At 71.2% G+C, this 48,201-nt stretch carries 50 protein-coding genes (1 of these 50 running past the window's edge); 32 read left to right on the forward strand and 18 right to left on the reverse strand.

Annotated elements, in window-relative coordinates; translation table 11 throughout:
* A protein-coding gene (locus MFF13_RS14575) for a hypothetical protein (protein WP_373322540.1) crosses the window boundary here: on the forward strand, positions 1-259 show its 3' end. The gene continues 1,121 nt to the left of window position 1, outside the view; only the last 259 of its 1,380 coding nucleotides appear in the window; its start codon lies off the left edge, out of view; its stop codon occupies positions 257-259.
* A 15-nt stretch (positions 260-274) separates the two neighbouring features.
* Here the strand turns inward: MFF13_RS14575 and MFF13_RS14580 are convergent, their stop codons facing one another.
* Positions 275-478, reverse strand: a complete 204-nt coding sequence (locus tag MFF13_RS14580; protein ID WP_147829112.1) for a hypothetical protein — start codon at positions 476-478, stop codon at positions 275-277.
* A gap of 113 nt (positions 479-591) precedes the next feature.
* On the opposite strand from MFF13_RS14580, the gene MFF13_RS14585 reads away from it, so the two are divergent.
* The 7 genes from MFF13_RS14585 (at position 592) to MFF13_RS14615 (ending at position 6,023) form a co-directional block, all read left to right on the forward strand.
* Positions 592-798 carry a hypothetical protein gene (locus MFF13_RS14585; RefSeq protein WP_147829114.1) on the forward strand — a complete coding sequence of 69 codons (207 nt, stop codon included), beginning with the start codon at positions 592-594 and terminating at the stop codon, positions 796-798.
* A gap of 335 nt (positions 799-1,133) precedes the next feature.
* Positions 1,134-2,180 carry a sulfate ABC transporter substrate-binding protein gene (locus tag MFF13_RS14590; RefSeq protein ID WP_373322541.1) on the forward strand — a complete coding sequence of 349 codons (1,047 nt, stop codon included), beginning with the start codon at positions 1,134-1,136 and terminating at the stop codon, positions 2,178-2,180.
* Between the two features lie 165 nt (positions 2,181-2,345).
* The gene (cysT, locus tag MFF13_RS14595) at positions 2,346-3,200 is read left to right on the forward strand and encodes a sulfate ABC transporter permease subunit CysT (RefSeq protein WP_238272422.1); all 855 of its coding nucleotides are present in this window, start codon (positions 2,346-2,348) and stop codon (positions 3,198-3,200) included.
* Complete coding sequence (gene cysW / locus MFF13_RS14600; RefSeq protein ID WP_147753992.1) at positions 3,193-4,068, forward strand: sulfate ABC transporter permease subunit CysW; 876 nt, start codon at positions 3,193-3,195, stop codon at positions 4,066-4,068. The genes cysT and cysW overlap by 8 nt, the downstream gene beginning before the upstream one ends.
* 16 nt (positions 4,069-4,084) lie before the next feature.
* Positions 4,085-5,110, forward strand: a complete 1,026-nt coding sequence (locus MFF13_RS14605; protein ID WP_306422429.1) for a sulfate/molybdate ABC transporter ATP-binding protein — start codon at positions 4,085-4,087, stop codon at positions 5,108-5,110.
* A gap of 72 nt (positions 5,111-5,182) precedes the next feature.
* Entirely contained in the window at positions 5,183-5,461 is a 279-nt protein-coding gene (locus MFF13_RS14610; RefSeq protein ID WP_238272423.1) for a hypothetical protein, read from the forward strand.
* Position 5,462: 1 nt separating this feature from the next.
* The gene (locus tag MFF13_RS14615) at positions 5,463-6,023 is read left to right on the forward strand and encodes a type II toxin-antitoxin system VapC family toxin (protein WP_147829118.1); all 561 of its coding nucleotides are present in this window, start codon (positions 5,463-5,465) and stop codon (positions 6,021-6,023) included.
* Positions 6,024-6,060: 37 nt separating this feature from the next.
* Here the strand turns inward: MFF13_RS14615 and MFF13_RS14620 are convergent, their stop codons facing one another.
* Positions 6,061-7,536 (reverse strand): amino acid permease, encoded by a 1,476-nt coding sequence (locus MFF13_RS14620; RefSeq protein WP_147753994.1) that lies wholly within the window; start codon positions 7,534-7,536, stop codon positions 6,061-6,063.
* Between the two features lie 354 nt (positions 7,537-7,890).
* Between MFF13_RS14620 and MFF13_RS14625 the strand changes: the two genes are divergently transcribed.
* The 3 genes from MFF13_RS14625 to MFF13_RS14635 all read left to right on the forward strand — a co-directional run bounded on the left by MFF13_RS14625 (position 7,891) and on the right by MFF13_RS14635 (position 10,748).
* On the forward strand, positions 7,891-9,282 hold the full coding sequence (locus MFF13_RS14625) for an L-serine ammonia-lyase (protein ID WP_147829120.1): 1,392 nt from the start codon (positions 7,891-7,893) through the stop codon (positions 9,280-9,282).
* 146 nt (positions 9,283-9,428) lie between these two features.
* On the forward strand, positions 9,429-10,481 hold the full coding sequence (locus tag MFF13_RS14630; protein ID WP_147829183.1) for a cysteine synthase A: 1,053 nt from the start codon (positions 9,429-9,431) through the stop codon (positions 10,479-10,481).
* Positions 10,482-10,592: 111 nt separating this feature from the next.
* Positions 10,593-10,748, forward strand: a complete 156-nt coding sequence (locus tag MFF13_RS14635) for a hypothetical protein (RefSeq protein ID WP_007563230.1) — start codon at positions 10,593-10,595, stop codon at positions 10,746-10,748.
* Between the two features lie 117 nt (positions 10,749-10,865).
* Here the strand turns inward: MFF13_RS14635 and MFF13_RS14640 are convergent, their stop codons facing one another.
* On the reverse strand, positions 10,866-12,311 hold the full coding sequence (locus tag MFF13_RS14640) for a S1 family peptidase (protein ID WP_238272424.1): 1,446 nt from the start codon (positions 12,309-12,311) through the stop codon (positions 10,866-10,868).
* A 143-nt stretch (positions 12,312-12,454) separates the two neighbouring features.
* Between MFF13_RS14640 and MFF13_RS14645 the strand changes: the two genes are divergently transcribed.
* Positions 12,455-13,294, forward strand: a complete 840-nt coding sequence (locus MFF13_RS14645) for an SDR family NAD(P)-dependent oxidoreductase (RefSeq protein WP_147829124.1) — start codon at positions 12,455-12,457, stop codon at positions 13,292-13,294.
* Positions 13,295-13,407: 113 nt separating this feature from the next.
* On the opposite strand, the gene MFF13_RS14650 is transcribed toward MFF13_RS14645, so the two are convergent.
* The gene (locus MFF13_RS14650; RefSeq protein ID WP_373322542.1) at positions 13,408-13,941 is read right to left on the reverse strand and encodes a hypothetical protein; all 534 of its coding nucleotides are present in this window, start codon (positions 13,939-13,941) and stop codon (positions 13,408-13,410) included.
* Between the two features lie 160 nt (positions 13,942-14,101).
* A complete protein-coding gene (locus tag MFF13_RS14655) occupies positions 14,102-14,608 on the reverse strand; it encodes an Hsp20 family protein (RefSeq protein ID WP_147829126.1) in 507 nt (168 codons plus the stop codon).
* 275 nt (positions 14,609-14,883) lie between these two features.
* Between MFF13_RS14655 and MFF13_RS14660 the strand changes: the two genes are divergently transcribed.
* The 8 genes from MFF13_RS14660 (at position 14,884) to MFF13_RS14695 (ending at position 20,748) form a co-directional block, all read left to right on the forward strand.
* Positions 14,884-15,069, forward strand: coding sequence for a hypothetical protein (locus MFF13_RS14660; protein WP_147729728.1), 186 nt, complete (start codon positions 14,884-14,886; stop codon positions 15,067-15,069).
* 17 nt (positions 15,070-15,086) lie between these two features.
* The gene (nthA, locus tag MFF13_RS14665) at positions 15,087-15,722 is read left to right on the forward strand and encodes a nitrile hydratase subunit alpha (protein ID WP_147829128.1); all 636 of its coding nucleotides are present in this window, start codon (positions 15,087-15,089) and stop codon (positions 15,720-15,722) included.
* Positions 15,719-16,396 carry a nitrile hydratase subunit beta gene (gene nthB / locus MFF13_RS14670; protein ID WP_147815530.1) on the forward strand — a complete coding sequence of 226 codons (678 nt, stop codon included), beginning with the start codon at positions 15,719-15,721 and terminating at the stop codon, positions 16,394-16,396. The genes nthA and nthB overlap by 4 nt, the downstream gene beginning before the upstream one ends.
* Entirely contained in the window at positions 16,393-16,713 is a 321-nt protein-coding gene (locus MFF13_RS14675; RefSeq protein ID WP_147761633.1) for a nitrile hydratase accessory protein, read from the forward strand. The genes nthB and MFF13_RS14675 overlap by 4 nt, the downstream gene beginning before the upstream one ends.
* A 202-nt stretch (positions 16,714-16,915) precedes the next feature.
* Complete coding sequence (locus MFF13_RS14680; RefSeq protein ID WP_238272426.1) at positions 16,916-18,064, forward strand: endo-1,4-beta-xylanase; 1,149 nt, start codon at positions 16,916-16,918, stop codon at positions 18,062-18,064.
* A 253-nt stretch (positions 18,065-18,317) separates the two neighbouring features.
* Positions 18,318-19,088 (forward strand): MipA/OmpV family protein, encoded by a 771-nt coding sequence (locus MFF13_RS14685; protein WP_187273638.1) that lies wholly within the window; start codon positions 18,318-18,320, stop codon positions 19,086-19,088.
* Positions 19,089-19,267: 179 nt separating this feature from the next.
* Positions 19,268-20,425, forward strand: coding sequence for an SDR family oxidoreductase (locus tag MFF13_RS14690; RefSeq protein WP_147761635.1), 1,158 nt, complete (start codon positions 19,268-19,270; stop codon positions 20,423-20,425).
* The gene (locus MFF13_RS14695; protein WP_147751710.1) at positions 20,422-20,748 is read left to right on the forward strand and encodes a DMT family transporter; all 327 of its coding nucleotides are present in this window, start codon (positions 20,422-20,424) and stop codon (positions 20,746-20,748) included. The genes MFF13_RS14690 and MFF13_RS14695 overlap by 4 nt, the downstream gene beginning before the upstream one ends.
* A gap of 7 nt (positions 20,749-20,755) precedes the next feature.
* Here MFF13_RS14695 and MFF13_RS14700 read toward each other — a convergent pair whose 3' ends face one another.
* Positions 20,756-21,754 carry an alpha/beta fold hydrolase gene (locus tag MFF13_RS14700; protein ID WP_147829132.1) on the reverse strand — a complete coding sequence of 333 codons (999 nt, stop codon included), beginning with the start codon at positions 21,752-21,754 and terminating at the stop codon, positions 20,756-20,758.
* A 149-nt stretch (positions 21,755-21,903) separates the two neighbouring features.
* Here MFF13_RS14700 and MFF13_RS14705 point away from each other — a divergent pair, with 149 nt between their 5' ends.
* Positions 21,904-22,398 carry an Hsp20 family protein gene (locus tag MFF13_RS14705; protein WP_238272427.1) on the forward strand — a complete coding sequence of 165 codons (495 nt, stop codon included), beginning with the start codon at positions 21,904-21,906 and terminating at the stop codon, positions 22,396-22,398.
* Between the two features lie 637 nt (positions 22,399-23,035).
* On the opposite strand, the gene MFF13_RS14710 is transcribed toward MFF13_RS14705, so the two are convergent.
* Positions 23,036-23,188 (reverse strand): hypothetical protein, encoded by a 153-nt coding sequence (locus tag MFF13_RS14710; protein WP_187273639.1) that lies wholly within the window; start codon positions 23,186-23,188, stop codon positions 23,036-23,038.
* 163 nt (positions 23,189-23,351) lie between these two features.
* Here MFF13_RS14710 and MFF13_RS14715 point away from each other — a divergent pair, with 163 nt between their 5' ends.
* Together MFF13_RS14715 and MFF13_RS14720 are read left to right on the forward strand one after the other, a co-directional pair.
* Entirely contained in the window at positions 23,352-23,564 is a 213-nt protein-coding gene (locus MFF13_RS14715; RefSeq protein ID WP_147815439.1) for a hypothetical protein, read from the forward strand.
* 43 nt (positions 23,565-23,607) lie between these two features.
* On the forward strand, positions 23,608-23,814 hold the full coding sequence (locus tag MFF13_RS14720; protein WP_147761639.1) for a hypothetical protein: 207 nt from the start codon (positions 23,608-23,610) through the stop codon (positions 23,812-23,814).
* Between the two features lie 78 nt (positions 23,815-23,892).
* On the opposite strand, the gene MFF13_RS14725 is transcribed toward MFF13_RS14720, so the two are convergent.
* From MFF13_RS14725 to gntA, 3 genes are read right to left on the reverse strand one after another with little or no spacing between them, the layout of a single operon-like run.
* A complete protein-coding gene (locus MFF13_RS14725; RefSeq protein ID WP_238272428.1) occupies positions 23,893-24,786 on the reverse strand; it encodes an L-histidine N(alpha)-methyltransferase in 894 nt (297 codons plus the stop codon).
* Complete coding sequence (locus tag MFF13_RS14730; protein WP_187273640.1) at positions 24,783-25,748, reverse strand: methyltransferase; 966 nt, start codon at positions 25,746-25,748, stop codon at positions 24,783-24,785. The genes MFF13_RS14725 and MFF13_RS14730 overlap by 4 nt, the downstream gene beginning before the upstream one ends.
* Positions 25,745-26,530, reverse strand: a complete 786-nt coding sequence (gene gntA, locus MFF13_RS14735; RefSeq protein ID WP_238272443.1) for a guanitoxin biosynthesis heme-dependent pre-guanitoxin N-hydroxylase GntA — start codon at positions 26,528-26,530, stop codon at positions 25,745-25,747. Before gntA ends, MFF13_RS14730 begins: the two co-directional genes overlap by 4 nt.
* 469 nt (positions 26,531-26,999) lie before the next feature.
* Between gntA and MFF13_RS14740 the strand changes: the two genes are divergently transcribed.
* From MFF13_RS14740 to MFF13_RS14755, 4 genes are all read left to right on the forward strand, one after another.
* On the forward strand, positions 27,000-29,066 hold the full coding sequence (locus tag MFF13_RS14740) for an OPT family oligopeptide transporter (protein WP_373322543.1): 2,067 nt from the start codon (positions 27,000-27,002) through the stop codon (positions 29,064-29,066).
* 335 nt (positions 29,067-29,401) lie between these two features.
* Positions 29,402-30,574, forward strand: a complete 1,173-nt coding sequence (locus MFF13_RS14745; RefSeq protein ID WP_147829138.1) for a zinc-dependent alcohol dehydrogenase — start codon at positions 29,402-29,404, stop codon at positions 30,572-30,574.
* Positions 30,571-31,137, forward strand: coding sequence for a cyclase dehydrase (locus MFF13_RS14750; RefSeq protein ID WP_238272430.1), 567 nt, complete (start codon positions 30,571-30,573; stop codon positions 31,135-31,137). Before MFF13_RS14745 ends, MFF13_RS14750 begins: the two co-directional genes overlap by 4 nt.
* Before the next feature lie 123 nt (positions 31,138-31,260).
* Complete coding sequence (locus MFF13_RS14755) at positions 31,261-32,145, forward strand: MBL fold metallo-hydrolase (protein ID WP_238272431.1); 885 nt, start codon at positions 31,261-31,263, stop codon at positions 32,143-32,145.
* Between the two features lie 107 nt (positions 32,146-32,252).
* Here the strand turns inward: MFF13_RS14755 and MFF13_RS14760 are convergent, their stop codons facing one another.
* From MFF13_RS14760 to MFF13_RS14790, 7 genes are all read right to left on the reverse strand, one after another.
* Positions 32,253-33,992: a bifunctional protein-serine/threonine kinase/phosphatase gene (locus MFF13_RS14760; protein ID WP_147829142.1), complete on the reverse strand. Its 1,740-nt coding sequence runs from the start codon at positions 33,990-33,992 to the stop codon at positions 32,253-32,255.
* Between the two features lie 64 nt (positions 33,993-34,056).
* Positions 34,057-34,893, reverse strand: a complete 837-nt coding sequence (locus MFF13_RS14765) for a formate/nitrite transporter family protein (RefSeq protein ID WP_147751719.1) — start codon at positions 34,891-34,893, stop codon at positions 34,057-34,059.
* A 317-nt stretch (positions 34,894-35,210) separates the two neighbouring features.
* Positions 35,211-36,821: an ABC transporter ATP-binding protein gene (locus tag MFF13_RS14770; protein ID WP_238272432.1), complete on the reverse strand. Its 1,611-nt coding sequence runs from the start codon at positions 36,819-36,821 to the stop codon at positions 35,211-35,213.
* A 2-nt stretch (positions 36,822-36,823) separates the two neighbouring features.
* Positions 36,824-38,245 carry a M20 family metallopeptidase gene (locus MFF13_RS14775; RefSeq protein ID WP_147829144.1) on the reverse strand — a complete coding sequence of 474 codons (1,422 nt, stop codon included), beginning with the start codon at positions 38,243-38,245 and terminating at the stop codon, positions 36,824-36,826.
* A gap of 50 nt (positions 38,246-38,295) precedes the next feature.
* The gene (locus MFF13_RS14780; RefSeq protein ID WP_238272433.1) at positions 38,296-39,249 is read right to left on the reverse strand and encodes an ABC transporter permease; all 954 of its coding nucleotides are present in this window, start codon (positions 39,247-39,249) and stop codon (positions 38,296-38,298) included.
* The gene (locus tag MFF13_RS14785) at positions 39,246-40,160 is read right to left on the reverse strand and encodes an ABC transporter permease (protein ID WP_147751723.1); all 915 of its coding nucleotides are present in this window, start codon (positions 40,158-40,160) and stop codon (positions 39,246-39,248) included. Before MFF13_RS14785 ends, MFF13_RS14780 begins: the two co-directional genes overlap by 4 nt.
* A 51-nt stretch (positions 40,161-40,211) precedes the next feature.
* Positions 40,212-41,738 (reverse strand): ABC transporter substrate-binding protein, encoded by a 1,527-nt coding sequence (locus MFF13_RS14790; protein ID WP_238272434.1) that lies wholly within the window; start codon positions 41,736-41,738, stop codon positions 40,212-40,214.
* Here MFF13_RS14790 and MFF13_RS14795 point away from each other — a divergent pair.
* A complete protein-coding gene (locus MFF13_RS14795) occupies positions 41,737-41,913 on the forward strand; it encodes a hypothetical protein (protein WP_187273641.1) in 177 nt (58 codons plus the stop codon). The genes MFF13_RS14790 and MFF13_RS14795 overlap by 2 nt on opposite strands.
* On the forward strand, positions 41,910-42,818 hold the full coding sequence (locus MFF13_RS14800) for a LysR family transcriptional regulator (RefSeq protein WP_147751725.1): 909 nt from the start codon (positions 41,910-41,912) through the stop codon (positions 42,816-42,818). Before MFF13_RS14795 ends, MFF13_RS14800 begins: the two co-directional genes overlap by 4 nt.
* A 6-nt stretch (positions 42,819-42,824) precedes the next feature.
* On the opposite strand, the gene MFF13_RS14805 is transcribed toward MFF13_RS14800, so the two are convergent.
* A complete protein-coding gene (locus MFF13_RS14805) occupies positions 42,825-43,835 on the reverse strand; it encodes a 1-aminocyclopropane-1-carboxylate deaminase (RefSeq protein WP_147751726.1) in 1,011 nt (336 codons plus the stop codon).
* 346 nt (positions 43,836-44,181) lie between these two features.
* On the opposite strand from MFF13_RS14805, the gene dsdA reads away from it, so the two are divergent.
* From dsdA to MFF13_RS14820, 3 genes are all read left to right on the forward strand, one after another.
* Positions 44,182-45,453 (forward strand): D-serine ammonia-lyase, encoded by a 1,272-nt coding sequence (dsdA, locus tag MFF13_RS14810; RefSeq protein WP_147829150.1) that lies wholly within the window; start codon positions 44,182-44,184, stop codon positions 45,451-45,453.
* Positions 45,454-45,524: 71 nt separating this feature from the next.
* A complete protein-coding gene (locus MFF13_RS14815) occupies positions 45,525-46,778 on the forward strand; it encodes a flavin monoamine oxidase family protein (protein ID WP_147829193.1) in 1,254 nt (417 codons plus the stop codon).
* A gap of 144 nt (positions 46,779-46,922) precedes the next feature.
* Entirely contained in the window at positions 46,923-47,828 is a 906-nt protein-coding gene (locus MFF13_RS14820; RefSeq protein WP_238272435.1) for an SDR family oxidoreductase, read from the forward strand.
* Positions 47,829-48,201: the final 373 nt, after the last annotated feature.

Consider the following 48,201-nt stretch of genomic DNA (forward strand, 5'->3'; position numbering starts at 1 on the left):
CTTCCGTGCGGCGACGCTGTCGGCCGAGCCCGACCTCGCGCAGGCCTGGCGCGCCGACCCCGACACCGCGGCCGGCCTCGCCGCGCTCGACCGCGCGCTCTATGCGCCGGCCGGTGCCGCGCCGCCCGATCTCCAGAGACTCGCCCGCCGTCTGTCGCGCCCGGTGCGGCGGCCCGCCTCCGGCCCCGGGCCGGCCGACCGCCTCCATCCCCTCGACGGCCCGGTCGACCGCTCCCTCGACCGCCCTGCGCGGGGCTGACCGCTCCGCGAACCGTCAGTCGATCGCGATGGCGACGAGGGAGAACAGGCCGGCCAGCAGCAGGTTGGCGACGAGCACGAGGGCGATCACGGTCATGGACATCTTGTCGGTTGGGGCCGCCGGTCCGGCGCGCCGCATTCCATAGCCCGGCCGCCCGGCCCCGTCCGCAGGGCCGCCGGCGAGCCGCGAAAAGTCCCGCCGGCGATGCAGGCCGGCCACGTCACCGCGGAGCCGCAGGCAAGGGCCGACGACGCGTCCCGACCCACACGTCTTGCGTGTGCAACGCTTTCCCGCCACCATCGTTAACGAACCGTTCACGAATGGGGTGTGGCATGACGATAGGATCGATCGGCGGGGCCCTCACGGCGGCCACGAGCTTCTTCGGCCTCGGCGGCCGCCTGCGCGCGGATGCGCTCCCGGCCCGCCCGCAGGCCGACGACGACGCGTCCGAGCCGAATCCCGACGGCTTCGCCCCCGGCGAGCCCTGCTTCGAAGCCGTCGCCGAGGCCCTGGCCGAGGCGGGATACCTCGACGCCTGAGGATTTTTTCGCGTCGGGCATGCTCGGCGGGCCGCGTCGTGTATCTGCGTGCGCGAACACATGACGCCGGAGCCGCATAACGTTCTTTCTAAGAAACGCTTCGCGCGTCGCGTTTCTCTTCTCTGGCAGGCCATTTCTGTAGAAGGACCCCGTTGCCGTCCGCTCGGTTGAGGCACGCGCCGGAAGAATGATCGTGTCTTCCGCCGTGTTCCTGGGATTGGTGGACGGCGATCCACCAGTTGACAACGTTCTGTAAAACGAACGAGAACCCGACTTCTTCGTCAGGGACGGTGCCCGATAGGCCGTCGTCCCGCGGTGATGACCGGAGGATCGGCGTGAGCGAGCGGAACGGAACACGGCGCGCGGGACGGATCGGGCGTCGCACGGCGCTGGCGGGGCTGTGCCTGGCCGGCGGCCTGTTCGCGGCGGGCGGCGCTCAGGCGCAGACGGCCCTGCTCAACGTCTCCTACGACCCGACGCGCGAACTCTACCGCGACGTCAACGCGGCCTTCGCGGAGGAGTGGAAGGCCAAGACCGGCGAGACGCTGACGGTGCGCGCCTCCCATGGCGGCTCGGGCTCGCAGGCCCGCACGGTGATCGACGGCGTCGACGCCGACGTGGTGACGCTCGGCATCCCCTCCGACATCGACGCGATCGCCAAGCTGACCAAGAAGATTTCCGCGGATTGGCGCACCAAGCAGCCGAACGACGCGCTGCCCTACACCTCGACGGTGGTGTTCCTGGTGCGCAAGGGCAACCCGAAGGGCGTGAAGGACTGGGGAGACCTCGCCAAGCCCGACATCAAGGTCATCACCCCGAACCCCAAGACCTCGGCCGGCGGACGCTGGAACTTCCTCGCCGCCTGGGGCTACGCCTACAACCAGGACAACGACACGGCCAAGGCCGACGCCTTCGTCGGCACCGTCTACAAGAACGTGCCGGTGCTCGACACCGGCGCGCGCGGCTCCACCGTCACCTTCGCGCAGCGGGGATTGGGCGACGTGCTGCCGACCTGGGAGAACGAAGCCTACCTCGTGCTGCAGGAGTTCGGCGCCGACAAGTTCGACATCGTCGTGCCGCCGACCTCGATCTACGCCGAGCCGCCGGTGGCGCTCGTCGATGCCAACGTCGACCGCAAGGGCACCCGCAAGCAGGCGGAGGCCTACCTCGCCTTCCTCTACACCGACAAGGCGCAGGCGATTTTCGCCAAGCACCATTACCGCCCGTTCAAGCCCCAGGCCGCGGCCGAGGCCGACCTCAAGCAGCTGCCCGCGATCAAGCTGTTCAAGATCGAGGAACTCCAAGGCAACTGGGACGAGATCCAGAAGAAGAACTTCGACACCGGCGGCCTGTTCGACCAGTTGAGCCGCCAGGGGCGGTAAACGCTCCACGCTTTCCCTCCCCCCTCTGTGGGGGAGGGTGGGCTGCGAGCTAAGTCGGGAGAGGGGAGCGCCCTCTCCGGACTACGCGCTCCCCTCTCCCGACCCTCGCTCACGCGAGGGCCACCCTCCCCCGCAGAGGGGGGAGGGACGATCCGTCGAGGCATCATGGTCGACCCACCCCGCCCGAAGCGGCGTTTCCGACAACCCAGCGTGATCCCCGGCTTCGGGCTCACCTTCGGCTACACGCTGACCTGCCTCGGGCTGGTGGTGCTGCTGCCGCTCGCCGCCCTCGTCGCCAAGGCCTCGGGCCTCGGCCTGTCGGGGATCTGGTACGTCGCCACCGACCCGCGCGTCGCCAGCGCCCTCAAGATCAGCTTCGGCGTGTCGCTGCTCGCCGCGCTTACCGCCTCGGTGTTCGGCTTCCTCGTCGCCTGGGTGCTGACCCGCTACCGCTTCCCCGGGCGCAAGCTCGTCGACGCGGTGGTCGACCTGCCCTTCGCCCTGCCGACGGCGGTGGCGGGCATCGCGCTGGCCTCGCTCTACGCGCCGAACGGGCTCGTCGGCGCGCAGCTGACGAAGCTCGGCATCCAGGCCGCCTACACCCCGGTCGGCATCTTCATCGCCATGGTGTTCATCGGCCTGCCCTTCGCCGTGCGCACCGTCCAGCCGCTGATCGCCGAGATCGACAAGGAGGTCGAGGAGGCCTCCGCGACGCTGGGCGCCACCCGGTGGACGACGCTGACCAGGGTGGTGCTCCCGCCGCTGATCCCGGCGGTGCTCACCGGCTTCGCGCTGGCCTTCGCCCGCGGCGTCGGCGAATACGGCTCGATCATCTTCATCGCCGGCAACCTGCCTTACGTCTCCGAGATCGCGCCGTTGCTGATCGTCATCAAGCTCTCCGAGTTCGATTACGGGGGCGCCTCGGCAATCGCCACGATCATGCTCGGGATCTCGTTCCTGACCCTGCTGGCGATCAACCTGATCCAGGCCTGGAGCCGGCGGAGGTTCGGTTATGTCTGATCTGAGCCTGACGGCCGCAGCCCCCGTGCAGGAGGATGCCGCCAACGAGGGCCGCCTCGTGCGCGGCCTGCTGATCGGCACCGCGGTGGTGTTCCTGGCGCTGTTCCTGGTGCTGCCGCTGTTCACGGTCTTCGCCCAGGCGTTTGCGCGCGGCGTCGGGGCCTATCTCGAGGCGTTCTCCGAGCCCGATGCCTGGACCGCGATCCGCCTGACGCTGACGGTGGCCGCGATCGCCGTGCCGTTCAACCTCGTCTTCGGGGTCGCCGCCGCCTGGGCGATCGCCAAGTTCGAGTTCACCGGCAAGAGCCTGCTGATCACGCTGATCGACCTGCCGTTCTCGGTCTCGCCGGTGGTCTCGGGCCTGATCTACGTGCTGCTGTTCGGGAGCCAGGGCCTGTTCGGCGGCTGGCTGCAGGCCAACGGCATCCAGATCCTGTTCGCACTGCCCGGCATCGTGCTGGCGACGGTGTTCGTCACCTTCCCGTTCGTGGCACGCGAGCTGATCCCGCTGATGCAGGAGCAGGGCAACGCCGAGGAGGAGGCGGCGCTGACGCTCGGCGCCACCGGCCTCCACACCTTCCGCACGGTGACGCTGCCCAACATCCGCTGGGGCCTGCTCTACAGCGTCCTGCTCTGCAACGCCCGCGCCATGGGCGAGTTCGGCGCGGTCTCGGTGGTGTCCGGGCATATCCGCGGCCTGACCAACACCATCCCGCTCCACGTGGAGATCCTCTACAATGAGTACAATTTCGTCGCCGCCTTCGCCGTCGCCTCGCTCCTTGCCGGACTCGCCCTTGTCACGCTCGCCCTCAAATCCCTCCTCGAATGGCGCTACGGGGCGGAGCTCGGGTCGCGGGCACGGCATTAACGCGAATTCGACCGCGATCCGCGTCGAGGGCCTGTCGAAGACCTTCGACACGGCGGCCGTCCTGCACGACTTCAACCTCGACGTGCGCGCGGGCGAATTGCTCGGCCTGCTCGGCCCCTCGGGCTCCGGCAAGACCACGCTGCTGCGCATCATCGCCGGGCTCGACACGCCTGATCGCGGTCGCATCCTGTTCGGCGGCGACGACGCGACCTTCCTGCCCGTGCAGCAGCGCGCCGTCGGCTTCGTGTTCCAGCACTACGCCCTGTTCAAGCACATGAGCGTGGCCGACAACATCGCCTACGGCCTGAACGCGCGGAAGCGCTCGGAGCGCCCGCCGGCCGCCGAGATCAAGCGCCGCGTCGGCGAGCTGCTCGACCTGATCCGGCTCTCGGGCTTCGCCGACCGCTATCCCTCGCAGCTCTCGGGCGGCCAGCGCCAGCGCATCGCGCTGGCCCGCGCCCTCGCCGTCGAGCCACGTGTCCTCCTCTTGGACGAGCCGTTCGGCGCCCTCGACGCCCAGGTGCGAAAAGACCTGCGGCGGTGGCTGCGCGAGATCCACGACCGCACCGGCCAGACCACGATCTTCGTCACCCACGACCAAGACGAGGCGCTGGAGCTCTCCGACCGGGTCGCGGTGCTCGACCGCGGCCGCCTCGAGCAGGTCGGCACCCCCGACGAAGTGCAGGAGAACCCAGCCTCGGCCACCGTGCTGCGTTTCCTCGGCGATGCGATCGAGGTCGAGGCGATCACGGAGGGCGGCCAGGTCCGCGTCGACGGCCGGCCCACGCCGGTCGTCGCGCCGGCCGGCCTGATCGGCCCCGTCAAACTCTTCGTGCGACCCTGGCAGCTGCAACTGGTGGAGCCCGCCACCGCGCATCTCACCGGCACCGTCCGCTCGTCCTACCGCAGCCAGGGCCGGCAGCGCATCGAGGTCGCCCGCCCCGACGGCGGCCTGCTGATCGTCGAGGATTCCGACGGCGAGCGCTACGCCACCGGCCGCGAGGTCGGCCTGCGGATCAACGGGGGATACGTGTTCGGGTGAGGCGCTTCTGGGCTTGGTCGGCCGTTGATATGTTCGACGAATACCGAATTTGTCGAACGCCAGGGTGACGCGATGCCGAAGGCCGCAGCGAACACGGACACAAACGGCCCGATCCCAGGGCGGAGCCGTTTTGAGGCGGTGATGGAGGCCGCCGAACGTTCCGGGCTGCTGGCCGACAAGAGCACGCGCATCAGCAGCCGGATCAGCCCGGCCCTGCTCGACCAGGCGAAGCGGCGCACGGGCATCGCGGCGGATACCGACCTCATCGCCTTCGCGCTGGACGACGACTTCGCGACCGTGTTCGAGGCGGTGGGCGGTACCGTGGACCCGGACCTGAAGCTCGGGTTCTGAGGTGGCGGATTTCGATTTCGCAGCGGCCGTCCGCTGGGCGCGCTTCGCGCCGCGCGCCACCCTCGCGCGTCGGCGCGACGCGGATCTGCCGTTTCTCGATGCGGCTCAGGTGGCCGGGTCTGCCCTGTTGCTCGACACCTGCGTCTCCATCGATCGCCTCCAGGGGCGTGCGCCGGCCGCCGTCGTCCGTGCGATCACGACGCGGCCCGTCAACCACGCGACCGTGGCCATCCAGGAACTGATGCGCACGGTCGGCGTCCTGAACCCGGACGACCCGCGGACCGTGGCGGCGGTCTCGGCGATCGGGCGGCAGATCGATGCGATGCGGCCGCATCGGGTCTTCGCTGCGGACGTGCTCGGCCGCGCGGCGCTGCTGTCCGGCATCCTCTGCCGGCTACAGGGCTATGCCGCCGACGGCCGCCTGCGCGCGCTGCAGGATTGCGTGCTGTTCCTGCTGGCGCAGAAGCTCGGGCTCACCGTTCTGACCCGCAACATCGCCGACTTCGACGGCCTGCTGCACCTGATCTCGGCCGGCCGCGTGCTGCTCTACCGGACGGCCTAAGGCGGCATCTGGGCTCGCGGCCGGGAGGCTCCCCGGCCTACGCTGCCGTCCCGTCCCGGCGCCGCAGCACCGAGTGCTTGCGGCCGTAGACGTAGTAGATCACGAAGCCGATCGCCATCCACACGACGAGCCGGATCCAGGTGTCGAGCGGCAGGCCCGCCATCAGGAACAGGCAGGACAGGATGCCGAGCAGGGGGACCATCGGCACGTAGGGCACGCGGAACGGGCGGGGCCGCTTCTTGTCCGAGCGCCGCAGGTAGATCACCGAGCCGCAGACCAGGATGAAGGCGGCGAGCGTCCCGATGCTCACCATCTCGCCGAGGATGCCGATCGGCACCAGGGCGGCCACCACCGCCACCACCGAGCCGATCAGGAGCTGGCTGCGATAGGGCGTCTGATAGGTCGGGTGCACGTGGGCGAACAGGCGCGGCAGCAGGCCGTCGTTGGCCATGGTGTAGAAGATCCGGCTCTGGCCGTAGAGCAGCACCAGGATCACGGTGGTCAGGCCGGTGAGCGCCCCGAGTTTGATCAGCGCCGAGAACCACGCGATCCCGATCACGTCGACGCCCTTGGCGATCGGATCGGGGACGTTGAGATCCTTGTAGGGCACCACGCCGGTGAGCACGGCGGCGACCAGCACGTAGAGCACCGTGCAGATCGCGAGCGAGCCGAGGATGCCGATCGGCATGTCGCGCTGGGGCGACTTCGCCTCCTGCGCGGCGGTGGAGACCGCATCGAACCCGATGAAGGCGAAGAACACCACGCCCGCCCCGCGCAGGACGCCGCTCCAGCCGAAATGGCCGAAATTGCCGTCGTTGTCGGGGATGAACGGGGTCCAGTTCGCCTGCTTGATGTAGCCGTAGCCGAGCACGATGAAGGCGATCACCACGGTCAGCTTCACCGCCACCATGATGTTGTTCAGCCGGGCCGATTCCTTGGTGCCGCGCACCAGCAGCAGCGTCAGCAGCGCGACGATCAGCACCGCCGGCAGGTTCGCGAACGCCGTGGCGTCGGAGCCGTCGGCGAGCTTCACGGCGGTGCCGGGCGCGGCGGTGAAGCGGGCCGGGATCACCAGCCCGACATCCTTGAGCAGGCTGACGACGTAGCCCGACCAGCCGACCGCCACGGTGGCGGCGCCCATGGCGTATTCGAGGATCAGGTCCCAGCCGATGATCCAGGCGAAGAGTTCGCCCAAGGTCGCATAGGTGTAGGTGTAGCTCGATCCCGCCACCGGGATCAGCGCCGCCATCTCGGCGTAGCACAGCCCGACGAAGGCGCAGGCGATGCCGCCGGCCACGAACGACAGCATGATCCCCGGCCCGGCATATTGCGCGGCCGCGGTGCCGGTGAGCACGAAGATGCCGGCGCCGATGACGGCGCCGATGCCCATCGCGATGATCGAGAACAGGCCGAGCGATTTCGAGAGCTGATGCCCGTCGCCCTCACCCCCCGCGATGATGTCCTCGACGGTCTTGCGCGCCGTCAGGCCGGAGGGTTGGTCCTTGGACGCCATGATCTCTCCGATCCACGAAGCCAGATTCAGCACCATGTCGGCCGGTCGAGGACGACGCCAGCCGCCGCTGCGGGCGATCCCCCGGTTTCGGGCCGTCCTCGGCCGAGCGTGGTTCGAACGGAACCGCAAAAATCGCGCCGCGGCGATGGCGCTTGGGTTCGAGATCGGATCGGAAGGATGGGTTCGGACAGATTGGCGCCTGGTCGGGGTGGGACGGGGGCGCCTGTCCCTACGTGGCCGCATGCTCGACATCCTCGACGTAGGCAAAACCAGGGACTGCCGGCGCAAGGAGTGCGATAGAAGGCCAGCCGCGGTGCCACGGGGTGCAGATCGGGGCCGTAACAGGACGTCTTGATGTTCCTCAGCGTATTCGACGTGTTCAAGCTCGGCCTGGGGCCGTCCTCGTCCCACACGATGGGGCCGATGACGGCGGCGGCCGACTTCCTCGACCTTCTGCGGGCCAGTCCGGCGAAAGGCGCGGCTGCCGCAGTGCGCGTGACCCTGTACGGGTCGCTCGCCTTCACGGGGAAGGGCCATGCCACCGACCGCGCGGTGTCGCTCGGCCTGCTCGGCTACCGGCCCGCCGACATCGAGATGGCCGAGGCCGAGCGCCGGCTCGAGGACCTGCGCGTCGACAAGTGCCTCGTCCTGCCGGGGCTTCCGGTTCTCGCCTTCGATCCCGAAAGCGCGGTCGCGTTCGATTTCGGGCCTCCGCTGCCCGGCCACGCGAACGGGCTCGTCGTCACCGCCTGCGACGGGCAGGGCTCGCCGGTCCTGTCCGAGACCTACTATTCGATCGGCGGCGGCTTCATCCTCACCGCCGCGCAACGCGACGTCGTCCTGCCGCCATCTTCCGACGCCGCGGACCCGCGGCTCTGGCCCTACCCGTTCGAATCGGCGGCCGCGATGCTGCGCATGGCGCGGGACAGCGGCTTGTCCATCGCCGCCATGAAGCGCGCGAACGAGGCCGTCAGCCATTCGGAAGCCGAGATCGACGCGGGGCTCGCGCGCATCTGGACTACGATGGGCGGTTGTATCGAGCGCGGGCTGTCGCGGGACGGCGAGTTGCCCGGGGGTCTTCGCGTCCGACGCCGGGCCAAGCGCATCCGGGACCAGCTGCTTGCCGAACAGGGCTCGAACCGGGAGCAGCCGCACAGCGTCACGGAATGGCTGGGCGTCTACGCCATGGCGGTCAACGAGGAGAACGCGGCCGGCGGCAAGGTGGTGACGGCGCCGACGAACGGGGCCGCAGGCGTCGTCCCCGCCGTGATCCGGTACTACCTGGACCGGTGCGTCGGCGCCGACCCGGCCCGCGTTCAGGACTTCCTTCTGACGGCCGCCGCCATCGGCGGATTGATCAAGCACAACGCCTCGATCTCGGGCGCGGAGGCCGGCTGCCAGGGGGAGGTCGGCTCCGCCAGCGCGATGGCGGCGGCCGGCCTGTGCGCCGTGCTCGGCGGCACGCCCGAGCAGGTCGAGAACGCGGCCGAGATCGCGCTGGAGCACCATCTCGGGATGACCTGCGACCCAGTCGCGGGCCTGGTGCAGGTGCCCTGCATCGAGCGGAACGGGATCGGCGCCACGAAGGCCGTCGCGGCCGCCTCGCTCGCCCTGCGCGGCGACGGCTCGCATTTCATGCCCCTCGACAACTGCATCGCGGCCATGCGGCAGACCGGCGAGGAGATGAGCACAAAATACAAGGAGACGAGCCTCGGCGGCTTGGCCGTGAACCTTCCCGAATGCTGACGACCCCGCGTCCGCCCTGGCGACGTGAGCGCCGACCAGCCGACCAGCCGACCGGCGCCGCGGCCGCCTTCCGGCCGGCCGCCGTCCGGGCTATCGCAAGGCGGCGCCGCGCGGGGCGCGGGCGACACGGAGGCAGCGACATGGGCATGGCGACGAACCCGGATCACGCCACCCGCCCCGACGTGCTGGCGGCGATCGGCAACACGCCGCTGATCCGGCTGCGCCGGGCGTCGGAGGAGACCGGCTGCACAATCCTCGGCAAGGCCGAGTTCCTGAATCCCGGCCTCTCGGTGAAGGACCGGGCGGCGCGCGCGATCGTCGAAGACGCGGAGGCGCGCGGGCTGATCCGGCCGGGCGGCACCATCGTCGAAGGCACGGCGGGCAACACCGGAATCGGGTTGGCGCTGGTCGCGTCGGTGCGCGGCTACCGCACGGTGATCGTCATCCCCGTCACGCAATCGGAGGAGAAGAAGCAGACGCTGCGGCTGGCCGGCGCCCGGCTCGTCGAGGTGCCGGCGGTGCCGTTCTCCAACCCGGACAACTACGTCCACGTCGCCCGGCGCCTCGCCGAGCGGATCGCGGCGGAAGACCCCGCCGGGGCGTTCTTCGCCGACCAGTTCGACAACGTCGCCAACCGCGGCGCGCACGAGGCGCATACCGGCCCCGAGATCTGGGACCAGACCGGCGGCACCGTCGACGGCTTCGTGTGCGCGGCCGGCACCGGCGGCACGCTCGCGGGAACCGCAGCCGCCCTGCGGGCGAAAAACCCCAAGGTCGCAATCGCGCTGGCCGACCCCGAGGGCTCGGCGCTCTACGCGCACTACACCACCGGCACCCTGAATGCGGAGGGCTCCTCGATCACCGAAGGCATCGGCCAGGGCAGGATCACAAAGAACCTCGAGGGCTTCACCCCCGACCACGCCTTCCGCATCGGCGATACCGAGGCGCTCGACATCGTGTTCGGGCTGATGCGCGCGGAAGGGCTGTCGCTCGGCGGCTCGTCCGGCATCAACGTCGCCGGGGCGATCCGGCTGGCGCGGGCGCTTGGGCCGGGCCACACCATCGCGACGATCCTGTGCGACGGGGCGGCGCGCTACGCCTCGAAGCTGTTCAACCCGGCCTTCCTGCGCGAGCGCAACCTGCCGAGCCCGGACTGGCTCGACCGGCCCGCCGACCCGCTGCCGGACTGGCACGCCTGAGCCGGCAAAACCGTCCGTCAGTTTGCGTGCGAATTATTTGAACGGAACGGATTGTCGCGGCGTTTGCACGGTCAAGCTCACGACCCGTGCGCTCCCGCGGAGACTTCCTTCATGTCGCTCGTCACCATTCTGCTCATCATCCTGATCATTCTCGCCTTCGGTGGTGGCGGCTTCCTCGGCGGCGGCGCCTACCGCGGCCCGGGCTTCGGCCTCGGCGGCATCCTGCTCATCGTCCTGATCGTTCTGCTCGTCACCGGCCGTCTCTGACGCCGGCGCGGGCGCGAAGCTCGTCCGACCGAGGTGGATGCCGGCTCGCTTGAAGGACGGGCGACCACACGACGACAAAGGGGCCTGTCGCGTGATCCGAGGATCGCGCGGCAGGCCCTATCTCGTACAGCCGAGCCCGATCACGGCGCCCCCGACTGCCGAGGCGGCGGCGCCGACGCTGCCGGCGGTGGCCGCCGACGGTTTCGTGGCGATGCCGCCCTCGGCCAGGAATGCGGCGATCACGTCCTCCGGGATCACAGGAAAGCTCGCCGGCGGCACCACGCCCGCCACCAGCCGCGGCGCGGCGGGATAGCGGGCGACGAGTCCCGCGAGGCCGCCCGCGCGGTCGAGGACCGGTGCCCCCGCCGACCCGGGCTGAAGCGGTGCCGTCACCCGCGCCTCGCCCGACATCGCAGCGAACATCGCCCCCGGGGCCACCGACACACCCGCCCCGTCGGCGGCGACCACCACCCGATCCTCGGAGGCGGAGGTCCCGTGCAGGCCCGGCAGCTTCGGTGCCGGCAGGCCGGCGGCCTCCAGAAGCGCCAGACCCCGCTCGCTGCGCAGGACCTTGGCCGGGGCGGCGCCGACCCGCAGGTTCGGGCAGGTCTCGACCACGGACGACGCGGTCAACACGCGGCCCGGCGCCACGACGAGGCCGGTGCCGACCACCTGCGGCGGCGTCACTTGCGGCGGCGTCACTTGCGGGGCCGTCACTTGCGAGGTCATGCCGGCCGGGGGCAGGCCCGTGGCCGGCGGTTTGGTTGCCGGCACGGCCGCGATCCTGGGCGCCTCGGCCGGCGCGTTGGGAAACGGCACGAAGCTGTTGGCGATGGCGATGACGAGGCGGTCGACGTCCGCAGCCTGCGCCGCCTCGTAGCCGATGGCGAAGCCGCGGATGCCCGCCGGTCCGGCGGCGTAGCGGAGGTAGGAACGCCCCGACGCGGTCTCGCCGGTGACCACGATGAAGTCCGGCCGCTTGAGCTTGTACGTCACCTTGCGGTCGGCGAGCGGCGCGGTCGCGCGGGCGAACAGCGCCTCGAGGTCGGTGCTGCCTGCGGGAAACGACCGGCTCTCCAGGGTCAGCCGCCCGTCGGCGCTCTGCCAGCGGGTGCCGCCGGGCACGGCGCTGCGCTTGGGCACCATCCGCTCGGGGACGCCGAGCACCGCGCCGCTCGCCGGGTCAGCCAGCACGGCGAAGCGCACGGCCTTCCGCGCGGCCTCGCCCGCGGCCAGGATCGCGGCGCGGCTCCTGGGGTCGAGGGGGTCGGCCCCGGCGGTGCGGGCGCGGGCGGCGTTCAGCGCCTCGAAGGTCCGCCGGCCGAAGGCGCCGTTGACGACGCTGTTGTAGTCGCCGGTCCAGACCAGCGCGTCCTGCAGCGCTTTGCGCTCGGCCTCGGGTAGCGCCTCGAACGCGGCCCGCATCGCCTCGAAGGCAGGGTCCGGCGCGGTGGCGGGCGCGCGCGGCGGCGGCACCTTCGGCGCCTGCGCGACGGCGGGCGCGGCGAGCAGGGCGAGGGCCACGGACAGCGGGCGGGCGGCAGACAGGGCGCGGGCGGGCATGCAGGCGATTCCCGGTGCGTGGAACGTGCCGGACGGTGGCAGAGGCCGCTGCCGATGGCCAGGGCGCAGGGCTTGCGCGGCCCTCGACAATCCGGGCGGACGCCCCACCCTCACCGCGAAGCTGAGTTCAGTGAGAGGCGCCGATGACCCATCCAGCGATCGAACCCGGCCGTGCGGCCGTCGTCACCGGCGCCGCGAGCGGCATCGGGCTCGCGGCGGCGAAGGCCTTCGCCCGGGCCGGCATGAACGTCTGGCTCGCCGACCTTCCCGGCGAGGCGCTCGAATCCTCCCGCGCCGAGGTGGCGAAGCTCGCAGCAGTGGAGGTCCGCGCCGTTGCCCTCGACGTCGGGGATCGCGCGGCGATGGAGGCGTTCGCGCAGGCGGTCGCCGCGAGCGGACCGCCTGCGGTGGTGATGCTGAACGCCGGCATCGAGGCGGGCGGCAAGCTGTTCTCCGACGCCGACACCTGGCGCCGGATCCTCGACACCAACCTGTGGGGGGTGATCAACGGCATCCACGCCTTCGCGCCGGGGATGATCGCGGGGGCCAAGCCCGGCGCCGTCATCGTCACCGGCTCGAAGCAGGGCATCACCACGCCGCCGGGCAACACGCCCTACAACGTCTCGAAGGCGGGGGTGAAGGCGGCGACCGAGGCGCTCGCCCACGACCTGCGCGGGCGGGACGGCTGCCGCACCACGGCGCACCTGCTGATCCCGGGCTTCGTCTACACCGGGCTGACCAAGGCCCGCGGCGTCGCCGAGAAACCGCCCGGCGCCTGGACGCCGGAGGAGACCGTGACCTTCCTGCTCGGTCGGATGGAAGAGGGCGACTTCTACGTCCTGTGCCCCGACAACGAGACCACCCGCGCCCAGGACGAGCGCCGGATCGCGTGGGCTGCCGGCGACATCATCGAGAACCGCCCGGCGCTCTCGCGCTGGCACCCGGATCATGCGGAAGCGTTCCAGCGGGCGATGGAGGGGTAGGCGCGCGAAGACGCGACCCGGCGTCGGATCGTCCACGACGAAAGCCCGGTGCGGGGCCGCACCGGGCTTTCGCGCGCTTCAAGCACGCTCAGCGCCGAGACCTGACTCGGCCGTCAGGCCGGGATGGCGGCGGCGAGCGCCGCGCTCGGGGGAGTCTTCGGGCGCGGCATCACGCCGACCGGGCACGGCGGCGGGTCGTCGTCGTCGTCGCGCCGCCTCGGACGGACGTAGCGATGCAGGTCCGTGAGACGCCGCAGGCGGCGCGGTGCCGCGCGTGCCGCCGGAGGCCCCGTCCGCCGGACCTCCCGGTCGAGCTCGCCGAGCGCCGCGAGCACTGCGTCGATCGAGACCGGCTCGGCCCGTCTGCCGACGAGGCACCGCATGCCCGGCGCCCCTTCGAGCACGCAGGCATCCGACGCCCAGGATACCAGGATCGCGCGCTTGTCCGCCGGCGAGAGCATCGGGTGGGACAGGACCTCGCGCGGGTGGCGAAACACGTCGCCGGGGGCGACGAGCGCCTGCCAAGCCTCGAACGAGGCCGGAAGCGCGCCGCCCGATTGGTGCGCGCCGACGGGGGGCCGGCCGGGGCCGACGCCCACGTTCATGTCGGGGCCGGTGTCCCCGGAGTGGAAAAGGTGCGTCTGCATCATCGACGATCCTCCTTCCTGAATACGGGTCTACTTCCTGTTACGGGTTGGATGGGCGATAGGGGTCGTCATGCCCCCGCGGGCCCGGCGAGGCTCGCGGGGGGCTCGGTTCGCGGTCGGGCAGGGCCCCGTGGGTTCAGGCCCCGCCCACGCTGCCGCCTCAGGCGGCCTTGCGCGTGGACTCGATCCGCGGCGCGTTGTCTTGGCCGGCGGACTCGCGCCCCACGGCCTGGCTCACGGCGTCCTGCGACCCGCCGATCGGGATGCGCCGCGGCTTGAGCGCCTCGGGCACCTCGCGCTTGAGGCTGACGGTGAGCAGGCCGTTCTCAAGGCTCGCGCCGACGACCTTCACGTGGTCGGCCAGGTTGAAGGTCTGGCGGAACGTGCGGGCCGCGATGCCGCGATGCAGGACCTGGCGCGCGTTTTCGGAGGAGGTCTTCTGGCCTGTCACCAGAAGGCTGGAATCGTGCTGCGTCAGCTCGATCTCGTCGGGCGCGAAGCCGGCGACGGCCATGGTGATGCGGTATTCGTCGTCCGCCACCCGCTCGATGTCGTAGGGCGGCCAGGTCGACGAGGCCTCGGCCTGCGTGGCCTGGTCCAGCATCGAAAACAGTCGGTCGAAGCCGACCGTGGAACGGTAGAGCGGTGCAAAATCGAGGGTCCTCATGACCACATCCTCCTTGGAGCAACGTGATGACAAGGGTCGCCGGATGCCTTGACCCGGCGCCCGTAGCGCGAGCCGTCGTTCGGCCTCGCGCGTGAGAAACGACCGGCGCGTGATCCGGTTCCCAAAAAATTCGCGTTTCTCGAAATCAGGTCGCCGCGTCGTGCGGGACGGGCCTCTCCGATTGAATCTGGGCGGCGTCCCAAAACCCCTTCCCGATCCTCGCAGGCGACGCCACATCCGTTTATGTTCGATTCGAACGATCAGGAGAGCTTGCCGTGTACACTGTGAAGGCGAACGACCATGCGGGCCGGCCCGCGACGTTCGCGTGCGGCACCGCCGACCAGGCCCTGGAGAAGACCTGGGAACTGGCTCGGCGCGGCTTCAAGGACATCGTGGTGACCGATCCGAAGGGCCACGCCTCGAACGCTGCCGCGTTCGAGCGCTCGCTCGACCTGGCCTGAGGCGGGCGCCGGCTCGGATGGCCCACCACCACGACGACCACGATCACAGCGAGCTGTCCCCCGTCGAGGCGCGGGTGCGGGCGCTCGAATCGATCCTCGTGCAGAAGGGCTACGTCGAGCCGGCGGCGCTCGATGCGCTGGTCGAGCGCTACGAGACGCAGGTCGGCCCCCATCTCGGGGCGCAGGTGGTGGCCCGTGCCTGGGTCGATCCGGCCTATCGCGAACGGCTCCTGGCCGACGCCACCCCGGCCATCGCCGAGCTCGGCATCGGTGGGCGCGGCGGCGAGCACATGGTGGTGGTCGAGAACACGCCCGAGGAGCACAACCTCGTCGTCTGCACCCTGTGCTCCTGCTACCCCTGGCCGGTGCTCGGCCTGCCGCCGGTCTGGTACAAGGCGCCGCCCTACCGCGCCCGCGCCGTGATCGACCCGCGCGGCGTGCTCGCCGCGTTCGGGGTGCGCCTGCCCCAGGCGACGCGGATCACCGTGTGGGATTCCACCGCCGAGCTGCGCTACATGGTTCTGCCGATGCGGCCGGCCGGGACCGAGGCCCTCGACGAGCGCCAGCTCGCAGCCCTGGTCACCCGCGACGCGATGATCGGCACCGGGCTGCCGGGCGCACCCGCAAGTGTTCCCGCAAGTGTGCCAGCATGAACGGCGCCCAGGATCTCGGCGGCATGCACGGGCTCGGCCCGGTGATGCCAGAACCCGACGAGCCGGTGTTCCACGCAGCTTGGGAAAGCCGTGTCTTCGCGTTGGCCATGGCGATGGGCTTCACCGGCGCTTGGACGCTGGACGGCAGCCGCGCCGCCCGCGAGGCGATGCCGCCGGCCGACTACCTGCGGTCGAGCTACTACGCGATCTGGCTCGACGCGCTGGAGCGCCAGCTCGCCGCCCACGGCCTCGCGCGGCCCGACGAGATCGCCCGCGGCGTTCCTGACCCGGACCCGGACCCGGACCCGGCGCCGGTGGCCCGGGTCCTCACCGCCGACATCCTGGAGCCGCGCTACCGCGCCGGCTTCCCGAGCGACCGGCCCGCCCCGGCGCCGGCGCGCTTCGCGGTCGGCGACGCGGTGACGATGCGCAACATCCACCCGCCGACCCACACCCGCCTGCCGCGCTACGTGCGGGCCAAGAGGGGCACGGTGCTGCGCGTCCACGGCACCTTCGTCCTGCCCGACACCAACGCCTACGGGGAGGGCGAGAACCCGGACTGGCTCTACACCGTGGCCTTCCCGTCGAGCGAGCTCTGGGGCGAGGACGCCGACCCGAACGGGCGTGTCACCGTCGCGGTGTTCGAGCACTACATCGCGGGCGGCCGCACGTGAGTGTGCCTGCCTCCCCATTCTCGGCGCCGTGGGAGGCGCAGGTCTTCGCGATGGTGGTGTCGCTACAGGAATCGGGGCTGTTCACCTGGGCCGAGTGGGCCGACACCCTCGGCGCCGCGATCCGCCCCGCAGACGGCCCCGAGGCGCCGGCCAATTACGGCCGCTGGCTCGCCGCCCTGGAGATTATCCTCGCCGCCCGCGGCATCGCCGACGCCGACACTCTCGACGCCCGCCGCGACGCCTTCCTCCGCGCGGCGGAGGCGACCCCGCACGGCCTGCCGATCGCGCTGGAGAACGATCCGCTGTTCCGGCGATGAATGACGCGTCAGCCGACACGACGCCGGATCGCCGACCGCGCGATGCGTCCGATGTAGGCGTGGGTCCCCTCTCCAGAGCGGGAGAGGGACAGGGTGAGGGATGAGAACTTTCCGGAGAGGTCACGCCCCTCACCCCGACCCTCTCCCTATGAGAGAGGGAGCCCGCGGTGCCGCCCTCGACACGGCGTGCGATGTCGGCCCGATGACCCGCCGCAGCCTCCTCGCCGGCGCCGCGGGCCTTCTCGCCGCGCCGGCCCGCGCCGCGAACGATCCGTTCGGGCCGATGGGCCGGCCGTCCTGGGCGGCCGACAGCCTGCAGGCGGCCGCCGCCCGCACCGGGCTGACCTATGGCGCCGAGGTGCCCGGCTTCCGCTTCGCGCGCGACCCTGCCTACCGGCAGGCGGTGGCACGGGAGGCCGGGATGCTGGTCTGCGGCACCGAGATGAAGATGGAGGTGGTGCGGCCCGAGCCGGGGAAGACAGACTTCGCGCAGGCCGACGCCCTGGTTCGCTTCGCCCGCAGCAACGGCCAGCGGATGCGCGGGCATACCCTGGTCTGGCACGAGGCGCTGCCGCCTTGGGTGCGCCCGCTGCTGGCCCGGGCCACCGCCCCCCAGGCGGAGGATTTTTTGCGCCGCTGGATCGAGACCGTGGCCGGCCGCTACCGCGGGCAGATCGCCTCCTGGGACGTGGTCAACGAGGTGCTGTCGCAGGACGGCGGCGGCCCGGAGGGATTGCGCGAGAGCCCGTGGCTGACGGCGCTCGGCCCCGGTTACGTCGATCTCGCCTTCCGCATCCTGCACGAGGTCGACCCGAAGGCGGCCGGGTGCTGGAACGAGGACGCGGTCGAGCAGGGCGTGCCGTGGATGGAGGCGCGCCGCATCCGCGTGCTCAAGCGTCTGGAGGGCATGCTGGCGCGCGGCGTGCCGATCCGCCGCTTCGGCCTGCAATCGCACATCACCAGCACGGTGCCGATCGACCAGGGCCAGCTCCGTCGCTTCCTCCGGGAGATCGGGGCGATGGGGCTCGGCATCGAGATCACCGAGTTCGACATCGACGACCGGGCGTTCCCTGCCGACGTCGCCACCCGCGATCGCAAGGTCGCCGACCTCGCGAAATCCTACCTCGAGGTGGTGGCGGCCGAGCCCGCCGTGCTGAACGTGATGTCCTGGGACCTCTACGACCCCGACACCTGGCTGAACGACCACCCCTACCGCAAGCGTCCGGACGGCCTGCCGCAGCGCGCGCTTCCGCTCGATGCGCAGTTCAAGCGCAAGCCGCTCTGGCATGCGATGAAGGCGGTGTTCGGCCAGGCGCCGGACCATTCGGCGGCGCGGGCGAAGCTGCGCTAGGCCGCGCCCGCCCTCACGCTCCGCGTGTGTTCCTGCGGCCGTGAGTCCGGTGCGGAGAGGTCGCGGGAAAATGATCGCGCCGGCCGTTTCCGAGCCGGCCGATCCGTGAAAGGTCGCGATGGCCGGTCGGGACGTTCGCGCGCGGCGGTCGAGCCGTGGGAGGCCGGGTTTGAGCGCGAGCGGCCGGATGCGGGCTCGGCAGAGGACGATCCGCGCACCCGTGGGATTCGCTGCGGGATGGATCGCGTTTTGCGTGGCCCTCGGTCCGTCGCCCGGGTGTGCCGACGACCTCGCGGCCCTGTTCGAGCCGGGCACCGTGATCTCCGTCGGGGGCTTCGCCGGGACCGGCGCGCGCTTCCAGGGCGCCCGCGCGGTCGGCCTCTGGGGGCTGCCCTACGCCTCCTTCCGCAAGGTGGACGCCCCCCGCGAATGGTTCTCGCCCGACGACGCCCTCGACGTCGCCTTGGTGGACGCCCCCGCGATCCAGGCCGGGGCCGTGCTCGATGTCCGCAGCGGCCGCTCCGTGCACGACGACCGCAGCCTCGCAGGCTTGCCGCGCCGCCCGGTCGCGGCGGCGCTCGGCCTGTTCGGCGAGGTCTGGCCGGTGGACGACGTCCTGCGGCTCCGCGCCGAGGTCACGCAGGGGCTGCGTGCCCATGACGGCGTCGTCGCCAAGCTCGGCGCCGACCTCGTCGGCACCGCCGGCCGCTTCACCTTGAGCGGCGGCCCCCGCCTCGTGCTCGGGGATGCCGCCGCGATGCGCCTCGACTTCGACGTGCCGGTGGCCTCCGCGAACGCTAACCCGCGCCTGACGCCCTATCGCGCGACCGGCGGAACCCGCTCGGCCGGCGCGATCGTGGCCCTGGCCTACGACTGGTCCGACGCGTGGCGGACGCTCGGCTCCGTCCGCTACGACCGTCTCGTCGCCTCGGCCGCCGGAAGCCCGATCGTCCGGCGCGTCGGCACGCCGAACGACGTCACGGTGTCTGTGGGGGCGATCTACTCGATTCGGACCGATCGGTGACGGGGTGCAGCGACAACCGAAGGTATAACGTGGTGTTGATACTCACGAATGCGTGAATGTTGCTGGTCGGGCACAATCGAACCCCGATCGTCGCTGACGCAACGATTCCAGGGATTATATCCAAACGTTTCTGGCTATGCCTCTTCGAAAGAGGGGGGCGGACCGTGCCACGGATACTGTTGACGGGTGCGACCGGGCTGATCGGCGGTGCGGTTCTGCACCGGGCGCTCGAAGGCGGCGACGACGCGACCTGGGTCTGCCTCGTGCGCTGCGCCGGCGTCGAGCAGGGCCGGCAGCGCATCGCGGCGCGGCTTTCCCGCTTCACCGACGCCTTCACCGCCCAGCGCCTCGCCCGCAAGGTCGAAGTGGTGCCCGGCGACTTCACTCGGGCCGACATCGACCGGGACCCGCGCCTCGACGACTGCACCCATGTGCTGCACTTGGCGGCCGACACCTCGTGGTGGGGCGACGAGCGCGTCTACCGCACCAACCACGACGGAACGCTGGCGCTGGCACGGCGCGCCCGGGCGATGCCAGACCTGCAGCGCTTTCTCCATGTGGGCACCGCGATGATCTGCGGCGCCGACGCCGACGAATTCGTCGCCGAGGACGACTACCCGGCGGCCGACGCCCGGCACATGGTCGCCTACACGGTCTCAAAGGCGGCGACCGAGACCTCGCTGGCCGAGCACTTCCCCGACCTGCCGGTCGTCGTCGCCCGCCCCTCGATCGTCGTCGGCCATGCGAGCCTCGGCGCGGGGCCGAGCTCCAGCATCCTATGGGTGCTGCGCGCCGCAGACGCCCTGCGCATGCTGCCCTGCGCGCCGGAGAGCCACGTCGACGTCGTCCCGGCCGACTGGGTCGCCGAGACCCTGATCGGGCTCCTGACCAAGCCGACGCTCGCCCACGACCTCTACCACCTCTCGGCCGGCGCCCGCGGCCGTACCACCTGGGCCGAGGTCATCGCCGCCTTCGAGGCGGCGGAGCCGAGCGACGGACGGCGCGCCTTCCGGCAGTTCGACCTCGTCGCCGACCGCGCCGTGCTGCGCCGGCGCTTCGCCGAGGTGTTCGGCCTCGACGGGTCGCTGAAGCAGGCGATGCTCCGCGCCGTCCGCGCGTACTATGCGTTCTGCGCCCTTGACGTGACCTTCGCCAACGATCGCCTGCTCGCCGAGGGCTTTGCGCCCGCGCCGACGCTGCCGGCCTACCTGCCGGTGTGCCTGGCGAACGGGGCGACGATCGTGGAGCAGTTCGCCGACGACATCGAGATGTTCGCCGTGCCGCCCCCCGCGCCCGAGGCCCGCGCCGCCGGCGACGCGCTGGCGGCCAGCGCATGAGCCCGTACCTGACGCTGGCCGTCGCGATCGGCGCCGAGATTTCCGCGACCCTCGCGCTGAAGGCCGCCGACGGCCTGACCCGGCCGATCCCCACCCTGATCGTCGCCCTCGGCTATGGCACGGCTCTCTGGCTGATGTCCTCGAGCATGGACATGCTGCCGATCGGAATCGTCTACGCGATCTGGGCCGGCGTCGGCATGGTCGGCGCCGCGATCGGCGGTGCGCTTCTGTTCGGCGAACCGGTGACGCTGCCGATGATCGCCGGCATCGCCGTCATCGCCTGCGGCGTGGCGATCCTGGCGAGCGCGCGCGTCGAGGCCTGAGAAGGACTCACGCCGTCGCCAACCGCCTATCGTCCACCGCCCGCACCGGCGAGCCCGGCACGAACGCGTCGAACGCCGCCCAGAAATCCTCCCGGATCGCGTCGCGTTCGGAGAGGATCTCGTGGCGGGCGTCGGGCAGCACCAGGATGTGGCCGGCCTTGAGCCGCGCGGCGAAGCGCTGGGCCGCCGGCGTGCCGCAGACCGGGTCGGCGCCGGCCGCCACGATCAGCGTCGGGGTCGCGATGCGGGGTGGCACGCGCGGGTCGCGCAGGCGCGCCACCGCGCGGAAGGCTTCCGCCGTCCAGGCGATGGTCGGGTCGCCGACCGCGCCGGCGCCGACGGCGAGCGCGGCGGCGGCGTTGCGGGCGTAGCGCGCCGGGTCCCGCGTCAGCCGGTTGTTCGGGTAGGGCTTCGTCGCGATCGAGACCGGGCCGCCGCCGGGCACGTAGCGGCTGCCGAGGCCGAGGCGCTGCAGCAGCCGCGTCGCGCCCGAGGCGAAGGCGGGCGAGCGCACCATCTTGATCGACAGCATCGGCGCCACCGTGACGATCCGCCGGAACGGGAGCCACCCGTCCAGCGCCCCGGTGAGCGCCACGCAGCCGCCCATGGAATGGGCGAGGCAGACGTGCGGGTCGGGCATGAACGGCACCAGCACCGCGTCGCGGATCGCCAGCAGGTCGCGACGGTAGTCGTCGAAGGCGGCGACGTGGCCCTTGTGCGGGTCGTCGACCCGACGGTCCGACGAGCCCTGGCCACGCCAGTCGAAGGCGACGACGGCGAAACCCCGGGCGCGCAGGTCGCGGATGGTCTCGTAGTACTTCTCGATGAACTCGGCCCGGCCCTGCAGCAGGCAGACCGTGCCCTTGCAGGTCCGGGTCGTCGCGGACCAGCGCGCCGCCCGCAGGGTGCAGTCGTCGGATGTGCCGACCGCCATCACCGTGGCGCCGGGCGGGACCGGGTTTCCAGGCGTGTCGTGCAGGCTGAGGAGTGCGGCGTCCTGCCGCATCTGGCCCGTCGTCCGGCCGGGTCTTGAACGCACCTCGAACCCCTCCAATATCACGATCGTACCGGCCGTCAGGCGGTACGAGCCCGGTCCGGCCCACGCGGCGGACCATAGACTCAAATCAGCATGTTGCTCCACGGAGGATGTGTCTTATGCGTCAGTTCGATCTTGCTCCCCTCTACCGTTCCACCGTCGGTTTCGACCGCCTGTTCTCGGCCGTCGACCAGTTCGTGGCGACCGACGCGGTGCCGACCTACCCGCGCTACAACATCGAGCGCACCGCCGAGAACGCCTACCGCGTGACGGTGGCGGTGGCCGGCTTCACCGAGGCCGACCTGTCGATCGAGGTGCGGGAGAACGCGCTGACCGTGAAGGGCGAGCGCAAGCCTGATCCCGAGCGTCGCGCCGAGGTGCTGCACCAGGGCATCGCCGCCCGCGGCTTCGAGCGCCGGTTCCAGCTCGCCGACTACGTCCAGGTGACGGGCGCGGCGCTGGAAAACGGCCTCCTCCACGTCGACCTCGTCCGCGAGATCCCTGAGGCGAAGAAGCCGCGCCGCATCGAGATCGCCATCGGCGGCAAGACCCGCGCGCCGGCGATCGAAGGCGCAGCCACCGAGGTCCCGGCCGAGGTCCAGAAGGCCGCCTGACCTTGGTCTGCTGACCCTGGTTGCATGACTTGAGAAGGAGCGTCCCGGCCGATGGCCGGGGCGTTTTTCTTTGCGGGGGCCGACCAGGGCGCCGGACAAGACGGGAGCGGCGCCGCACTGCCGCCCTCCCGAGCGGGCGAGGGGGGACTCGCGCCCGCTTCGGCACCGCGGGTGGTGCGTCGAAGCGTTCGAACGGCCGCCAGCGCATGCCGCACGCCCTTTTCGGGGGCGGTGGCGGACTGGGCCATCATGGCGAGGCCGAGCTGCAAAGCGAATTCACACGGGGCAGCCCAAGACGCGCGCCAACGCCTTCGCCACCACCGGATACGATCCGAGCGAAACTGAAAACGTCCTAGCGGTTTCGGTACCAGTCCCAGGCCAGGAAGGCGGGGAACGGGAGGATGATGGCGAAGAAGATCCAGTCGAACATCTGCGGCATGGTGCGGTCCTTCCCTCCCCCTCACTGCCTCCTACCGGGGGTTGCGCGGTCAAGTTCCAGTCCTGTGCTGCCGTCTGCGACAGGACATCCGGCTCGGGAGGTGTGAGACCGAGCTGCGCGAGGTGGTGGACCTCAGGTCGTCGTGTGCCGGGACGCCGGGGTCGGCCACCTACGGGGTCAGCGGTCCTCGCGCTCCCTCTACGACTCGGCCTCACGGCGAACCAGCTCGCGGCCGAGCTGAAGCAGCAGCAGGCGGATCGTCGCCCGCATCTCGGGTGTTCCGTGGGCCTCGATCAGGGCATGCGCTTCGAGGCAGACCTCGGCCATGCGGTCGAGCGTGTCCGTCGCCACCGTTGACCCCCACCTGGATTCGGGCAAAATGTTGCGCGCAATCGATGTCGCGACGCGACGCTACTATGGCCGGCAAGCCAAAGCCGCGCAACAACGTAGACGATAGAAGCGCCACAGTATGCAGAAGCCAGATATAGCCGAGGCTGAGCTGAGCAACGGGCTTATGATCGCCAAGTTGGCGAGGATCGCCGAGGCCCTGGATTGCCCGGTCACGGACTTCTTCGAGGTCGAAGCCAACGCGATGAACGAGACGGCGGCCCTGCTCGCCTCCTGGCACGCGATCTCGGATGCAGACGCGCGCCGCGAGGTGCTGTCCTACGTCCGCGCGGTGGCCGGCGGTGCGTCGCCTGCGGCCCCTCAGGATGCCGCACTTTAACGTGCGACGTTGCGACTTTTTCGGAGCCGGGTAAATTTGGGCGATGCCCGACGCACCCGATTCCGATCTTCCGACGAGCGTGATCGCCGAGTCGCGCGCGGTGATCGCGCGATCGCGAGCGGTCCGCCTGGAGGCGCAGGCCCAGCGCGAGGCAGCCCGGGTCGTGGTCGATCAAGTCCGGGCGATGATCGCCCAGTCGCAGGCGGACGGCGATGCCGGCGGCCGTACCGGTTCTGAGCGCACGCCCTGACGGATCGATCCGGCGCGGGTCGGCCCCGAACCGTCAGCGGCTCAGGAGGTGCAGGCTGAACAAGCCGTCCGGATCGAGTCAAACGTTTTTGGGCGTCCAGCCGGCCCGTCCGGCGAGCGCCTGGAACACGTCGGGCGAGTGCTTATGCGAAACGTCGGTGCGGACGCTCTCGCCGGCCGCGAAGTGGACCGCGTCCGTGCCGAGGTGCCAGGTGTCGGCGCGGGCGGCCACGAGGTGGGCCTCGACCCGCAACGGGTCGCGCAGGATGCGGATCTCGTGGCGGAAGGCGTCGCGGTCGATACCGGCATCGAGTTCGCGGTTCAGCCGCCCGATGTAGTTCAGGTGGAGCGCCGGCATCAGCCCGTCGCAGCCGCCGTAGACCCGTTGCAGCCGGTCGGCGTCCTGCGTCGGGTCAGCCCCGACCAGGAGGTGGCTCGGCCCGAGGGTGTCGCGCGCCCGTGCCAGGAAGGCCTCTGCCTCGGCCGGCGCCAGGTTGCCGATGCTGGTGCCGGGAAAGAACCCGAGCACCGGGCCGTCGGCGAGGTCGACGGGGAGCCGGATCGGCTCGGCGTAGTCGGAACAGACCGGGATCATCGCGATCTCGGGATAGTCCTGCGCCAGCGTCCGGCCGGAGGTTTCGAGGTAGTCGCGCGAGATGTCGATCGCCACGTAGCGGCGCGGCCGGTCGAGGCCGTCGAGCAGCGTGCGGATCTTGCGGCTCGCGCCGCTGCCGTACTCGACGATCGTCGCCCCGGGCCCGACCAGCGTCGCGATCTCCGGCACCGCCTGCGGCAGCAGCGCCATCTCGCGCCGGGTCGGATAGTAGTCGGGATGATCGCAGATCCTGTCGAACAGGATCGAGCCGGCCTCGTCCCACAGGTACTTGCCCGGCAGTCGCTTTGGCGTCTGTCCCAGGCCGGCGAGCGTAGCGCGCAGGAACGCGTCTCGCTCGGCCGTCTCTTCCGGCGTCATCGCTGGCTCCCGCGCGTCGCGGTGAGGACGACGAGGGCGATGCGCTCCGCGTCGGCGTAGGCCGGTCCCTCGAGTTCTTCGCCGTAGGCGTCCGGGTCGAACTCGCGATACGACCAGCTCAGCCCGGCCGCCTCGCAGGCGGCGGTCGCGGCTTGGCGGAACGGATCCTCCCCCTCGACGATCGCCGAGCCGGTGAACAGCACCAAGCTGCCGCCCGGCGCGAGGCGGGCGCAGGCGGCCTCGACCACGGCGAGCGACAGGCCCTCGCCGTAGGCCCCGCCGCCGTCGCGGTAGGTTCGCCCGGCGCGGTCCAGCATGAACGGCGGGTTCGAGACGACGAGGTCGAACTCGCCTTCGACCCCCCCGAGGAGGTCGCTGCGGCACGGCACGACGCCGTGGGCGCCCGCGAGCTGCGCGTTGGTCGCAGCCGCCGCGAGCGCCGCGTCGTTGATGTCGACGAGGATGATCTCGGCCTCCGGGTTGCGCCGGGCGATCGCGATGCCGGCAGCCCCCGAGCCGCAGCCGACGTCGACCGCACGCTGGACCGCCGCCGTGCGCCCGTCGAGATGCTCGACCACGGCCGCAACGAAGCGGGCGGTGTCGGGGCCGAAGAACACCACGTCGGTGGCGTCGGGCGGGTAGGCGGAGTGGACGAACAGGCCGCCGTCCAGGCTCGAAACCCGGATCGTCGCGCGCCAGGCGTCGCCGTCGCGGGCCAGCACGCCGGCCTCGCGCATCGCCGCGAACAGGTCCGGCGGCAGCAGGTCCTCGACGAAGGGCCGGCTCCAGCCGAACACGTCGCGCAAGCTGCGCGCCCGCGCGTTGCGGGGGCGGGCGTTGACGCGGGCATGGGTGGCGGGTGTCACGGTGGTGAAGGCATAGCCGGTGGCGCGCAAACGCTCGACAAGGGCGACGAGGGCGGGGTTCGCATCGAAGCGGTCGCTCATGAAAGGGTCGCTCATGGCGTCTGGTCCGCGGCGGATGGCGACCGCCTAGTGGCGGGGGGCACCCGGAACGCCCCGCCGCGCAGGTCCGCCGCGATCGGCCCGGCCTCGCGCCGAAGCTCCACCGCACGGCGCTGGAACGGGCACGCCCAGTCGTCGGGCACTTGGCGCCCGCTGTATTGCGGCGCCTCCGAGCGCTCGCCGTGGCGGGTCAGCATCGGGTTGACCGAGCCCGCCCACGACACGTCGCGCGCTTGGATGGTCTCGCGCATCCGCTCGTAGCGCCCCTCCGCCCGCAGCCGCTCGAACTGGTCGTGCAGGTTGAACACCAGGGCCGGCGCCGCGAAGAGGCGCGCCTTCCGGCTCGCCCCGGGATGCAGGCCCACCACGAAGAACGCCTCGCCCGCAAAGCTGAGGGAGAAATGCGCGTCCTGCGGGTCGGGGGCGACGCGCGCGTCGTAGGCGTGGCCGAGGCGGCTGTCCTGATCCGACAGCGCCTGGAGCCGGTCCCACATCCGGGCCTCGAAGCCTTCTTCCGACAGGCCGCCAGGGCGATCGAAGATCACGACGAGGCTCTGGAACAGCTCCGGTCGCGCCCGGTAGCGGCAGACGAAGGCCATCAGGGCGGCGTGCATCCGGGCGTCGTCGTCGGCCGCGCCGATGTCACGCCCGATGACGAAGCGGATCTGCCCGCGCGCCAGGGCGGCCTTGGCGCCGACGCAGGGGAAGGACGGGTTCTGGATGAGGTCGCGGAAGCGCTCGGCCAGGGGATGGCCGGCATCGTCCCTCGGGAAGCCGATGTCGCACGGAAGGTCGATACCTCTTGGGAGATCGATGTCTTTTGGGAAATTCATACGCACCTGTCACGATCGCGCCCGGGCGCGCCGCCTCCTGCGAGGCGGCTGCGTTGAATCCGTGCCGTTGAGGTCGGAGGCCGGCGGTTCGAAGCACCCATCGGGGGCTTGCCGTCGGCCTGCCGTGGAAACCTCGCCTCGAATGGCTTGTTCCGAAGACGTTTTCGCGAAGAACGAAGTTTAACGCAGGTTATGGTCGCTTCAGCTTTGGCGATCGATTGAATAACCGCGTTTCTCGGTGGGCCGCCTTTCGTCCGCCGCACTCCTGGCGATCATCGCGGACGGGCTCTTCGCGGCCAGCGCGGAGTCGGTGAGACGGCAAAGCGTCGCGGACGGGAAAGCCGGCGCCCGTGGCAGGGTTTTCGCCGAAGACGATGCGTCGATGTCGCGCAGGACGGCCGGGACCGAGGGCACGATGGACGCGCGAAACCAGATCACCCGAGCGTCAGGCCAAGCGCCTTTGGAAGCGAAGGCTTCGGAAGCGGGATCGTCGGACGGGCCCCGTCCGCGCGAGATCACCCTGCGCGGGATCGTGCTCGGCGCCGCGATCACGGTCGTCTTCATCGCGGCCAACGTCTACATGGGCCTGAAGACCGGCATGACCTTCTCGTCGTCGATCCCGGCGGCGATGATCTCGATGGGATGCCTGCGCCTGCTCGGCGGCTCGAACATCCTCGAGAACAACATCGTGCAGACGCAGGCCTCCGCCGCGGGCACCCTGTGCAACGTCATCCTGATCCTGCCCGGCCTCGTACTGATCGGGCACTGGCACGGCTTTCCGTTCTGGCAGACGAGCGCGGTCTGCGGCCTCGGCGGGCTGCTGGGCGTCGCCTTCTCGATTCCCCTGCGGCGCGCGCTGGTGACGAGCGCGGGCCTGCCCTACCCGGAGGGCGTCGCCGCCGCCGAGGTGCTGCGCACCGGCGAAGGCGCAGCCGGCGCCCGGGGCCTGCGCGACCTCCTCGCAGCGGCGGCGGGCGCCGGCGCGATCGGGCTCGCGACCACCGGCTTCCGGGTGCTCGCCGACGGCGTCCATGGGACGCTCGCAGCCGGAGGCGCCGTGTTCCGCCTGGGCACCGGCTTCTCGCTGGCGCTGGTCGGCGTCGGCTACCTCGTCGGCATCGGCGCGTGCCTGGCGCTGCTCACCGGCGTGGCGATCGCCTGGGGCGTCGCCGTGCCGCTCCTGACCGCCCTCGGCCAGGGTGAGGGTGCGACGCACGCCGAGATGGCCGAGGCGGTGTGGTCGGGCCAGGTCCGGCTGATCGGGGCCGGCATCATTGCGGTCGGCGGCCTCTGGACGGTCGGGTCGCTCGCTCGTCCGGTCCTCGGCAGCGTGGCGACGGCGCTCGCCTCGGCGCGCAAGGACGGCTCGGGCCTGCCCGGCCGCGACCACCCGCGGGGCGAGCGCGACCTGCCGATCACCTGGGTCGGCGGCGCCCTGCTGGCGCTTACCGTGCCGCTGGCGTGGCTGTTCGCCAACTTCGCGTCCGGCGCCGAGCTCGGCGGAAGCCTGCCCGTGCTCGTCGTCGCCGCCACCGTGTTCGCCGTGCTGTTCGGTTTCCTGATGGCCGCCACCTGCGGCTACCTCGCCGGCCTCCTCGGCTCGTCCTCGAGCCCGATCTCCGGCATCGGCATCCTCACCGCCATGGCGGCGGCGGTGCTGCTGCCGCTGCTGATCGGCCGCTCCGCCGGCCCGGAGGGCGACCGCTTCGTCATCGCGATGGCGCTGCTCGTGGCGGCGGTCATCGTCACGATGGCCTCGATCGCCAACGACAACCTGCAGGACCTGAAGACCGGCCAGCTCGTCGACGCCACGCCGTGGCGCCAGCAGGCGGTGCTCGTGGTCGGCGTCGCGGTAGGCGCGGCCGTCGTCGCGCCGCTCCTGTCCCTGCTCTACGAGGCCTATGGCTTCGTCGGCTCGCTGCCGCGTGAAGGCATGGACGCCGCCAACGCCATGCCCGCGCCGCAGGCGGCGCTGACCTCGCAGATCGCCGCCGGCATCGTCCACGGCACCCTGCCATGGCGAATGGTTCTGGTCGGCGCCGGGCTCGGCGCCGTGCTGGTCGCGGTCGAGGCGTGGCTGCGGCGGCGCGGGCTCACCTTCCCGGCGCTCACCGTCGGCATCGGCATGTACCTGCCGCTGTCGGTCGAGATGACCATCGCGGTGGGCGGCGTCCTCGGGTGGCTCGCCGAGCGGAGGCTCCGCCGGCGCGCCGAGGCGCAAGGGGATGACGCCGACAAGGCGACGGAGGCGGCGCGCCGCCGCGGCGTCCTGCTCGCCTCCGGCTTCCTCGTCGGCGAGAGCTTCGTCGGGGTGATCCTGGCCGTCGCCGACACCCTGGCCGGCCGCAGCGCGGCGCTCGCCCTCGTCGGCCCGGACTTCGCCTCCTACGCGACGTGGATGGGACTGGCCGTCTTCGCCGGCGGCCTCGCCGTGTTCTACCGGCTGACCGGGCGGGCGGAGCCGGACGAAGCCGTCGCGTAGGCGCGTCCTCGAAGGTCTGGCGGAGCGGGCAGATGTCATGGGCGAGTCCCCGCCGCTGCCCAGGTGCCGCGCGAAGGATCGTTTGACGACTTGCCCTCATCCGCGACCAGATCCTGAAGCGCTTCTGCTGCGTCCTCCGCCAGCCATCCTCGCTGCATCCGAGACCTGACCCCATCGGTCGTCGGGGTCAGGACGAAAACGTCCGCCCTCGCCCAGGCTTCTTCAGCCCGCCCGGGCTCCCGTTCGGTCCGAAACCGCACAGAACCAACCCCGGCGACCGAGGTTGCACCCGCATGGGCCGCACCTTCCGATCGGCGGCCGGGAGCTTGAAGCCGATGAAAGCCCTCGTCTGGCACGGCACGACCGACATCCGTTGCGACACGGTTTTCGATCCGACCATCGAGGACGGGCGCGACGCGATCATCAAGGTCACGAGTTGCGCGATCTGCGGCTCGGACCTGCATCTCTACGACCACTTCATGCCCGGCATGAAGGCGGGCGACATCATGGGCCACGAGACCATGGGCGAGGTGGTCGAGGTCGGGAAGGACAATACCGCGCTCAAGGTCGGCGACCGGATCGTGGTGCCCTTCACGATCACCTGCGGCCAGTGCCCGCAATGCCGGCGCGGCAACTTCTCGGTCTGCGAGCGCACCAACCGCAACAAGCCGCTTGGCGACGCCGCCTTCGGCCACACCACGGCGGGCCTGTTCGGCTACACGCACCTGACCGGCGGCTATGCCGGCGGACAGGCCGAATACCTGCGGGTGCCCTTCGCCGACTCGACGCACATCAAGGTGCCGGACGGCATCCCCGACGAGCACCTGCTGTTCCTCTCCGACATCTTCCCGACGGGGTGGCAGGGCGCGGTCCAGTGCGACATCCAGCCGGAGGACACCGTCGCGATCTGGGGCTGCGGCGCCGTCGGGCAGATGGCGATCCGCTCGGCGATCCTGCTCGGGGCCAAGCGCGTGATCGCCATCGACCGGGTGCCCGAGCGCCTCGAGATGGCGCGGGCGGGGGGCGCCGAGGTGCTCGATTACGACGCGGAGCCGAACATCGTCGCCCGGCTCAACGACATGACCGACGGACGCGGGCCGGAGAAGTGCATCGACGCCGTCGGGCTCGAAGCGCATGCGCTCGGCGCGGTCGACGCCGTCTACGACCGGGCGAAGCAGGCGATGATGCTGGAGACGGACCGCGCCCACGTCCTGCGCCAGATGATCATGGTCTGCCGGCCCGCCGGCATCCTCTCGGTGCCGGGCGTCTACGGCGGCCTGATCGACAAGTTTCCGATCGGCGCCCTGATGAACAAGGGCCTCACCGTCCGCACCGGGCAGACGCACGTGAAGCGCTGGACCGGCGACCTGCTGCGGCGGATCGAGGAAGGGCAGATCGACCCGTCCTTCGTCATCACCCATACGATCGGGCTGGAGGACGGCCCGGAGATGTATCGCACCTTCCGCGACAAGCAGGACGGCTGCATCAAGGTGGTGATCCGGCCATGAGCACGATGCGACACCCCTACCCGACGCGCCCGGCGCCCGGTCGCGGCGCCCAGGCCGGCCACCAGGAACTCGCCCGCGGCCTCGGGTGGTTCTCGATCGGCCTCGGCCTCCTCGAACTCGCAGCGCCGCGGGGCCTGTGCCGCACCCTCGGCCTCGAAGGGCGCGAGACGTTGGTGCGCAGCTACGGCGTGCGCGAGGTCGCGACCGGCGTCGCCATCCTCATGAGCCACGACCCGACCCCGTGGATCCTCGGCCGCGTCGCGGGCGACGCCCTCGACCTCGCGACCCTGGCCCAGGGCTTCGACGGCGATCGCGAGCAGCGCGCCAACCTCGTCGCGGCAACCGCGGCGGTGGCTGGCGTGACCGTGCTCGACGTCGTCTGCGCCCAGGGGCTGATGGCCGACAAGCGCCTCTCCCCGCCCGGCCGCTACGATTACCGCGACCGGAGCGGCTTTCCGCGCCCGCCGCGGGCGATGCGGGGCGCAGCCGCCGACTTCGAGACGCCGCCCGATTTCCGCGTCCCCGACGCGTTACGGCCATGGCGGGACGACGGCGCCGCCTGATAGCGGCATTCCGTAAATTACAGTGATTTGCCGGCAAACGACACGCGCGGTCGACGGCTGTCCGCCGGCCCGCACGGTTACCCCTCAACGGCGATCACTTCCGAAGCGAAAGGCGCAAGGCACATGGTCCAACAGGTTTCGGTCGGGGCCAGCGCGCGCGCCGGCGAGGCCGCCGGGGACGGTAGTCACGCGCTCCTGCCCGATCTCGCCTATCGCCGGGTGGTGATGGTCAACGTCGTGTTCGTCGGCGCACCCGACGCGGGCGACCGCGGATGGGTGCTGGTCGACGCCGGCATCCCCGGCGGCAAGGGCCTGATCAAGGGCACGGCCGAGGCACGCTTCGGCGCCGGCGCCCGCCCGGCGGCGATCGTGCTGACGCACGGGCACTTCGACCATGTCGGCGTGCTGGAGGACCTCGCCGAAGAGTGGGACGTGCCGATCTACGCTCACGCTGCGGAGCGGCCTTATCTCGACGGCAGCGCCTCATATCCAAGCCCCGACCCCACGGTCGGCGGCGGGGCGCTCGCGCTGCTGTCGCCGCTCTACCCGACGAAACCGGTCGACGTGGGCGTACGCCTCGTCATCCTGCCGGCGGACGGGACGGTGCCGCCGATGCCAGGCTGGCGCTGGATCCACACGCCGGGCCACAGCCCGGGCCACGTCTCGCTCTGGCGCGAGGCCGACGGGTCGCTGATCGCCGGCGACGCCTTCGTGACAACGGCGCAGGAATCCATCTACGCGGTCGCGCTGCAGGAGCCCGAGTTCCACGGCCCGCCGATGTACCTGACCATCGACTGGTCCGCCGCCGCCGCCTCGGTCCGCCGCCTCGCCGCGCTCCGGCCCGAGCGCGTCGTCACCGGCCACGGCCGGCCGCTGGAAGGTGCGGAGATGCGCCGCGGCCTCGACGCCTTGGCGCAAGACTTCGAAGCCGTCGCAGTCCCGGACCACGGCCGCTACGTCGCCCACCCGGCCCAGGCCGAAGACGGCTCGGCCTATCGCGAACCGTGATCGAGCGCCCGTCTTCCCTCCCTCGAAGAGTGGGGAGGGAGGGGAAGCGGTCTTTCAACACGCGACACCGCTCCTCGCATGCGCATCCGCGAGGCCGCATGCACCCCTCAAAGGGCCGAGCGCGCAAGCAGGTAGACGACCGCCGCCGCCAGGGTGAGGGAGACGAGCTTCCAGAACAGCACCGGGTCGCGCTCCAGAAGGGCCGTCCGCCGGAGGCCGGGCAGCGACGGGTTCGGGTGGCGCAGGTCGTGGACGAAGGCGGAGAGCACCTCGTAGCGCTGGGCCGGGTTGGGGTGCACCGCCTTGCGCAGGGCCGCGTCGACGTAGGCGGGTAGACCGGTGCGCGCCGCGGCGAGGGAGACGTAATGCAGGCGTTGGGCGCGGGCCGCGCTGAAGGCCCGCGTCGCCTCCGCGCCGTAGGGCAGGCGTCCCGTGAGCATCTGGTAGGCGATCACGCCGAGCGAGAAGATGTCCGATTGCGGCGTGGCGGGCCGTCCCGCGAGGCATTCCGGCGCGGTGTACTGCACGGTGCCCTGCACCGTCTCGTCGACGGTCGGGTCGTCCTCGGCGAGCCCGGCGATCCGTGTGGAGCCGAAGTCGATGATCCGGACGGTGCCGGCGGCGTCGACCAGGACGTTGTGGGGTCGCAGGTCCCGATGCACCATCTCGCGCCGGTGGAAGGCGCGAAGGCCCACCGCGACCTGCTCGACGAGGCGCCGGACCTCCTCGAGCTCCGGCTTGGGATTGTCGCGCATCCACTGGGCGAGCGTCCGGCCCTCGACATAGTCCATCACCGTGTAGAGGTGGCTGCGCCGCCGGGTCCGGGGCGGGGCGCTCAGAACGTGCGGGCTGCCGATACGCCGCGCGACCCATTCCTCCATCATCAACCGCTGTAGGCCGGCCGGATCCGCATGCAGGTCCGTCGAGGGCACCTTGAGGGCGACCGTGAGCCCGGTCTCCCCGTCGACCGCCAGGTAGACGTGGCTGCGGTGGCTCGCATGCAGGGTACGCAGCACGCGGTAGCCGTCGAAGGTGGTCGGCGGGTCGAGGAGGGGGCCCGGCGGCAGGTCGTCGGCCCGGCCCGACATCTCGTCCAGCTCGCCGTCGGGGACGGCGTCGACGCGCACGATCTGGACGGTGAGGTTGTCGCCGCTGCCGTTCTCGTAGGCCCGCCGGACGATCTCCCGGGCGGCGCGATCGAGGTCGTCGCCGTGCTGCGCGATCTCGGCGACGATCGCCTCCGGCCGCACGTGCTCGTGCACCCCGTCCGTCGTCAGGACGAAGACGTCCCCACCCTCGATCACGACCGTGTGGTGGTCGATCTCCACGTGCGCGGCGGCGCCGAGGGCGCGGCCGAGGTAGGATTCCTCGGCGGAGAGGACGACGCGGTGGTCCTCGGTGAGCGCTTCGAGCGAGCGCCGCACGACCCGGGAGATGCGGGCGTCGCCGACGTGGAAGATGTGCGCGGTGCGCGACCTCAGGATCAGGGCGCTGAAGGTGGTGACGTAGCCGCGGTCGCGCGCGCCCTCGGGGTCGTGCAGGTGCCGGTTGCGCCGGGTCTCGGCATGGAGCCACGAATTCGTCGCGGCGATGACCCGGCTCGCCGCCGTCTTCACCGACCAGGTGTCCGGGGTGTCGTAATAGTCGGACAGGAAGCTCCGGACCGCCGTCTCGCTCGCGACGTGGCTGACCGGGCTGCTGCCGATCCCGTCGGCGATGGCGATCGCGCCGCCCCTGAGGGCGAGCGCGGCGCGCCCGGGGACGAGCGCGCCGTGGAAGTCCTGGTTGGTCTCCTTGCGCCCGCGCTCGCTGTGCTGGCCGAGGGAGAGGGTCAGGGACGAAGGCATCGGCGGATCCCGGCGGTCGGGCCCGGCGCCCTGCGGCGCGAGGCCCGACCGGTCGAGCCGGCGATCAGGCCGCGAGGCGGCGCTCCGCCTGGACGACGGTCCGCTTCGGGGCCGTCCGGACGTGGGTGGTGTAGAGGGTCAGGCCGGTGAAGGCGAGGCCGCCGACGAGATTGCCGAGCACGGTCGGGATCTCGTTCCAGAAGAAGTAGTCGCCGACCGAGAACTGGCCGCCCATGAGCAGGCCGAAGGGGAACAGGAACATGTTCACCACCGAGTGCTCGAAGGTCATGTAGAAGAACAGCATGATCGGCATCCACATGGCGATCACCTTGCCGCTGACGGTGGTCGAGATCATCGCGCCGACGACGCCGGTGGAGACCATCCAGTTGCACAGCATGCCGCGGATGAAGATCGTGAACCAGCCGCCGGTGCCGTGCGCGGCATAGCCGACGGTGCGGCGCTCGCCGATGTGGGCGATGAACTCGCCGACCTTGTCGGCCGGCGCGGTGAACCCGAAGGTGAACACGAAGCCCATCATGAGCGCCACGGTCAGCGCGCCGAGGAAGTTGCCGATGAAGACGAGGCCCCAGTTGCGCAGCACGCCCCCCCAGGTCACGCCCGGCCGGCCGTCGAGGAGCGCCAGGGGCGCCAGCACGAACACGCCGGTGAGCAGGTCGAAGCCGAGCAGGTAAAGCATGCAGAAGCCGACCGGGAACAGGGCGGCGCCGAGGATGGGGATGCCGGTCTGCTGCGTGATGGTGACGGCGAAGACCGCGGCGAGCGCCAGGATCGCGCCAGCCATGTAGGCGCGAATGATGGTGTCGCGGGTCGACATGAAGATCTTGGATTCGCCTGCGTCCACCATCTTGGTGACGAACTCAGCAGGGGCGAGATAGGCCATCTTGGTCCTCTTACGATTCGGGCTTCTGCAAAGCTCGCCGGACTGCGCGGCCCTTGGCCCCTCGTCCGGCCACGCTTCATTGCGCGGCCTGCACCAGGAGATGTGCGCGAAGCCGGCACACCACCTGTCAGCAAACCCGAAGCAAGACCTGGGCCGATCGGAAACGCGTTACCTTCGCGGATCGCGCCTGCGGCGATGGTTCGTTTCGGACCTTCGAATGGCGGGGTCGCACCCTCTCAGGCGCGAGAAGGCGTGCTCGCTGGCGGAGCTGCAGGATCACACGCGCGTCGCCCCTCCAACTGGAGGCCGGCGCCCGGTCAGGGCCGAGCGGCCTGCAGGCCCGGCACCGCCGCGAGGAGCGAGCGGGTGTAGGCATGATCCGGCTGGCGAAAGAGGTCGGTCGTGGGGCGCATCTCCACGATGGCGCCGCGATGCATCACGGCGATGCGGTCGCAGATCTTGGCGGCGACGCGCAGGTCGTGGGTGATGAACAGCATCGCGAGGTTCAGGCGCTGCTTGAGGTCTTCCAGCAGGTCGAGCACCTGCGCCTGGACCGAGACGTCGAGGGCCGAGACCGCCTCGTCCGCCACGAGCACGTCGGGCTCCATGGCGAGCGCCCGGGCGATGCCGATGCGCTGGCGCTGGCCGCCTGAGAAGGCGTTGGGGTAGCGCTCGGCCGCGCTCGCCGAGAGGCCGACGAGGTCGAGGAGCTCGCGCGCCCGGGCGCGCGCCTCGCGCCGGGGCGTGCCGTGCGCGATCGGGCCGGCGGTGATGATCTGCTCGACGGTGCGGCGCGGGTTCAGGGACGCGAACGGGTCCTGGAAGATCATCTGGATGCGTCGCCGCTCGTCGCGCAGGGCGCGCGGCGCCAGCGCCGTGTAGTCGAGGCTGCCGAGGCGCACCGTGCCCCGGTCCGGCTCGATCAGCCGGATCGCGAGGCGGGCGGTGGTGGACTTGCCCGATCCGGATTCGCCGACGAGGCCGAGGGTCTCCCCGCGTCGGACCTCGAAGCCCACCTCCTTCACCGCCGCGACCACGCGCGGCTTGCCGAACAGGCCGCCCCGCGTCGCGTAGGTCTTGGTCAGGCCGATGGCCGAGAGCGCCAGCGGCGCGTCCGCGCGGGAAGCGCGGGCCGGCGGCACCAGGCTCGGCACCGCCGCGAGCAGGGCCTGGGTGTAGGGGTGCTGCGGATGCTGAAGGACGGTCTCGGCAATGCCCTGCTCCACCAGTCGCCCGCGCTGGAGCACGGCGACATGGTCGGCGATGTCGGCCACCACGCCGAAATCGTGGGTGATGAACAGGACGCTCATGCCGCGCCGCCGCTGCAGGTCGCGGATCAGCTTGAGGATCTGGGCCTGGGTGGTGACGTCGAGCGCCGTGGTCGGCTCGTCGGCGACGAGGATCGAGGGTTCGAGGGCGAGCGCCATGGCGATCATCGCGCGCTGGCGCTGGCCGCCGGAGAGCTGGTGCGGGTAGGCGCGCACGATCTGGCCCGGATCGGGCAGGCCGACCTCGATGGCGAGCGCGACGGCCCGGTTCCTGCGCTCGGCCGGCGTGAGGAGGCCGTGCGCCTCGAACATCTCGGCGATCTGGTCGCCGATGCGCATGACCGGGTTGAGGGCGGTCATCGGCTCCTGGAACACCATGGCGATGCGGCGACCGCGCAAGGCACGCCAGCCGCGCTCTTCCAGGGTCAGGAGGTCCCGCCCCTCGAACAGGATCTGCCCGCCGACCGGCTTCAGCGCGCGAGGCAGGAGGCCGGTGAGCGCGTAGGCGCTCATCGACTTGCCCGAGCCCGACTCGCCGACGACGCAGAGGATCTTGCCCGGCATCAGGTCGAGGGAGAGGTCTTCGACGGCATGGGGACGGTCCGAGCCCTTCGGCAGCGCCAGGGTGAGATTCCGGATGCGGACGACGGGCTCGTTCATGCTTAGGCTCCCTTGAGGGCTTCGCGCCGGGCGAGCACCGCCGGCCCGGTCTCGGCGAGGTCCCAGTACAGGCCCGCCATCAGCATCAGGGCCTCGCGCGAAGGCGGCCCGAGCAGGTGCTCGTCGGGGCCGTGCTGGAGGCAGGCCGGGTAGGAATGCGGCACCCACAGGGTCGGCAGGCCGAGGATCTCCGAGAAGGCGTCGTTGGGCAGCGAGCCGCCGAGGTTCGGCAGCAGGGCCGGACGCTTGCCCGTGCTCTCGGCGATCGAAGCCAGCACCCAGTCGACCCACGGGTCCTCGACGGGGAGCCGGGTGGCGCGGAACACCTCCGTGCGGGCGGCGCGGACCTCGACCATGGGGTAGCCGTGGGCGTCGAGGTGGGCGCGCAGGGCCGGCAGAATGCCTTCCCAGTCGGTGCCGACGACGAAGCGCAACTGCAGCGTCGCCTTGGCGGTGGGCGGCACGGCGTTGAGCGGCCCGTCCGGGTCGCCGGTCTTGAAGGCCAGCACCTCGAGAGTGTTCCAGCCGAACACGCGCTCGGCCGCGGACAGCCCCGGCTCGCCCCAATCGGCGTCGATCGCCGGCGCGGTCGGGTCGGTGCCCACCGCGATGTCGGCGAGCGCCGCGCGGACGTTGTCGGGGATAGCGGGCGGGCGCAGGGCGTCGAGGAGGATCTTGCCGCGCCCGTCGACGAGGGTGGCGATGGCGTTGGCCAGCACCGTGCCGGGGTTGCGCAGCAGGCCGCCCCAGTTGCCGGAATGGTGGCTGCCCTCGCGCAGGTCCAGCAGCATCTCGAAGGTGTAGCCGCCGCGCGAGCCGAGGAAGACCGTCGGCCGCTCGGCGCTGACGCGGGGACCGTCCGAGGCGATGAGCACGTCGGCCTTGAGCGCTTCGGCCTCGGCGCGGCAAAGGTCGCGCAGTCCCGGCGAGCCGGATTCCTCGCCCATCTCGATCAGCAGCTTGGTGTTGAAGCCGAGCCGCCCCTCGCGCGCCGCCATCACCGCCGCCAGCGCGCCGAGGTTGAGGATATGCTGGCCCTTGTTGTCGGCGGTGCCGCGGCCGTACCAGCGCTCGCCCTCGATGGTGATCGTCCAGGGGGCGAGGCCTTCGCGCCACTGCTCGGGGTAGCCGCGCACGGTGTCGCCGTGTCCGTAGATCAGCACGGTGGGCAGCGCGTCGCCCTCGTGGCGCTCGGCGATCAGGAACGGGCCGTGGACGCCGTCCGGGTTGTCGAGGATGCGGCTGGTGAAGCCGAGCGGCGCGATCCGCGGCACCAGGAAGTCGGCGAGATAGGCCTTCAGCTTCGGCAGCTGCCCCGAGGTCTGGCTCTCGGTCTGGCGGGCGACGGCGTCCTGCAGCACGCTGAGGAAGCCGCCCTCGTCGTAGTGGCGCGCGGCGCGCGCGATCGCGTCGTGTCGGGACATGGGCTCACTCGATCTCCGTGCGGTGGGGTTTTCTGCGGGGCAGGGGCGGTTCAGCGCCGCCCCTCGGGGGCGGTGACGTCGCGGATGCCGTCGCCGAGCAGGTTGATCGCCAGGACGAGGACCAGGAGCGCGATGCCCGGAATGGTGATGACCCAGGGCTGGAAGAACATGTACGGCTTGCCCTCGGCGATCATCAGGCCCCAGGACGGCAGCGGCGGCTGCACGCCGAGGCCCAGGAAAGACAGGGCGGCCTCGAGCAGGATAGCGTGCGCCATCTCCAGGGTCGCCACCACGATGAGCGCGTTGAGGATGTTCGGCAGCACCTCCTGGAACAGGATGCGGGCCGGGGAGAAGCCCGTGGCGCGGGCCGCGGCGATGAAGTCCTGGTCGCGGATCTGCCGGGTCGCCGCGCGGGTGACCACGGCGAAGCGGTCCCAGAGCAGGAAGCCGAGCACCAGCACCACCACCTTCAGCGAGCCGCCGACGAGGGAGGCCATGGCGAGCGCCACCAGCACCACCGGCATGGCCAGCCGCGTGGTGACGACGTAGCTCACCACCGCGTCGACCCGGCCGCCGAAATAGCCGGCGCAGATGCCGAGCGTCGTGCCGATCGCGCCCGAGATGGCCGCCGCGGCGATCCCGATCAGCAGGGAGATCTGGCTGCCGTAGATCAGGCGGCTGAGGTAGTCGCGCCCGAGCTTGTCGGTGCCGAGCACGTGGTCCCAGTTGCCCTTCGCCTGCCAGATCGGCGGGATCAGGCGCCGGGAGACGTCCTGGGCGTAGGGATCGTGGGGCGCGATCAGCGGGCCGGCGAGCGCGCAGAGCAGGATGGTCCCGAGGATGCCGGCACCGATCACGAAGCCGCCGTGGCGGAGCCCGCGCCGGAGCGCCAGGGCGGTGGGCGAGCGGGCGGCGGGGAGCGCCGCCGGCCTGTCGGCCGAGAGGGCCGTCGGCGTCTCGGGCAAGCCGGCCGCGATGGGGGAGGCGGATGGCTGGAGGGTCATTGGCGCAGCCGGGGATCGAGGAAGGCGTTGAGGAGGTCGGCGGCCAGCGTCAGGGCGATGTAGATCATCGCCAGGACCAGCACGATCGCCTGCACCACCGGGAAGTCGTTGCGGGCGATGGATTCCCAGGCGAGCTGGCCAAGCCCCTGGAGCGAGAACACCGCCTCGATCACGATCGAGCCGCCGAGCATGAAGCCGAACTGCACGGCGGCCAGCGCGATCACCGGGATGACGGCGTTGCGAAGCGCATGCCGGATCAGAATCTTGCGCGGTGGCAGGCCCTTGGCGCGGGCGGTGCGGACGTAGTCCGAGGCCAGGACCTCCAGCATGCCGTTGCGGGTCAGCCGCATCACCGCCGGCATGGCGTAGTAGCCGAGCGCGATCGCCGGCAGAACGAAGTGCTTCCAGGTCGTGTTGCCGGAGACCGGCAGCCAGCGCAGATTCACCGAGAAGATCATGATCAGGGTCAGGCCGAACCAGAAGCTCGGCATGGCCTGGCCCAGCACCGAGACCGAGAGGGCGGCCCGGTCGATCCAGGTGTCGCGCCGGACCGCGGCCAGCACCCCGAGGGGGATGGCCACGAAGAGCGCCACGGCCAGCGCCACCACGCCGAGGAACAGGGTGATCGGCAGGCGGGCGGCCAGCAGGTCGATCACGCTCTCGCGGAAGTAGAACGAGTTGCCGAAATCGAGCCGGATCGCTTTGGCCCCCCAGGCGAAGAACTGCGCGAGAAGGGGCTGGTTGAGCCCGTACTGGACCCGGATCGCCTCCACCTGCACGGAGGTCGCCTCCGGCCCCGCGATGGCGGTGGCGAGGTCGCCCGACAGGTGCAGGAGCATGAAGCTCGCCACCGACACCGTCACGGCGACCGCCAGCGCCACCAGACTTCGTTGGATCATGAATCGCAGCATGGCCCGGCTCCCTCGTTCGGTCGGCGGTCGGTCGGCTTCAGGCGCCGGCCGTTACTTCCACTGCGCCGCGTAGAAGCGCGGCAGCTCGTCGGGCTGCGCCGTGAAGGTCAGGTCCGACGTGAAGGCGTAGTTCGTCGAGTACGAGAACAACGGCAGGGCGTAGGCCTGGCCGGCGATGCGTTTGAGCGCTTCGGCGTACTTGACCTTCCGCACGGCCGGGTCGGTCGCCCCATCCCCGGCCTGGAGGGCCGCGATAGTCTCGGGGTCCTTGGTCAGGTCCTCGTCGCCGCCGCGGAAGTAGACGCCCGTGAAGGCCGAGACGTCGAGTACGGAGAACGACCCCCAGGTCTGGAACGCGATCGAGACCTTGCCGCCCCGGATGAGGTCGCGGAGCGCCGCGTAGCGCAGGTAGTTCAGCCGGGCGGTGATGCCGACGGCGCGCAGGTAGCCGATCACGGCCTCGGCGTAGTCGCGCTCGCGGTAAGCGCCGAGGTCGATCTCGAAGCCGTTCGGGTAGCCCGCCTCCTTGAGAAGCGCCTTGGCCTTGACCGGATCGTAACTGTAACGCGGCACGCCCTCGTCGGTGCAGCCGAACTGGTCGATGAAGCAGGCCGCGTTCATCACCCGGCTCCCGCCACGCACGAGGTTGTCCACCATGGCCTTGCGGTCGATGGCGTACGAGATCGCCTGCCGGACGCGGGGATCCTTCAGAGGCGAGTTCTCCTTGGCTCGGCCGAGGGTGTCGAACTGCAGGAACCCGACCCGCATGGTCTCGGCGCTGAGAACGGAGACGTTGGGGGCGCCCTTCAGCTGGTCGGCCTGATCGCTCGGCACGCGCCAGATCCAGTCGATTCCGCCGGTAACGAGCTCGGCCATGCGGCTATCGGCGTCGGGGATAACGCGGAACTCGAGCTTGCCGATCTTGGCCGCGCCGATCGGGCTGCCAGGCCAATACTTGGCGAAGCGCTCCATCTTCACGCCGCGGCCGTTCTCGACCGCGGTGATGCGGTAGGGGCCGGTGCCGACGGGCGCCTTGGCGAAGCCGTCGAGGCCGACCTTCTTGAAGTAGGCCGCCGGGAAGATCGGTGTCGGGCCGGCGAGGTATTCGAGCGCGGCCGGGAAGGGGGCCTTCAAATGGATGCGGACGGTGTGGGCGTCGACGACCTCCGTCGACTTCATCCAGTCGACGTTCTGCTTCGTCACCGTGCGGGCTTCCGGCGTCAGCACGTAGTTGAAGGTGAAGGCCACGTCTTCCGGGCCGAAGGCGTCGCCGTTGTGGAAGGTCACGCCCTCGCGCAGGGTCAGCTCGAGGGTGACGGGATCGACCCATTTCCAGGCGGTGGCCAGCATCGGCTGGTAGGTGCCGGTCTTCGGGTCGCGGTAGATCAGGGTGTCCCAGACGTTGCGGGCCAGGATGACGCCCTCGCGGGCGCTGTTGTGATACGGGCTGACGTTTTCCGGCTCGGTGTCGGAGGCGTAGACCAGGGTGTCGTTCGCCTTGCCGGCGAGCGCCGGGACGCTGGCTGCCAACATCAGCAGGGTGAGCGCGGCGCGTGCCGTGGAGCGGTGTGTCGTCATGATCCTGCTCGCCATGATGTCTGTCCTTCTCACCCGTCCGCACGGCCAGCATCGTACCGCCCGCATCGACCTGCCGCTTTTTTCGTCGTGCCATGGTGTTGTGCAATTGGCATCGCAACAAGTAGAATTTCGTGATTGCTGCCGTGCCGTTTCGGCAATCGACAGGTTTCCATGAACGTTTCGGGCCTTCGCTACGTCTTGGCCGTCGCCAGAACCGGGTCGATCGCCGCGGCCTCCACGCACTTGAACATCGCAGCCTCGGCGATCAGCCGGCAGATCTCCAATCTCGAGAGCGAACTCGACTGCGTCCTCTTCGAGCGTCGCCCGCGCGGCATGGTGCTCAGCCCGGCCGGGGAGCTGCTGGCGGAACACGCGCGCCAGACCCTGCTGCGGGCCGAGCAGGTCGCAGCCGACATCCAGGAATTGCAGGGCCTGGCGCGCGGCTTCATCCGGGTCGCCACCTCGGAGGGTTTCGCCCTCGACCTGCTGCCGAACGCGATCGCGGGGTTCCACGCCGCCCATCCGGGCATCCGCTTCGAGGTGCAGATGCTGCCCCCCGCCCAGGTCACGCACGTGGTGGCGGCGGGCGACGCCGACATCGGCATCACCTTCGCGCTCGCGCCCTCGAGCCTGGTCGCGGTCGCCTACGACAACGCCGTCGAGATGGTGGCGCTCAGTGCCCCCGATCACCCCCTGGCGCGCCGACCCGCGATCCGGCTCGCGGACCTGAAGCCCTACCCGATCGCGGTGCCGACCCTCGATACCACGGCTCGCCGGGTCTTCGACGCGGCCTGCCTCGCCGAGGGCATCACCATCGAGCCGACGCTCACGGCCAACATCCTCTCCGCCCTGCTGCCCTTCGTTCGGCGGACGAAGGGGTTGGCGCTGATGTCGGCCCTCACGGTGCAGACGCCGGTGCGCCTCGGCGAGCTCGTCTGCATCCCGGTGCACGCGCGGATGAGCCTGATGCGCGGCATCCAGGTCCAAGTGATGCGCGACCGCAAGCTGCCGCACGCTGTCCAAGCCTTCTTGCGGCAGCTGGTGGCGGCGCTGCCGCCGACGGAGTCCGGCGGCTTCTGACGCGGCTCAGCCGTTTCGGAAGGTGTAGCTGTAGCCGTTGAGCGCGGGCGCTCCGCCGAGATGGGCGTAGAGCACCTTCGAGCCCTTCGGGAAGAAGCCCTTCTGCACGAGGTCGATCATGCCCTGCATCGACTTCCCCTCGTAGACGGGGTCGGTGATCATGCCCTCGAGCCGGGCCGAGAGGCGGATCGCCTCGACCGTCTCCTTCGAGGGCACGCCATAGACCGGGTAGGCGTAGTCCTCGTTGAGCACGATGTCGTCTTCGGTGATCGCCCGCGCGCCGACGAGCTCGGCGGTGTTCCTGGCGATCTCCAGGACCTGCGCCTTGGTCTGGGCCGGGGTGCAGGAGGCGTCGATGCCGATCACGTTGCGGGCGCGCCCGTCGGCGGAGAAGCCCACCACCATGCCGGCATGGGTCGAGCCGGTGACGGTGCAGACCACGATGTAGTCGAAGTGCAGGCCCATCTCGGCCTCCTGGGCGCGGACCTCCTCGGCGAAGCCGACGTAGCCGAGCCCGCCGAACTTGTGCACCGAGGCGCCGGCGGGGATCGCGTAGGGCTTGCCGCCCTTGGCCTTCACGTCCTCCAGGGCCTTCGTCCAGCTCTCGCGGATGCCGATGTCGAAGCCGTCGTCGACGAGCTGCGTCTCCGCGCCCATGATGCGGGACAGCATGATGTTGCCGACCCGGTCGTAGACCGCGTCCTCGTGCGGGACCCAGGCCTCCTGGATCAGCCGGCACTTCATGCCGATCTTGGCGGCGACCGCCGCGACCATGCGGGTGTGGTTCGACTGCACGCCGCCGATCGAGACCAGGGTGTCGGCCCCGCTGGCGATGGCGTCGGGCACGATGTACTCGAGCTTGCGCAGCTTGTTGCCGCCGTAGGCGAGGCCCGAATTGCAATCCTCGCGCTTGGCGTAGATCAGCACGTCGCCGCCGAGATGGGCCGTCAGCCGCGGCAGGTGCTCGATCGGGCTCGGGCCGAAGGTCAGGGGATAGCGCTCGAACTTCGACAGCATCTTCGCGGGTCCTTCGTGGGTCAGCCCGGAAAAGCTAGCAAAGTCGGGGCGGAAGGTGCTCTCGAAATGCGCCTTCGTTCTCGCTGCGATGAGACGCCTAGTGTTCCTGGCCGCGGGATCCTTGCGTCATCGCCCCCTGGAACGGAAGGATCGTTCATGGACGCTGGGTGCGGGCGACCAAGCTGGGAGATTCGCCGCCGGCTTCAGGCAGGCGGCCGCATGTGCGATGCCGTCCGGGCCCGGTGGACGAGCACGGCCGCACGGCCGCCGACCCGTCCCCGGCCGGCCGGCTCGGCGCGACGGCCCGGTCCGCCCGAGCCGATTCCCGTTACAGGAGACCGTCCGCATGAGCGCCGCCGGCACGCCCCCGCTCGATCTCCCCGACGCCGTGCGGGACGGCAGGCCCACGGTCTGGCGCAACCCGCGCCTGGGCCGCGCCGCCGAGATCCTGCCGGGCCTGGCCTTCGGCCTCGCCGAGGTCGAGGCGGCCGAGGCGCGCTGGCGCCGCTTCGATCCGCTCCTCGCCCGGCTGTTTCCCGAACTCGCGACCGGCCGGATCGATTCGGCCCTCCTGCCGCTCTCCGCCGACCTGGCCGCCCTGGTGTCGGGACGCCCGGGGGCCGCGGCCTGGGTGAAGGCCGACCACGATCTGCCGATCACCGGCTGCATCAAGGCGCGGGGCGGCGTCTACGAGGTGCTGGTCGAGGCCGAGCGGCTCGGCCTCGCCGCGGGCTGGCTCTCGGGCGCGTCCTCCTATGCCCGCCTCGCCGACCCGGATGTCCGGGCGGCCTTCGGCGTCCACACGATCGCGGTGGGAAGCACCGGCAACCTCGGGTTCAGCGTCGGGGTGATCGGCCGCGCCCTCGGCTTCCAGGTCGAGGTGCACATGTCCCACGACGCCAAGGCGTGGAAGAAGCGCCGCCTGCGCGACCTCGGCGCCCGGGTGGTGGAGCATGCGGGCGATTACGGCAGCGCCGTCGCCGCCGCGCGGATCGCCTTCGAGGGCCGCGCCGACGCGCACTTCGTCGATGACGAGAGCTCGGTGGACCTGTTCCTCGGCTACGCGGCGGCGGCCTTCGACCTGCGGCGCCAGCTCGACGCGGCGGGCGTGAGCGTGGACGCGGCCCATCCCTTGTGCGTCTACCTCCCCTGCGGCGTCGGCGGCGCCCCGGGCGGCGTCACCCTCGGCCTGAAACTGCTCTACGGAGACGCCGTGCGCTGCGTCTTCGTCGAGCCCGTCGCCGCGCCCTGCATGCTCGTGCAGCTCGCCGCAGGCCCGGCGCGGTCGGTGAGCGTCTACGAGGTCGGGCTCGACAACCGGACCGCGGCGGACGGCCTGGCCGTGGCCACGGCCTCGATGCTGGTGGCCGGCACCGTCGGGGGCCTCGTCGAGGCCGTGGTGACGGTGGGCGACGCCGACCTGTTCACCTGGCTGCGCGATCTCTGGGACCGGGCGGGCTTGCGCCTCGAGCCGTCGGCGGCGGCGGCCTTCGCGGCAGTGGGGCCGGCCTGCGGCGCCCTGCCCGACGTCGCCCACGCGATGCACGTCGTCTGGACCACCGGCGGGGCGCTGCTGCCGGAGGCGGAGTTCCAGGCCGCCCTCGCACAAGCGGCCTGAGGGGCGGCCGGCCGCCGATCCGGTCGGCGCGGCGCTTGTCTCGCCGCTCGGGCGATCTCACCTACGGCGCCATGGCCAGCGTGTTCGACGTCATCATCGTAGGCGGAGGCGCCGCCGGCATCGGGGCCGCGCGGCGGCTGGCGGCGCATGGCAAGGCGGCGCTGCTGCTCGAGGCCTCGTCGTGCCTCGGGGGACGCGCCTTCACGCAGGATCTCGGCGGCCATCCGCTCGATTTCGGCTGCGAATGGCTCCACTCCGGCGACCGCAACGCCTGGGTCGGCATCGCCGAGGCCTCGGGCTTTCCCGTCGACCGCGGCGAGCCGCCATGGGCGAAGGCGCATCCGTCGCTGGCCCAGGACGCGGACGGCCAGGCGGCGGCGCAGCGGGCCTACGGCGACTGGGAGGAGCGGCTTCGCCTTGTCGCGGCGGGCAGCGACCGGGCGAGCGACGCCCTGGAGCCCGGCGGTCCCTGGAACGCCTACGTGCGCGCCATCGCCGGCTTCATGAGCGGCGTCGCACCCGAGGCGATCTCGGCTACCGACTATCTCGCCTACGACGACGCCGCGACGGGCCGAAACTGGCACCTGCCGCTCGGCTACGGCACGCTGGTCGCGGCCAGCCTGCCGTCCGCGACGACTCTGCGGCTCGCCACCCCCGCCGAGCAGGTCGACCTGACCGCGGACGGCGTCGCCGTCACCACGCGCGCCGGCACCGTCCGCGCCGGGGCCGCCATTCTCACCGTCTCGACCGCGGTGCTGGCCGGCGACGCGATCCACCTGCCCTCCGGGGTCGAGCCCTGGCGCGAGGCCGCCGCCGACCTGCCGCTCGGCCGCAACGAGAAGGTCTTCCTCGAGATCGGGCGCGAGGCCGCGTTCGCGCCGGACACGCACGTCTACGGCAACCTGCACGACCGACGAGCCGCCGCCTATTCGATCCGCCCCAACGGCTGGCCGGTGATCGAGGCGTTCCTCGGAGGCGAGGGCGCCCGCATCGTGGCGGAGGACGGCCCGGCCGCCGGCTTCGCCCACGTCTCAGCCGAGCTGGCCGCGCTGTTCGGAGGCGACATCGCCTCGGCGATCCGGCCGCTGGCCGCGACGTCCTGGAGCCGGATGGCCTCCGTCGGCGGCGCGTATAGCTGCGCCCTGCCGGGCCGCTCGGGTGCGCGGGCGCGGCTCGCCCGGCCCTTCGAGGACAGGCTGTTCTTCGCCGGCGAGGCGACGCACCCGCACGATTTCACCACCGCCCACGGCGCCCACGACAGCGGGCAGCGGGCCGCCGACGAGGCCATGGCGGCGCTCGGGCGCAGGCGGGGCGAGGCGGCCTGACGGAAGGCTCCGGCGGCGTCCATAGGGCCGCAGGGGCCGGAACATCCGCGCACGGGGCCGATTGCCGAAGTTCCCGGACAGCATCACCCGACACGCGCGCCGCACGGTCTGTCCCGTTCGAACCCGGCGCGCCAGGACAGCTTCATGACCGACGCCGCTGACAAGCGCCTCACGATGCAGGATCCGCGCACCCAGTACCCGCAGCCGCCGTTCGAGCGCCAACCGCAGGAGGCGCCGGGCCTCGCCGGAGCGATGGACCCGCAGCCGGACCACGGCGAGACCAGCTACCGGGGCCACGGCCGCCTCGCCGGCCGCAAGGCCCTGGTGACCGGCGCCGATTCTGGCATCGGGCGCGCGGCCGTCATCGCCTTCGCCCGCGAGGGTGCCGACGTGGCGCTCAGCTTCGTCGAGGCCGAGATGCCGGACGCGCGGGCGGTGGCCGAGCTGATCGAGGCGGAGGGCCGTAAGGCGGTGCTGCTGCCGGGCGACATCACCGACAAGGCGTTCTGCGAGACGCTGGTGCACCGGGCTGTCACCGACCTCGGCGGGCTCGACATCCTGGTCAACAACGCCGGCAAGCAGACCAACCAGAAGGACGTCGGCGACATCACCGACGAGCAGTTCGACCGAACGCTGAAGACCAACCTCTACGCGATGTTCTGGATCACCAAGGCGGCGCTGCCGCACATGCCGCCGGGCGCGTCGATCATCAACACGGCCTCGGTCGTGGCCTACAACCCGCCGCAGATCCTCGTCGACTACGCCACCACCAAGGCTGGCATCGTCGCCTTCTCGAAGGCTCTGGCCAAGCAGCAGGTCGCGAAGGGCATCCGCGTGAACGCGGTGGCGCCTGGGCCGTTCTGGACCGCGCTGCAGCCCTCGGGCGGGCAGCCGCAGGAGGCGGTCGAGACGTTCGGCTCCGAGGTGCCGCTCGGCCGCCCCGGCCAGCCGGTGGAGCTCGCGCCGGTCTACGTCTTCCTGGCGAGCCAGGAGGCGAGCTACGTCACCGGCGAGGTCTACGGCGCGACGGGCGGCAACGGCACCGCCTGACCCCGCCGCGCCCGCAAGAGGACCGCTTTCCGCCGGCGCTCCCGCCCCGGCGACGGGGTGCACAAGGGAAAGGGCAGGCGCCGCCGGCACGAACAGGCCGGTGGCGTCTTTAAGACATTGGAACGGATAAGTTTCTCCCAAAGCCGCATCCCCGGGGTCACCGATGCCGCCTCGCGCCCGATGCCACGCCATGGTCGCGGAGCCGAATGCGACCTAGTTTGGTGTCCGGGTCCCGAGACGCGGCGGGGACGACCAGGCTCGGGAAGCAGCCCTCGATGTCACTGACGAAGCGGATCGTGGGCCTGGTCGTGCTGGCCCTGACTCCGGCGTTGGCCGTTCAAGGCTATAACGAATGGCGATTATATCGTTGACA

The organism is Methylobacterium cerastii (genome assembly GCF_022179125.1).
Classification (GTDB): domain Bacteria; phylum Pseudomonadota; class Alphaproteobacteria; order Rhizobiales; family Beijerinckiaceae; genus Methylobacterium; species Methylobacterium cerastii.

Coding starts and splice junctions, on each gene's coding strand:
- MFF13_RS14790 (WP_238272434.1), bottom strand. CDS start 41,738: ATGACGACACACCGCTCCACGGCACGCGCCGCGCTCACCCTGCTGATG.
- cysT (WP_238272422.1), top strand. CDS start 2,346: ATGGTCGACCCACCCCGCCCGAAGCGGCGTTTCCGACAACCCAGCGTG.
- MFF13_RS14815 (WP_147829193.1), top strand. CDS start 45,525: ATGGCCAGCGTGTTCGACGTCATCATCGTAGGCGGAGGCGCCGCCGGC.
- MFF13_RS14700 (WP_147829132.1), bottom strand. CDS start 21,754: ATGCGGCAGGACGCCGCACTCCTCAGCCTGCACGACACGCCTGGAAAC.
- MFF13_RS14610 (WP_238272423.1), top strand. CDS start 5,183: ATGCCGAAGGCCGCAGCGAACACGGACACAAACGGCCCGATCCCAGGG.
- MFF13_RS14805 (WP_147751726.1), bottom strand. CDS start 43,835: ATGCTGTCGAAGTTCGAGCGCTATCCCCTGACCTTCGGCCCGAGCCCG.
- MFF13_RS14795 (WP_187273641.1), top strand. CDS start 41,737: ATGATCCTGCTCGCCATGATGTCTGTCCTTCTCACCCGTCCGCACGGC.
- MFF13_RS14680 (WP_238272426.1), top strand. CDS start 16,916: ATGACCCGCCGCAGCCTCCTCGCCGGCGCCGCGGGCCTTCTCGCCGCG.
- MFF13_RS14720 (WP_147761639.1), top strand. CDS start 23,608: ATGCCCGACGCACCCGATTCCGATCTTCCGACGAGCGTGATCGCCGAG.
- MFF13_RS14730 (WP_187273640.1), bottom strand. CDS start 25,748: ATGAGCGACCCTTTCATGAGCGACCGCTTCGATGCGAACCCCGCCCTC.
- MFF13_RS14780 (WP_238272433.1), bottom strand. CDS start 39,249: ATGACCCTCCAGCCATCCGCCTCCCCCATCGCGGCCGGCTTGCCCGAG.
- MFF13_RS14620 (WP_147753994.1), bottom strand. CDS start 7,536: ATGGCGTCCAAGGACCAACCCTCCGGCCTGACGGCGCGCAAGACCGTC.
- MFF13_RS14770 (WP_238272432.1), bottom strand. CDS start 36,821: ATGAACGAGCCCGTCGTCCGCATCCGGAATCTCACCCTGGCGCTGCCG.
- MFF13_RS14820 (WP_238272435.1), top strand. CDS start 46,923: ATGACCGACGCCGCTGACAAGCGCCTCACGATGCAGGATCCGCGCACC.
- MFF13_RS14650 (WP_373322542.1), bottom strand. CDS start 13,941: ATGCAGACGCACCTTTTCCACTCCGGGGACACCGGCCCCGACATGAAC.
- dsdA (WP_147829150.1), top strand. CDS start 44,182: ATGAGCGCCGCCGGCACGCCCCCGCTCGATCTCCCCGACGCCGTGCGG.
- MFF13_RS14755 (WP_238272431.1), top strand. CDS start 31,261: ATGGTCCAACAGGTTTCGGTCGGGGCCAGCGCGCGCGCCGGCGAGGCC.
- MFF13_RS14715 (WP_147815439.1), top strand. CDS start 23,352: ATGATCGCCAAGTTGGCGAGGATCGCCGAGGCCCTGGATTGCCCGGTC.
- MFF13_RS14745 (WP_147829138.1), top strand. CDS start 29,402: ATGAAAGCCCTCGTCTGGCACGGCACGACCGACATCCGTTGCGACACG.
- nthB (WP_147815530.1), top strand. CDS start 15,719: ATGAACGGCGCCCAGGATCTCGGCGGCATGCACGGGCTCGGCCCGGTG.
- MFF13_RS14640 (WP_238272424.1), bottom strand. CDS start 12,311: ATGCCCGCCCGCGCCCTGTCTGCCGCCCGCCCGCTGTCCGTGGCCCTC.
- MFF13_RS14785 (WP_147751723.1), bottom strand. CDS start 40,160: ATGCTGCGATTCATGATCCAACGAAGTCTGGTGGCGCTGGCGGTCGCC.
- MFF13_RS14655 (WP_147829126.1), bottom strand. CDS start 14,608: ATGAGGACCCTCGATTTTGCACCGCTCTACCGTTCCACGGTCGGCTTC.
- MFF13_RS14740 (WP_373322543.1), top strand. CDS start 27,000: ATGGACGCGCGAAACCAGATCACCCGAGCGTCAGGCCAAGCGCCTTTG.
- MFF13_RS14645 (WP_147829124.1), top strand. CDS start 12,455: ATGACCCATCCAGCGATCGAACCCGGCCGTGCGGCCGTCGTCACCGGC.
- MFF13_RS14750 (WP_238272430.1), top strand. CDS start 30,571: ATGAGCACGATGCGACACCCCTACCCGACGCGCCCGGCGCCCGGTCGC.
- MFF13_RS14705 (WP_238272427.1), top strand. CDS start 21,904: ATGCGTCAGTTCGATCTTGCTCCCCTCTACCGTTCCACCGTCGGTTTC.
- MFF13_RS14635 (WP_007563230.1), top strand. CDS start 10,593: ATGTCGCTCGTCACCATTCTGCTCATCATCCTGATCATTCTCGCCTTC.
- cysW (WP_147753992.1), top strand. CDS start 3,193: ATGTCTGATCTGAGCCTGACGGCCGCAGCCCCCGTGCAGGAGGATGCC.
- MFF13_RS14695 (WP_147751710.1), top strand. CDS start 20,422: ATGAGCCCGTACCTGACGCTGGCCGTCGCGATCGGCGCCGAGATTTCC.
- MFF13_RS14585 (WP_147829114.1), top strand. CDS start 592: ATGACGATAGGATCGATCGGCGGGGCCCTCACGGCGGCCACGAGCTTC.
- MFF13_RS14775 (WP_147829144.1), bottom strand. CDS start 38,245: ATGTCCCGACACGACGCGATCGCGCGCGCCGCGCGCCACTACGACGAG.
- MFF13_RS14725 (WP_238272428.1), bottom strand. CDS start 24,786: ATGACGCCGGAAGAGACGGCCGAGCGAGACGCGTTCCTGCGCGCTACG.
- MFF13_RS14630 (WP_147829183.1), top strand. CDS start 9,429: ATGGCGACGAACCCGGATCACGCCACCCGCCCCGACGTGCTGGCGGCG.
- MFF13_RS14625 (WP_147829120.1), top strand. CDS start 7,891: ATGTTCCTCAGCGTATTCGACGTGTTCAAGCTCGGCCTGGGGCCGTCC.
- MFF13_RS14765 (WP_147751719.1), bottom strand. CDS start 34,893: ATGGCCTATCTCGCCCCTGCTGAGTTCGTCACCAAGATGGTGGACGCA.
- MFF13_RS14800 (WP_147751725.1), top strand. CDS start 41,910: ATGAACGTTTCGGGCCTTCGCTACGTCTTGGCCGTCGCCAGAACCGGG.
- nthA (WP_147829128.1), top strand. CDS start 15,087: ATGGCCCACCACCACGACGACCACGATCACAGCGAGCTGTCCCCCGTC.
- MFF13_RS14760 (WP_147829142.1), bottom strand. CDS start 33,992: ATGCCTTCGTCCCTGACCCTCTCCCTCGGCCAGCACAGCGAGCGCGGG.